Origin of the sequence: Streptomyces hokutonensis (assembly GCF_042751305.1) — a bacterium.
GTDB classification, from domain to species: domain Bacteria; phylum Actinomycetota; class Actinomycetes; order Streptomycetales; family Streptomycetaceae; genus Streptomyces; species Streptomyces hokutonensis_A.
Window position 1 is genome coordinate 256,283 of the sequence record NZ_JBHYWD010000006.1, and the last position, 55,346, is coordinate 311,628.

Annotated in this window: 52 protein-coding genes and 1 pseudogene (2 of these 53 running past the window's edge); 30 read left to right on the plus strand and 23 right to left on the minus strand. The window is 70.6% G+C overall.

Going from position 1 to position 55,346, the window contains the following annotated elements; all coding sequences use genetic code 11:
- Positions 1-131, plus strand: partial view of an NCS2 family permease gene (locus tag ACFXC1_RS18705; RefSeq protein ID WP_381243989.1) — the end only. 1,264 nt of this gene lie to the left of the window's left edge; the window shows 131 of its 1,395 coding nt (coding positions 1,265-1,395); its start codon lies beyond the left edge, outside the window; its stop codon occupies positions 129-131.
- Here ACFXC1_RS18705 and ACFXC1_RS18710 read toward each other — a convergent pair.
- Positions 124-306 (minus strand): BrnA antitoxin family protein, encoded by a 183-nt coding sequence (locus tag ACFXC1_RS18710; RefSeq protein ID WP_262064267.1) that lies wholly within the window; start codon positions 304-306, stop codon positions 124-126. The genes ACFXC1_RS18705 and ACFXC1_RS18710 overlap by 8 nt on opposite strands.
- Before the next feature lie 164 nt (positions 307-470).
- Here ACFXC1_RS18710 and ACFXC1_RS18715 point away from each other — a divergent pair, with 164 nt between their 5' ends.
- Together ACFXC1_RS18715 and ACFXC1_RS18720 are read left to right on the plus strand one after the other, a co-directional pair.
- Complete coding sequence (locus ACFXC1_RS18715; protein ID WP_019072529.1) at positions 471-908, plus strand: MarR family winged helix-turn-helix transcriptional regulator; 438 nt, start codon at positions 471-473, stop codon at positions 906-908.
- Positions 909-1,138: 230 nt separating this feature from the next.
- Positions 1,139-2,410, plus strand: coding sequence for an MFS transporter (locus tag ACFXC1_RS18720; RefSeq protein ID WP_381243991.1), 1,272 nt, complete (start codon positions 1,139-1,141; stop codon positions 2,408-2,410).
- 15 nt (positions 2,411-2,425) lie between these two features.
- Here ACFXC1_RS18720 and ACFXC1_RS18725 read toward each other — a convergent pair whose 3' ends face one another.
- Positions 2,426-2,938: a GNAT family N-acetyltransferase gene (locus ACFXC1_RS18725; protein ID WP_381243993.1), complete on the minus strand. Its 513-nt coding sequence runs from the start codon at positions 2,936-2,938 to the stop codon at positions 2,426-2,428.
- Positions 2,939-2,979: 41 nt separating this feature from the next.
- Here ACFXC1_RS18725 and thpR point away from each other — a divergent pair, with 41 nt between their 5' ends.
- Complete coding sequence (thpR, locus tag ACFXC1_RS18730) at positions 2,980-3,552, plus strand: RNA 2',3'-cyclic phosphodiesterase (RefSeq protein ID WP_381243995.1); 573 nt, start codon at positions 2,980-2,982, stop codon at positions 3,550-3,552.
- Between the two features lie 218 nt (positions 3,553-3,770).
- Here thpR and ACFXC1_RS18735 read toward each other — a convergent pair whose 3' ends face one another.
- Positions 3,771-4,763 carry an aldo/keto reductase gene (locus tag ACFXC1_RS18735; RefSeq protein ID WP_381243997.1) on the minus strand — a complete coding sequence of 331 codons (993 nt, stop codon included), beginning with the start codon at positions 4,761-4,763 and terminating at the stop codon, positions 3,771-3,773.
- Positions 4,764-4,807: 44 nt separating this feature from the next.
- Positions 4,808-5,395 (minus strand): Uma2 family endonuclease, encoded by a 588-nt coding sequence (locus ACFXC1_RS18740; RefSeq protein WP_381243999.1) that lies wholly within the window; start codon positions 5,393-5,395, stop codon positions 4,808-4,810.
- Positions 5,396-5,467: 72 nt separating this feature from the next.
- Between ACFXC1_RS18740 and ACFXC1_RS18745 the strand changes: the two genes are divergently transcribed.
- On the plus strand, positions 5,468-6,313 hold the full coding sequence (locus tag ACFXC1_RS18745) for a Stf0 family sulfotransferase (protein WP_381244000.1): 846 nt from the start codon (positions 5,468-5,470) through the stop codon (positions 6,311-6,313).
- Here ACFXC1_RS18745 and ACFXC1_RS18750 read toward each other — a convergent pair.
- Positions 6,244-7,020, minus strand: a complete 777-nt coding sequence (locus ACFXC1_RS18750) for an SGNH/GDSL hydrolase family protein (protein WP_381244001.1) — start codon at positions 7,018-7,020, stop codon at positions 6,244-6,246. The genes ACFXC1_RS18745 and ACFXC1_RS18750 overlap by 70 nt on opposite strands.
- 79 nt (positions 7,021-7,099) lie before the next feature.
- On the opposite strand from ACFXC1_RS18750, the gene ACFXC1_RS18755 reads away from it, so the two are divergent.
- The gene (locus ACFXC1_RS18755; RefSeq protein ID WP_381244002.1) at positions 7,100-8,089 is read left to right on the plus strand and encodes a WD40 repeat domain-containing protein; all 990 of its coding nucleotides are present in this window, start codon (positions 7,100-7,102) and stop codon (positions 8,087-8,089) included.
- 15 nt (positions 8,090-8,104) lie between these two features.
- Here ACFXC1_RS18755 and ACFXC1_RS18760 read toward each other — a convergent pair whose 3' ends face one another.
- The gene (locus ACFXC1_RS18760) at positions 8,105-8,878 is read right to left on the minus strand and encodes a TetR/AcrR family transcriptional regulator (protein ID WP_381244004.1); all 774 of its coding nucleotides are present in this window, start codon (positions 8,876-8,878) and stop codon (positions 8,105-8,107) included.
- An 85-nt stretch (positions 8,879-8,963) separates the two neighbouring features.
- Here ACFXC1_RS18760 and ACFXC1_RS18765 point away from each other — a divergent pair, with 85 nt between their 5' ends.
- Both ACFXC1_RS18765 and ACFXC1_RS18770 read left to right on the plus strand, forming a co-directional pair.
- On the plus strand, positions 8,964-9,959 hold the full coding sequence (locus tag ACFXC1_RS18765) for an ATP-binding cassette domain-containing protein (protein WP_381244006.1): 996 nt from the start codon (positions 8,964-8,966) through the stop codon (positions 9,957-9,959).
- The gene (locus tag ACFXC1_RS18770) at positions 9,956-10,831 is read left to right on the plus strand and encodes an ABC transporter permease (RefSeq protein ID WP_381244008.1); all 876 of its coding nucleotides are present in this window, start codon (positions 9,956-9,958) and stop codon (positions 10,829-10,831) included. Before ACFXC1_RS18765 ends, ACFXC1_RS18770 begins: the two co-directional genes overlap by 4 nt.
- Here the strand turns inward: ACFXC1_RS18770 and ACFXC1_RS18775 are convergent.
- The 9 genes from ACFXC1_RS18775 to ACFXC1_RS18815 form a co-directional block, all read right to left on the minus strand.
- Positions 10,828-11,487 carry a transmembrane-type terpene cyclase gene (locus ACFXC1_RS18775; protein ID WP_381244010.1) on the minus strand — a complete coding sequence of 220 codons (660 nt, stop codon included), beginning with the start codon at positions 11,485-11,487 and terminating at the stop codon, positions 10,828-10,830. The genes ACFXC1_RS18770 and ACFXC1_RS18775 overlap by 4 nt on opposite strands.
- A 66-nt stretch (positions 11,488-11,553) precedes the next feature.
- Complete coding sequence (locus ACFXC1_RS18780) at positions 11,554-12,366, minus strand: acyl carrier protein (protein WP_381244012.1); 813 nt, start codon at positions 12,364-12,366, stop codon at positions 11,554-11,556.
- A gap of 253 nt (positions 12,367-12,619) precedes the next feature.
- A complete protein-coding gene (gene serC / locus ACFXC1_RS18785) occupies positions 12,620-13,738 on the minus strand; it encodes a phosphoserine transaminase (protein ID WP_381244013.1) in 1,119 nt (372 codons plus the stop codon).
- 109 nt (positions 13,739-13,847) lie between these two features.
- On the minus strand, positions 13,848-15,077 hold the full coding sequence (locus ACFXC1_RS18790) for a cytochrome P450 family protein (protein WP_381244015.1): 1,230 nt from the start codon (positions 15,075-15,077) through the stop codon (positions 13,848-13,850).
- A gap of 58 nt (positions 15,078-15,135) precedes the next feature.
- On the minus strand, positions 15,136-16,341 hold the full coding sequence (locus ACFXC1_RS18795; RefSeq protein ID WP_381244017.1) for a cytochrome P450: 1,206 nt from the start codon (positions 16,339-16,341) through the stop codon (positions 15,136-15,138).
- Complete coding sequence (locus ACFXC1_RS18800; protein ID WP_381244019.1) at positions 16,338-16,976, minus strand: GTP-binding protein; 639 nt, start codon at positions 16,974-16,976, stop codon at positions 16,338-16,340. The genes ACFXC1_RS18795 and ACFXC1_RS18800 overlap by 4 nt, the downstream gene beginning before the upstream one ends.
- Positions 16,957-17,301, minus strand: coding sequence for a DUF742 domain-containing protein (locus ACFXC1_RS18805; RefSeq protein ID WP_381244021.1), 345 nt, complete (start codon positions 17,299-17,301; stop codon positions 16,957-16,959). The genes ACFXC1_RS18800 and ACFXC1_RS18805 overlap by 20 nt, the downstream gene beginning before the upstream one ends.
- Complete coding sequence (locus tag ACFXC1_RS18810; RefSeq protein ID WP_266771250.1) at positions 17,298-17,705, minus strand: roadblock/LC7 domain-containing protein; 408 nt, start codon at positions 17,703-17,705, stop codon at positions 17,298-17,300. Before ACFXC1_RS18810 ends, ACFXC1_RS18805 begins: the two co-directional genes overlap by 4 nt.
- Positions 17,702-19,549: an ATP-binding protein gene (locus ACFXC1_RS18815; protein WP_381244022.1), complete on the minus strand. Its 1,848-nt coding sequence runs from the start codon at positions 19,547-19,549 to the stop codon at positions 17,702-17,704. Before ACFXC1_RS18815 ends, ACFXC1_RS18810 begins: the two co-directional genes overlap by 4 nt.
- Positions 19,550-19,747: 198 nt before the next feature.
- On the opposite strand from ACFXC1_RS18815, the gene ACFXC1_RS18820 reads away from it, so the two are divergent.
- A complete protein-coding gene (locus tag ACFXC1_RS18820) occupies positions 19,748-22,600 on the plus strand; it encodes an FAD-binding and (Fe-S)-binding domain-containing protein (protein WP_381244024.1) in 2,853 nt (950 codons plus the stop codon).
- Positions 22,600-23,361 (plus strand): metallophosphoesterase family protein, encoded by a 762-nt coding sequence (locus ACFXC1_RS18825; protein ID WP_381244026.1) that lies wholly within the window; start codon positions 22,600-22,602, stop codon positions 23,359-23,361. Before ACFXC1_RS18820 ends, ACFXC1_RS18825 begins: the two co-directional genes overlap by 1 nt.
- A gap of 13 nt (positions 23,362-23,374) precedes the next feature.
- Here the strand turns inward: ACFXC1_RS18825 and ACFXC1_RS18830 are convergent, their stop codons facing one another.
- The gene (locus ACFXC1_RS18830) at positions 23,375-23,902 is read right to left on the minus strand and encodes a hypothetical protein (RefSeq protein WP_381244028.1); all 528 of its coding nucleotides are present in this window, start codon (positions 23,900-23,902) and stop codon (positions 23,375-23,377) included.
- Positions 23,903-24,078: 176 nt separating this feature from the next.
- Between ACFXC1_RS18830 and ACFXC1_RS18835 the strand changes: the two are divergent.
- The 12 genes and pseudogenes from ACFXC1_RS18835 to ACFXC1_RS18890 form a co-directional block, all read left to right on the plus strand.
- Positions 24,079-24,274 (plus strand): annotated as a pseudogene (locus ACFXC1_RS18835) (peptidoglycan bridge formation protein FemAB); the annotation flags it as partial.
- 334 nt (positions 24,275-24,608) lie between these two features.
- Positions 24,609-24,740 (plus strand): hypothetical protein, encoded by a 132-nt coding sequence (locus ACFXC1_RS18840; RefSeq protein ID WP_019072556.1) that lies wholly within the window; start codon positions 24,609-24,611, stop codon positions 24,738-24,740.
- A gap of 105 nt (positions 24,741-24,845) precedes the next feature.
- Positions 24,846-26,906 carry an ABC transporter ATP-binding protein gene (locus tag ACFXC1_RS18845; protein ID WP_381244030.1) on the plus strand — a complete coding sequence of 687 codons (2,061 nt, stop codon included), beginning with the start codon at positions 24,846-24,848 and terminating at the stop codon, positions 26,904-26,906.
- Between the two features lie 130 nt (positions 26,907-27,036).
- Positions 27,037-27,990 (plus strand): EamA family transporter, encoded by a 954-nt coding sequence (locus ACFXC1_RS18850; protein ID WP_381244033.1) that lies wholly within the window; start codon positions 27,037-27,039, stop codon positions 27,988-27,990.
- 1,013 nt (positions 27,991-29,003) lie between these two features.
- Positions 29,004-29,804, plus strand: coding sequence for a TIGR03084 family metal-binding protein (locus ACFXC1_RS18855; protein WP_381244035.1), 801 nt, complete (start codon positions 29,004-29,006; stop codon positions 29,802-29,804).
- An 11-nt stretch (positions 29,805-29,815) separates the two neighbouring features.
- On the plus strand, positions 29,816-31,516 hold the full coding sequence (locus ACFXC1_RS18860) for an acyclic terpene utilization AtuA family protein (protein ID WP_381244315.1): 1,701 nt from the start codon (positions 29,816-29,818) through the stop codon (positions 31,514-31,516).
- Positions 31,513-33,111: an acyl-CoA carboxylase subunit beta gene (locus ACFXC1_RS18865; RefSeq protein ID WP_381244036.1), complete on the plus strand. Its 1,599-nt coding sequence runs from the start codon at positions 31,513-31,515 to the stop codon at positions 33,109-33,111. Before ACFXC1_RS18860 ends, ACFXC1_RS18865 begins: the two co-directional genes overlap by 4 nt.
- A gap of 8 nt (positions 33,112-33,119) precedes the next feature.
- Positions 33,120-34,970, plus strand: coding sequence for an acetyl/propionyl/methylcrotonyl-CoA carboxylase subunit alpha (locus tag ACFXC1_RS18870; RefSeq protein WP_381244037.1), 1,851 nt, complete (start codon positions 33,120-33,122; stop codon positions 34,968-34,970).
- A gap of 68 nt (positions 34,971-35,038) precedes the next feature.
- Entirely contained in the window at positions 35,039-36,169 is a 1,131-nt protein-coding gene (locus tag ACFXC1_RS18875; RefSeq protein ID WP_381244039.1) for an acyl-CoA dehydrogenase family protein, read from the plus strand.
- 39 nt (positions 36,170-36,208) lie between these two features.
- The gene (locus tag ACFXC1_RS18880; RefSeq protein ID WP_381244041.1) at positions 36,209-37,786 is read left to right on the plus strand and encodes a 4-coumarate--CoA ligase family protein; all 1,578 of its coding nucleotides are present in this window, start codon (positions 36,209-36,211) and stop codon (positions 37,784-37,786) included.
- Positions 37,783-38,517, plus strand: a complete 735-nt coding sequence (locus ACFXC1_RS18885) for an enoyl-CoA hydratase family protein (protein ID WP_381244042.1) — start codon at positions 37,783-37,785, stop codon at positions 38,515-38,517. Before ACFXC1_RS18880 ends, ACFXC1_RS18885 begins: the two co-directional genes overlap by 4 nt.
- On the plus strand, positions 38,505-39,122 hold the full coding sequence (locus ACFXC1_RS18890) for a TetR/AcrR family transcriptional regulator (protein WP_381244044.1): 618 nt from the start codon (positions 38,505-38,507) through the stop codon (positions 39,120-39,122). The genes ACFXC1_RS18885 and ACFXC1_RS18890 overlap by 13 nt, the downstream gene beginning before the upstream one ends.
- A gap of 81 nt (positions 39,123-39,203) precedes the next feature.
- Here the strand turns inward: ACFXC1_RS18890 and ACFXC1_RS18895 are convergent, their stop codons facing one another.
- On the minus strand, positions 39,204-40,310 hold the full coding sequence (locus ACFXC1_RS18895; protein ID WP_381244046.1) for a citrate synthase 2: 1,107 nt from the start codon (positions 40,308-40,310) through the stop codon (positions 39,204-39,206).
- Between the two features lie 152 nt (positions 40,311-40,462).
- On the opposite strand from ACFXC1_RS18895, the gene pdxH reads away from it, so the two are divergent.
- Complete coding sequence (gene pdxH / locus ACFXC1_RS18900; RefSeq protein ID WP_381244048.1) at positions 40,463-41,182, plus strand: pyridoxamine 5'-phosphate oxidase; 720 nt, start codon at positions 40,463-40,465, stop codon at positions 41,180-41,182.
- Between the two features lie 131 nt (positions 41,183-41,313).
- Positions 41,314-41,469: a hypothetical protein gene (locus ACFXC1_RS18905; protein WP_381244050.1), complete on the plus strand. Its 156-nt coding sequence runs from the start codon at positions 41,314-41,316 to the stop codon at positions 41,467-41,469.
- A 258-nt stretch (positions 41,470-41,727) separates the two neighbouring features.
- On the opposite strand, the gene ACFXC1_RS18910 is transcribed toward ACFXC1_RS18905, so the two are convergent.
- The gene (locus tag ACFXC1_RS18910) at positions 41,728-42,342 is read right to left on the minus strand and encodes a nucleotidyltransferase family protein (protein WP_381244052.1); all 615 of its coding nucleotides are present in this window, start codon (positions 42,340-42,342) and stop codon (positions 41,728-41,730) included.
- Between the two features lie 152 nt (positions 42,343-42,494).
- Here ACFXC1_RS18910 and ACFXC1_RS18915 point away from each other — a divergent pair, with 152 nt between their 5' ends.
- Complete coding sequence (locus ACFXC1_RS18915; RefSeq protein WP_381244053.1) at positions 42,495-43,913, plus strand: PAS domain-containing protein; 1,419 nt, start codon at positions 42,495-42,497, stop codon at positions 43,911-43,913.
- A gap of 47 nt (positions 43,914-43,960) precedes the next feature.
- Here the strand turns inward: ACFXC1_RS18915 and ACFXC1_RS18920 are convergent, their stop codons facing one another.
- Positions 43,961-44,716 (minus strand): SIS domain-containing protein, encoded by a 756-nt coding sequence (locus tag ACFXC1_RS18920; RefSeq protein ID WP_381244055.1) that lies wholly within the window; start codon positions 44,714-44,716, stop codon positions 43,961-43,963.
- Between the two features lie 249 nt (positions 44,717-44,965).
- Here ACFXC1_RS18920 and ACFXC1_RS18925 point away from each other — a divergent pair, with 249 nt between their 5' ends.
- Positions 44,966-45,658, plus strand: coding sequence for a metal-dependent transcriptional regulator (locus tag ACFXC1_RS18925; RefSeq protein ID WP_019075666.1), 693 nt, complete (start codon positions 44,966-44,968; stop codon positions 45,656-45,658).
- Positions 45,659-46,176: 518 nt separating this feature from the next.
- The gene (locus tag ACFXC1_RS18930) at positions 46,177-47,034 is read left to right on the plus strand and encodes an alpha/beta fold hydrolase (protein ID WP_381244057.1); all 858 of its coding nucleotides are present in this window, start codon (positions 46,177-46,179) and stop codon (positions 47,032-47,034) included.
- Positions 47,035-47,139: 105 nt separating this feature from the next.
- On the opposite strand, the gene ACFXC1_RS18935 is transcribed toward ACFXC1_RS18930, so the two are convergent.
- The 3 genes from ACFXC1_RS18935 to ACFXC1_RS18945 all read right to left on the minus strand — a co-directional run bounded on the left by ACFXC1_RS18935 (position 47,140) and on the right by ACFXC1_RS18945 (position 50,262).
- Positions 47,140-48,750, minus strand: a complete 1,611-nt coding sequence (locus ACFXC1_RS18935) for a transporter (RefSeq protein ID WP_381244059.1) — start codon at positions 48,748-48,750, stop codon at positions 47,140-47,142.
- Positions 48,747-49,517, minus strand: coding sequence for an ABC transporter ATP-binding protein (locus ACFXC1_RS18940; protein ID WP_381244061.1), 771 nt, complete (start codon positions 49,515-49,517; stop codon positions 48,747-48,749). The genes ACFXC1_RS18935 and ACFXC1_RS18940 overlap by 4 nt, the downstream gene beginning before the upstream one ends.
- 91 nt (positions 49,518-49,608) lie before the next feature.
- The gene (locus ACFXC1_RS18945; RefSeq protein WP_381244063.1) at positions 49,609-50,262 is read right to left on the minus strand and encodes a bifunctional DNA primase/polymerase; all 654 of its coding nucleotides are present in this window, start codon (positions 50,260-50,262) and stop codon (positions 49,609-49,611) included.
- 265 nt (positions 50,263-50,527) lie between these two features.
- Here ACFXC1_RS18945 and ACFXC1_RS18950 point away from each other — a divergent pair, with 265 nt between their 5' ends.
- Positions 50,528-51,913, plus strand: a complete 1,386-nt coding sequence (locus tag ACFXC1_RS18950; RefSeq protein WP_381244065.1) for a transcriptional regulator — start codon at positions 50,528-50,530, stop codon at positions 51,911-51,913.
- Positions 51,914-52,113: 200 nt separating this feature from the next.
- Complete coding sequence (locus ACFXC1_RS18955) at positions 52,114-53,841, plus strand: hypothetical protein (RefSeq protein WP_381244067.1); 1,728 nt, start codon at positions 52,114-52,116, stop codon at positions 53,839-53,841.
- A gap of 19 nt (positions 53,842-53,860) precedes the next feature.
- On the opposite strand, the gene ACFXC1_RS18960 is transcribed toward ACFXC1_RS18955, so the two are convergent.
- Positions 53,861-55,174, minus strand: a complete 1,314-nt coding sequence (locus ACFXC1_RS18960) for an ABC transporter substrate-binding protein (protein WP_381244069.1) — start codon at positions 55,172-55,174, stop codon at positions 53,861-53,863.
- A 117-nt stretch (positions 55,175-55,291) separates the two neighbouring features.
- Here ACFXC1_RS18960 and ACFXC1_RS18965 point away from each other — a divergent pair, with 117 nt between their 5' ends.
- On the plus strand, positions 55,292-55,346 hold the beginning of the coding sequence (locus ACFXC1_RS18965; protein ID WP_026179576.1) for an SCO4402 family protein. It continues 446 nt past the right edge of the window; the window shows 55 of its 501 coding nt (coding positions 1-55); it begins with the start codon at positions 55,292-55,294; its stop codon lies off the right edge, out of view.

Sequence of the window (55,346 nt, forward strand, 5' to 3'; positions counted from 1 at the left end):
GCATGGGCTTCATCACCTTCGTGGTGCTGCGGCTGGTGGCGGGCCGGGGCCGGGAGGTCCCGGTGCCGATGTACGTCGTGGCGGCGGTCTTCGGCTTCTACTACCTGATGCCGGCCCTGGGTCTCACGTGACCCCGTAGAACTTCTCGGTTTCTTCCACGGCGGTCTGGAACCGCTCGTCGAAGTCGTCCCGGATGAGCGTCTGGACCACATAGTCCTGGACGCTCATTCCCCTTTTCGCCGCATGGTGCCGGAGCCGCTCGAGCAGCTCCCCGTCTATCCGCAGGCTGAGCACACTGGTCCCCATACAGACGAGGGTCCGGGGCGACTCCGGCCACCGTGTCACGTTCCGCTCCCGGATCACTCATATGGGTGACGGAAGGGTTCAGTGGCCGGGGTCACGGGCATCTCGGCGTGTCCCATGGGTATCCGGTTGGTCTTTAGCGAGAGTAATGAGTTACGCTAAAGAACATGCCGGACCTAACCCATGGCGACGACGCTGCCGCCGTGAACTCCCTGCGCTCAGCCGTGATGCGGTTGTCCCGTCGACTCAAGCACCAGCGCGTCGACGAGTCACTGAGCCCCACCGAGATGTCGGTGCTGGGCACTCTGTCCAACTGCGGCAGCGCGACCCCTGGCGAGCTCGCTCGCAAGGAGCATGTGCAGCCGCCCTCGATGACCCGCATCGTCGCGCTGCTCGAAGCCAAGGGGCTGGTGCAGCTGGAGCCCCACCCCGAGGACCGGCGCCAGAAGGTCGTCACCAAGACCCCCCAGGCCGAGGCGATGCTCGAAGAGAGCCGCCGCAAGCGCAACGCGTTCCTGGCCGGCCTGGTCGACGGCCTCGACGAGGACGAGTGGGCGAAGATCGTCGCCGCCGCCCCCGTACTGGAGAAACTCGCACACCTGTAAGCCCGTCCATGCGCGAGTGAGCTGTAGGGGCGCGCCGGTGTCGAGAGGTCGAGCGCGCGGAGGCCCGAAGGGTCGAGCACGGTCGGGCTCTCGACACCGGCAGAAAGCGCCCCGAAGGCGAACGAGCAGAAGAAAGAGGAGGCGACCTTTTGAGTTCGGGACCCGGAGCAGATTCCGCCCCCGCGCCAGCCACCCCCGACTCCCCGTCCGCACCCCCGCGTAGGTCCTCGATGTTCAGCTCGCTGAAGATCCGGAACTACCGGCTGTTCTTCATCGGCCAGGTCGTCTCCAACACCGGCACCTGGATGCAGCGCATCGCCCAGGACTGGCTGGTCCTCAGCCTCACGGGCTCCTCCGCCGCCGTGGGCATAACGACCGCCCTCCAGTTCCTGCCGATGCTCCTCTTCGGGCTCTACGGCGGTGTCCTCGTCGACCGGCTGCCCAAGCGCCCCACCCTCCTCGTCACACAGTCCGCGATGGCCCTCACCGGCCTCGCCCTCGCCTTCCTGACCCTCTCCGGCCACGTCCAGGTCTGGCACGTCTACGTCGCCGCCTTCGCCGTCGGCCTCGCCACGGTCGTCGACAACCCGGCCCGCCAGTCCTTCGTCTCCGAGATGGTCGGCCCCGAGCAACTGCAGAACGCGGTCAGCCTCAACTCCGCGAACTTCCAGTCCGCCCGCCTGGTCGGCCCCGCCGTCGCGGGCGTGCTGATCACCGGCGTCGGCACCGGCTGGGCGTTCCTCTTCAACGGCCTGTCGTTCGTCGCCCCCCTGACCAGCCTGCTGCTCATGCGGGGCCGCGACCTGAAGGCCGTCAAGCGCGCCCCGCGCGGCAAGGGCCAGCTCCGAGAGGGCCTCCAGTACGTGGCCAAGCGCCCCGACCTGATCTGGCCGATCGTCCTCGTCGGCTTCATCGGCACCTTCGGCTTCAACTTCCCGGTGTGGCTGTCGGCCTACGCCGACGACATCTTCCACGCGGGCGCCGGCGCCTACAGCCTCTTCAACACCCTCATGGCCGTCGGCTCCCTGGTCGGCGCCCTGCTCGCCGCCCGCCGCGGCACCACCCGCCTCCGCGTCCTGATCGCGGCGGCGGCGGCCTTCGGCCTGCTGGAGATCGTGGCCGCGGTGGCCCCCTCCTACTGGCTGTTCGCCCTGCTCATGATCCCGATCGGCATCGCGGGACTGACCGTCAACGTCACGGCCAACACCGCCGTCCAGATGGGCACCGACCCCGCCATGCGCGGCCGGGTCATGGCCCTGTTCATGATGGTCTTCATGGGCGGTACGCCGGTGGGCGCACCGATCGTCGGCTGGATCACCGACGCCTACGGCCCCCGCGTGAGCTTCGCCCTCGGCGGTGCCATCGCGGCCCTGGCCGCCGCCACGATCGGCCTGGTCCTGGCCCGCATCGGCGACCTGCGCCTGTCCGTCGGCTGGAACCACGGCCACCCGAGCGTGGCCTTCGTCCCGAGAGACCGGGAGCAACTGACCGCGGCGGCATGACACTTGGGGCAGGTGCTACACCCTCCGGGCCAGCACCTGCCCCGGCCAGTTGTTCTCACCCACGACGAAGGCCTCCGTCGCCGTGAACCCGTTGGCCTCGTAGTAGGCGACGAGCTTGCGGTCGTCCCCCGCGTAACAGTCCACCCGCAGCAGCGAGATCCCGGCCTCCCGGGTCACCTCCGCCGCGTGCGCGAGCAGCGCGCTGCCGACGCCGTACCCCTTGAACCGGCGGTCGGAGGCCAGCAGATGCACATACCGCTCGGGCTCGTCGACGGCTTCGATGTACGACCCGGGAGAGTCGGTGAGGGTGAGCGTGCCGGCGGGGACGCCGTCGACCTCGGCGATGTACGGGCTGCCGGTCGCGACATACCGCTCCACCATCGCCACGGCCTTCGGATTCTCCGACCACGGCGTGCTGCCCCACTGCCCGGTCCGCCCCTGCGCGGCGAGCCACGCCACCGCGCTGTCGAACATGCCGAGTATCGCGGGGATGTCGCCGGTCCCGCCGTCCCTGATGGTGATGGCCATGCCTTCATGGTGGCAGCGCGGACAATGGCAGGCTGGGGTTCATGAGACTCTTCGCGGCGCTGCTGCCACCAGAGCGGGTACTGGCCGAACTCGGTTCGGTGGTCGACGAGTTGAGGCAGCTGCCGGGCGCGGACACGCTCCGCTGGACGGGCCGTCCGGGATGGCACTGCACCCTTGCGTTCTACGGCGAGGTCGACGAGGACCTCGTACCGGAACTGTCGGCCCGGCTGGAGCGGGCGGCGCGGCGCACCGAGCCGTTCGGGCTGGCCGTGCGCGAGGGCGGGCAGTTCGGGCAGGGGCGGGCGCTGTGGGCCGGGGCGGAGGGGGATCTCGCGGCCCTGCGGCTGCTGGCGGACCGCTGCGAGGCGGCCGCGCGGAAGGCGGGCGTGGAGATGGCGGACCACCGGCGCTACCGCCCCCACCTCACCCTGGCCCGCAGCCGGGACGCGGCGGACGTACGGCCGTATCTCGACCGGCTCGACGAGTTCGCGGGGCCGGCGTGGACGGTGGACGAGCTGGTGCTCGTGCGGAGCAGCCTGCCGAGGTCGGGGGTTCCGGGGGAGCAGCCGCGGTATGAGGCGGTCGCCCGTTGGGGGCTGGGGGCGGGCGGTTAGGCTCGGGTACGTGGACCCGAAATTCCGGAACCGGATCATGGCCGGTGTGCTTGTGCTGTTGTTCGTCGTCGTGGGGCTTGCGGCGGCGCTTGGTAAGTGAGGGCTGGGGAACTGCGGGTCGAAGTTCGGCTCCGCCGCGTGAGCTGGTCGCGCCTACGCGGCGGAGCCGCAAATGTCACAGCCCCGCGCCCCTGAAAACGGGCGCCGCCCTCACGGTGTCACCAGGCGAAGGCCTCCGGAGACGGCCCCGGACCCGGGAAGATCTCGTCCAGCGAGGTGAGGACTTCCTCGCTCAGTTCCAGCTCTACGGCCCTCAGGGCGGAGTCGAGCTGTTCGGCGGTGCGCGGGCCGACGATCGGGCCGGTGACGCCGGGACGGGTGAGGAGCCAGGCCAGGGCGGCTTCTCCGGGCTCGATGCCGTGCTTTTCGAGGAGGTCCTCGTAGGCCTGGATCTGGGCGCGTGAGGCCGGGTTGGCGAGGGTGTCCGCGGCCCGGCCGCTCGCCCGGCGCCCGCCCGAGATCTCCTTCTTGATGACCCCGCCCAGCAGCCCGCCCTGCAGCGGCGACCAGGGGATGACCCCGAGGCCGTACTCCTGCGCGGCCGGGATGACCTCCATCTCGGCGCGGCGCTCGGCGAGGTTGTAAAGGCACTGCTCGCTGACGAGCCCGATGGTGCCGCCGCGGCGCGCGGCGATCTCGTTGGCCTGGGCGATCTTGTAACCGGGGAAGTTGGAGGAACCGACGTAGAGGATCTTGCCCTGCTGGATCAGGGTGTCGATCGCCTGCCAGATCTCCTCGAAGGGGGTGGCACGGTCGATGTGGTGGAACTGGTAGACGTCGATGTAGTCCGTCTGCAGCCGCTTGAGGCTGGCGTCCACGGCGCGCCGGATGTTCACGGCGGAGAGCTTGTCGTGGTTGGGCCAGGACTCGCCGTCGGCGGCCATGTTGCCGTAGACCTTGGTGGCGAGGACCACCTTGTCGCGGTGGTCGGGGCTCTTGGCGAACCAGTTGCCGATGATCTCCTCGGTGCGCCCCTTGTTCTCACCCCACCCATACACATTGGCGGTGTCGAAGAAGTTGATACCGGCGTCCAGCGCCGCGTCCATGATCGCGTGACTGTCCGCCTCGTCGGTCTGCGGACCGAAGTTCATCGTCCCGAGGACGAGCCGGCTGACCTTGAGGCCTGTGCGTCCGAGCTGCGTGTACTTCATGGGTACTCAGCCAACGACTTCGAGTGCGCTCGATGCAAGGGGTATCAGTCGCGGGGGAAGTCGTCCGTGGTGAGGGTGAGGCCGACCACGGTGCCGGTGAGATCCATGTCGTCCCCGAACGCGACCTTCGTCTCGGTCGCGTAGTCGTCGCCCTTGGGGTGGGTGTAGATGTGGCAGCGGCCCTGGTAGGGGTCGGCGATGACGTAGACGGGGACCTCGGCGAGAGCGTACGCGGCCTTCTTCGGGCCGTAGTCGTTGGCGGCGGTGCCCTTGGAGATGACCTCGGCGACGAACTCGACGTCCTGGTGGCGCCAGCCCCCGCCCTCCGTCTTCTCGGCACCCTCGGCCATCACCGTCACGTCGGTCGCGAATCCGTTGAGGTGACCCGGGTAGTCGATACGGACGTCGGACTTCACGCGCTTCCGGGGATACTTGGTCCGCAACTGCTCGACGATATCCAAGATGATCTCCCAGCGGGTGTCCCGCTGCGGCGACATGAAGACGGTCCCCTCGACGATCTCGACCTTGTATCCCTCGGGGGCGGGCATCTTCTCGATCCGCTCGAACCACTCGTCGAGCGTGATCTCGTCGTCGCTCTTGGCCATCGCGATCCTGTCTTCGAGGACGGTCATCCTGGCGCTCCTCCCCGGCCGCCCTCCGCACGAGTGCAGCCGCGCGGTACAACGATACGCACGGTGACCGGGATGCGGAGTGATCACGCCATCGTCACCGTCGATATTCGGTTGCCGCCCACGCCCCCACCCCCGACCCTGCTCCTCGTGACCCACCCCACGGACACGGACACCTACTTCATCTGCGCCACCCCCCGAACCGGCAGCTCCCTCCTCCTCGGCCTCCTCGACTCCACCGGGGTCGCCGGGCACCCCCAGGCCTACTTCCGGCCGCCGGACGAGGTGGCGTGGGCCGAGCGCTGGGGAGTGGCCCACACGCCCCAACACGCCCTGGACTACGGCGACTTCGTGCGGGCCGCGCTCGCCGCCGGGCGGACCGGCAACGGGGTCTTCGGGGCCAAGCTCATGTGGGGGACCCACGCCGAACTCACAACTCGGCTCGCCCGCCTGCACCCTGACCTCGCCGGAGACGAACTCCGGCTGTTGGAGCGGGAGTTCGGCCGGGTCCGGTTCGTCTGGCTGCGGCGGGACGACGTACTCGCGCAGGCTGTGTCATGGGTGCGCGCCGAGCAGAGCGGTGTCTGGTTCGTCGGCGGGAAGGGCGAGATCAGCGGAGGAGGGCGCCCCGGCAGCGAACGGCCTTCCTACGACCGCGACGCCGTCACCCGCACCCTGCGGACGATCGAGGAGCACAACGCGGGGTGGGAGCGGTGGTTCGAGGCCCACGGCGTCGAGCCGTACCGCATCCGCTACGAGGACCTCTCCGCCGACCCGGAAGCCGTCACCCTCCGCGTCCTCGATCACCTGGGCCTCACGCTCCCCGCCGGGCGGCACGTCACCCCCAGTCATCAGCGCCAGGCCGACCGCCTCAACGAGGAGTGGGCCGACCGGTACCGGCTGCGGCCCCCCGGCGGCTGATCGGCAGGTGCGGCGGACGAGGTGTCCGAGCCGTCCACGTCGTACTCCCCGCCCAACCCCCACGCCTGATGCATCGCCCCCGCGAACGCCCCCGCGATCCGGTGCTCGCCGGAGGCGTTCGGGTGCGTGCCGTCGTACGTGTCGTGGTTGATGTCGTACGACTCCGGGAGGGAGGCCAGGAGGAGGGGTGAGCGCGGGTCGTCGAGGTCGGCGACCGCCTTGGCCTGGAGTTCGTTGAAGAGGGTGACCTCGGCGGCGAAGGGGGCGTCCGTCTGGGCGCGGACGTTCGGGATGACCGGGAGGAAGACCATGCGGACGGACGGCTTCACGGCGCGGGCCTCCGCCACGAAGGACCGGACGTTCTCCGCCGTCTGGGCCGCGTTCGTGTAGAAGCCCAGGTCGATCAGGCCGAGGGAGACCAGCAGCACGTCCGCCCGGTGCGCGCGGACCGCCTCGCCGATCAGCGGGGCCATGTGCAGCCAGCCCTCACCCCACCCGGCGAGGTGGAAGTGCGGGAAGTCGGGGTCGGCGTACTCGTACGACGTGGGCGTGTCCGTCGCCTTGTCGTACAGCGTCTCGCGCGGGCCGACCACGGCGAAGGGGCCGCCGTAGGTCGCGCGCAGGTGCTGCCAGATCCGGTAGCGCCATGTGTGTTCGCCCGCGCTCCCGATCGTCATGGAGTCGCCTACGGGCATGAACCTGAGCATCCGCTCATGATGGACGATCAGTGGCCGATCACTGGAGCCGGTGGGGTGTGAGGCCTGCCACGATGGCAGGCTTGGGGGCATGCGTCGCTTCCTCGCGTTCCTCGGCGCCGGCTTTCTCGTCGGCGCGCTCGCCCTGCCCGCAGCTGCCGCCGACGGTGACGGCAAGGGCGACAAGGGGTTCACGATCACGGACTCCCGGATCAAGGAGTCGAGCGGGCTGGCCGCCTCCCACCTCCACCCCGGCATCTACTGGACGCACAACGACAGCGACGACGGCCCGTACATCTACGCCGTCGACAGCAGCACCGGCAAGACGGTCGCCACCGTCACCTTCAGCGGCGTCGGCAAGCCGCGTGACGTCGAGGCCATCTCCATCGGGCCGGACAACCAGATCTACGTCGGCGACATCGGCGACAACCTCGACGGGACCTGGGCCTACGTCTGGATCTACAAGCTGCCCGAGCCGAAGGTCCTCAAGGACCAGACGATCAAGGCCACGCAGTACGTCGTGAAGTACTCGGACGGGGCGCGCAACGCCGAGTCGCTGGTCGTGCACCCCAAGACCGGGCGCGTCTACATCATCGACAAGAAGGAGGAAGGCGGACATCTCTTCGAAGGCCCCGCCAAGCTCTCCTCCTCCGGCACCAACTACTTCAAGCCGATCGCCTCAGTCGACCTCTGGGCCACCGACGCCGCCTTCTCCCCCAACGGCCGGCAGCTCGCCGTACGCGGTTACTTCGGCGGTATCTACTACGACTGGAACGGCGGCAGGATCAAGCGCAAGGGGCGCCTCGACGTGCCCTTGCAGGGGCAGGGGGAGTCCGTCAGCTACTCCGCCGACGGGACCAAGCTGATGTACGGCAGCGAGGGCACCGACAGCCCGGTGCAGGCCGAGGACGCGCCCGACGGTGCCACGTCCGCGTCCAAGTCGCCGTCCGGGAGCGGGAGTTCGGCGAGCGGCGGCGACAGCGGTGGCGGCTCGGGGAAGAACCTGAAGGTGGGCGCCGTCGCCGTCGTGGTCGTCTTCGGGGCCGTGATCGGGCTACGGCGGCTGACCCGCCGCAGCTGAGTCGCTGCTGAACTCTCAGTCCCCGCCGCGCTGTTGGACCAGTACCTCAAGTCCGTCCAGGATGCGGCCGAGCCCGAACTCGAAGTGGTCGAAACCGGCGGTGAAGGTGTCGGGGGAGAGGGACGCGAGGGTCGGGTAGGCGCCGGTCGCCATGGCCTTCTCCAGGGCCGGGACCTGGGCGCCGTAGAACTCCGCGTCGGTCAGGCCGGTGGAGCGGGCCGCCTCCTCCTGGTGGACCTGGGTGCGGGCGGCGCCGACCACATAGCCGTCGATCATGACGACCGTCGAGACGAGTTCCGGGTCGGACAGGCCCATCGGGCGGATGCGGCCGAGCAGGTGTTCCAGGGTGGCGAGGGCGCGGGGGCCGAGCAGCGGGCGGGACTGGTTGACGCGCAGCAGCCAGGGGTGGCGGCGGTGGACGGCGAGCGCGTCGCGGGCGGCCGTCTCCAGGGCCGCGCGCCAACCGGCGGCGGTGGGTTGGGTGCCCGGCCGGTCCGGAAAGCGGACCCGGTCCAGCATCAGGTCGAGGAGTTCGGCCTTCCCGGGGACGTAGCGGTACAGGGACATCGCGCCCGTGCCCAGGTCGGTGGCCACGCGCCGCATGGAGACCGCGTCGAGCCCCTCCTCGTCCGCGACGCGGATGGCCGCGTCCACGATCCGGTCGACGCTCAGGCCCGGCTTCGGGCCGCGGCTGGGGCGGGGGCCGGTGTCCCACAGCAGTTCGAGGGTGCGGCCGATGTCACCGCTGCCGCTGGATTCCTGACCGCCGCTCGCCGGCCTGCTCGTCATGGGGGGAGTCTAGGTCCGGAGCGAAAACCGAGTACACCGTACGCAGCATCGGATACGGTGCACTCAGTTCGGGAGGGAGGGAACCATGAGCAGCCACGGATACGTCGTGGAGGCCGAAGGGCTGGAGAAGCGCTACGGCGACAAGCGCGCCCTCGACGGCTTCGACCTCGCCGTCCGCGAGGGCACCGTGCACGGCCTGCTCGGCCCGAACGGCGCCGGCAAGACCACCGCCGTACGCATCCTCTCCACGCTCGTCCGGCTCGACGGCGGCAGCGCGACCGTCGCCGGACTCGACGTGGCCCGCCAGCCGCGCCAGGTGCGTTCGCGCATCGGCCTCACCGGCCAGTACGCGGCGATCGACGAGATCCTCACCGGCCGGCAGAACCTGGAGATGTTCGGCCGGCTCTTCCATCTCGGGCGCAGGCGCGCCAAGTTGAGGGCGACCCAACTCCTGCGCCAGTTCGACCTGGAGGCCGCCGCCGACAAGGGCGCGGGCGGCTACAGCGGTGGCATGCGGCGCCGGCTGGACCTCGCGGCATCGATGATCCTCGCCCCGGCCGTCCTCTTCCTCGACGAACCCACCACCGGCCTCGACCCGCGCAGCCGGGGCGAAGTCTGGGAAGCGGTAAGGGAGTTGGTGGCCGACGGCACCACCGTCCTCCTCACCACCCAGTACCTGGAGGAGGCCGACCGGCTGGCCTCCCGCATCACCGTCATCGACCAGGGCCGGGCCATCGCCGACGACACCCTCGACGGCCTGAAGAACCGCGTCGGCGGCGACCGCGTCGAGGTCGTGGTCCGCGAACCCGCCCACATCCCCTACGCGCTGCAGGCCGTCGCCCGGGTCGCCCACGGCGGCGAACCGGAGGCGGACATCGCGGAGCTGCGCGTCCACGCGCCCGTCGCCGACCGGGTGGGCTCCCTCACCGAAGTCGCCCGTTTCCTCCAGCACTTCGGCATCCCGGTCGAGGACATCGGCCTGCGCCGCCCGAGCCTGGACGACGTGTTCCTACGGCTGACGGGCCGCCGTACGGAAGAGGAACCGGCGCCGGAACCGGAGATCGAGGAGGCGGTGGTATGAGCGGCGGTGTGTCGACGGCGTCCGACGCCACCGGACGGACGTACCGCAGACGGCCGCAGCACGGCCGCCTGTTCTGGACGGTCGCCGACTGCTGGAACGTCGTGCGGCGCGGTCTGACCCACTACCGGCGCCAACCGGTCAGCATCCTCTGGCAGTTGGGCTTCCCGATCCTGTCCGTACTGCTGTACGGGTACGTCTTCGGCAAGGCCATCCAGGTGCCGGGCGGCGGCGACTACAAGGCGTTCCTGATGCCGGGGATGTTCGTGATGACCGTCGCCATGGGGTTCGTCTCCACGGCGACGATCTTCGTGAACGACTCCAAGAAGGGCGTCATCGACCGCTTCCGCTCCATGCCGATGGCGCCGTCCGCGGTGGTCGCGGGCCGGGGCGCGACCGATCTCATCGTGTCCTGCGCGGAGTTGGGCATCATGATGGCCACGGCGTACGGGATGGGGTGGCGCCCGGAGTTCGGCACGGGCCCTCTCTTCGGCTACGGCCTCGGCTTCGTGAAAGCCGTCATCCTCCTCCTCTCCCTGCGCTTCGCGCTCATCTGGGTGGGCGTCTGGCTGGGGTTGCTGCTGCCGGGCCCCGAGCAGGTGGGCGGCCTCTTCGCGATCGTCTTCCCGCTGACGATGATCTCCAGCATCTACGTCTCCCCCCAGCAGATGCCCCACTGGCTCGGCCAGGCCGCCCTCTGGAACCCCCTCTCCTCCACGGCCGGCGCCACCCGGGCCCTCTTCGGCGCCCCGACGGCACGGGGCGCCTCCTGGCCGGAACAGCACGCGCTGCTACTGGCCGGGGCGTGGCCGGCCGCCCTGACGCTGCTGTTCCTGCCGCTGGCGGTACGGAGATTCCGGCGGCTCAGCCGTTAGGTCGTTTCCGCGAAGTCCCGTCTCGAGTCGACCGCGTCGAACGCCGCCCCGTCCCGCTTCGCCCCCGCGCACAGCCAGATGTAGGCGAGGTCGAGCACGCTGCACATGATGCCGAGCCCCAGCAGGAACCCGTCGTGCCGAAGGGCGCCGAAGAGGATCGTGGGTGCGAGTGTGCCGAGCCACTTGGCCACCGCGATCGTCACCGACTGCCCGCGCAGCCCGCGCCGTGCCACGAACACCGCGATGAACAGGGCGGACATCAGCAGGTTCTGGAGAAACGCGGAGTAGCCGGCCCCGTCCTCCGCGCCGAACTTCGCCAGGAACAGCCACTGCACGGCGAACGACATGCCGAACAGCAGCACGCTCAGGCCGCCGAACATCCGTGGTGTGACGAACGACGGGAACTCGGCGCGGCCGTACCGGAAGAACGTGTACACGATCACGGCGTCGGCGATGCCCCACACCAGGTTGATGCCGCCCTGCACGGACGGGTCGAAGGCCAGGTTGTGCACCGCGTACGTCCACTCCCACGCGAAGTTCAGGCCCAGTGCCACGGCCGGAATGGCGTAGGTGCGTTCGCGGAACCCGACTCGGATCGCCTCGACGTACACGATCGTCCAGGCGATGCCGCTCGCGAGGATGAGCGAGATGTCCATCTGCGTCTCCCTGCTGTGGAGCTCCGAGGGGTCGCGCGGACGCTAGCAGCCACGTTTGCCTGTCTGCTACCCGCGCGGCAACGACGTGTTGGTGATGGGGAGTTGCCGCGTCGCCCCCGCCACGTACATGTCCCTCGGCGCCGTGCGGAGCGTGAACGTGTCGTCGTAGCCCTTGACTCGGACCGACAGGACGAAGGAGCCGTTGTACGTGGCGATCGTCTTCACGTCGTACTCCTGCTCCCAGTAGGTCTGCAGGAAGACCTCGGTGCCCGCGGGCTGGACGCCCTTGGGGAGGGTGACCTTGCCCGAGACGGTGAGGATGTCGCCGGACTTCACCTTCTTCTTGCTGACGCGGTAACTGACCGAGCTGGACCGGGCGTTGGCGTTCACCGTGGTGTCCGCGTAGTAGCCGTCCTGCGGGGTGTTGAGGTTGCCGTCCACGTCGTACAGGGCGGTGATGTCCACTCCCTGCTGGACGTTGAGCAGGCTGCTGCCGGTCGTGTGGTCGATGTCGACGCCGGGGATGGTGAACTTCCCGTTCGCGTCGGTGACCGGCGTGCCCAGGTCGCGCGGCTCGTAGTAGGTGGGGTCGATGGGGTCGCCCCACGGGTTCCAGGTGGTGAACTTGACGACTTCCTGGACGGTGACGGGGATGTTGGGCGCGGGCGTGCCGTCGGCCTTGGTGACCGTGCCGGTGACGTCGACGTGGCGGCTGCCGTAGCTGGTGGCGGCCGGGCTGGTGGTCACCTTCAGGACGTAGGCGTCGCCGGGGGACGCGTCCGAGGGCCTCGCGGAGGCGGCGGGCGCGGACAGGGCACCGGCGGCGAGCAGCAGTGCGGCGGTCGCGGCGAGCCGCGTCGGCAGGGACTTCCTTGGCATGGGGCAACTCCAACTTCGGTCGGGAGTACAGGAGTTGCGCCGCGGAGGTGCGACGCAACAGGTTCGACCGGTGGTGCGGGGTGGGAGTTGTTCTCTGTGTCGTCCCTGTTACGCGGCTGTGGCGGTTGGGGCGATTTGCCCCGGTTCTGGGTTCACCTCGATGTCGGGCGCAGTCCGCCCGCCGTCTTCTACGACGACAAAAGGCGCCCCGCAACCAACTCCGCGGGGCGCCCTACGTGTCGTAACCGAGAAGTCAGAGCTTCTCGATCACATAGTCGATGCACTTCGTCAGCGCCTCGACGTCCGCCGGGTCGATCGCCGGGAACATCGCCACGCGGAGCTGGTTGCGGCCGAGCTTGCGGTAGGGCTCGGTGTCGACGATGCCGTTGGCGCGCAGGACCTTGGCGATGGCCGCCGCGTCGATCTCGTCGGCGAAGTCGATGGTGCCGATGACCTGCGAGCGCTTGGTGGCGTCCGCGACGAAGGGGGTCGCGTACTTGGAGCCCTCCGCCCAGCTGTAGAGGCGGCTGGACGAGTCCTTCGTGCGGGCCGTCGACCAGGCCAGGCCGCCCTGGCCGTTGATCCACTCGAGCTGCTCGTTGAGGAGGAACAGGGTGGCCAGGGCCGGGGTGTTGTACGTCTGGTTCTTGCGCGAGTTGTCGATCGCGGTCGGGAGCGAGAAGAACTCCGGGACGTGGCGGCCGGACGCGTGGACGCGCTCCGCGCGCTCGATCGCGGCGGGGGAGAACACGCCGATCCACAGGCCGCCGTCGGAGGCGAAGGACTTCTGCGGGGCGAAGTAGTAGACGTCCGTCTCGGTGATGTCGACCGGGAGGCCGCCCGCGCCCGAGGTGGCGTCCACGAGGACCAGCGCGCCCTCGTCGGCGCCCGCGACGCGCTTGATGGGCGCGGCGACACCCGTCGACGTCTCGTTGTGCGTGAACGCGTACACGTCGACGCCCGCCTCGGCGGCCGGCTCCGGGTGCGTGCCGGGGTCGGACGAGATCACCGTCGGCTCGGCCAGCCACGGGGCCAGCTTGGCCGCCTTGGCGAACTTGGAGCTGAACTCGCCGAACGTCAGGTGCTGGGACTTGTTGTCGATGAGGCCGTGGGTCGCGACGTCCCAGAAGGCCGTCGAGCCGCCGTTGCCGAGGACGACCTCGTAGCCCTCGGGGAGGGAGAACAGCGCGGAGACGCCCTCGCGCACCTTGCCGACCAGGTTCTTGACCGGGGCCTGACGGTGGGAGGTGCCCAGCAGAGACGTACCGGTGGCGGCCAGCGCGTCCAGCGCCTCCGTCCGCACCTTGGAGGGGCCAGCGCCGAACCGTCCGTCGGCGGGCTTGATGTCAGCGGGAATCTCGATATCAGCCACGAGCCGGAGCGTATCCCCTCGGTGAAACCGGACGGAAACGCGTCCGTTCGATGAGACGGCCGGAGAGACGACCCCTCCGGACCCCTCCGGCTCGTGTACGGACGGTGAGCTACGGCGCCAGCCGCACCGGCAGCTCGAAGAGGTCGTTCTGCGTCACCACCGGCTTGTTGCGGAGCTCGGCCGCCGGGACCGCCAGGTCCAGCCGCGGGAAGCGCTCGTAGAGGGCCGGGAGCGCCACGTCCGCCTCCAGCCGGGACAGGGCCGCGCCGGGGCAGACGTGCGGGCCGTGGCCGAAGGAGATGTGCCGGTTCTCGCTGGTGCGGGTGATGTCGAACTCGCCCGCCGTCGGCCCGTGGGCCTGCTCGTCGCGGCCGATCGCGGCGTACGACACGATCAGCGCGTCCCCGGCCGGCAGGACCTTGTCGCCGACCTGGACGTCCTCCGTGGCGAAGCGGATCAGGACGTGCGAGGTGGGCGTGGAGTGGCGCAGGGTCTCCTCGACCACCGAGGACCAGTCGGCCTCGCCGGCCAGCACCAGGGCGCGCTGGACGGGGTGCTTCGACAGGTTGACGACCGCGTTGACGATCAGCGAGATCGTCGTCTCGTGGCCCGCCGCGACCATCAGCTGGAGCGTGGAGACGATCTCCTCGTCGGTGAGGTGGTCGCCGTCCTCGGAGGCCGCGATGAGGGCCGAGGTCAGGTCGTCGCCGGGTTCGGCGCGCTTGGCCGCTACCGTCGCCGCCATGATGCCCGCGAGTTCCGTGAGGGTGGCGATCACCTCGGCCGGCGGGGTCTGCGTCGAGAAGAACTTCTCGAACAGCTCCTTCAGGCGCGGGAGTCGGGACTCCGCTATGCCCATGAGGTCGGCGATGACGTACATGGGCAGCGGGTACGCGAACTCCGCCTTCAGGTCGACGACTTCACCCTCGGCGGCCTCGACTCCGTCGAGCAGCCCCTCCGTCAGCTTCGCGATCCGCTCCCGCATCTGCTCCACCCGGCGCGGGGTGAGCGCCTGCGCGACCAGCGTGCGCATCCTGCGGTGGTCGGCGCCGTCCACGGTCAGCATCGAACGGCCCGGGTTCGCCAGCCCGATCAGCGGCCAGTCCGCGGGGATCTCGCCGCGCTGCCAGGCCCCCCACACGTTGATGTCCTTCACCAGCCGCGGATCCGTGAGCAGCTGTTTCGCCTCCGCGTGATGGGTCACGGCCCATACCGGCACCCCACCGGGGAGTTCTACGGCGGCCAGCGGACCGGCCGCACGAAGCCTGGCGCTCTCGCCGTCCAGGTCGCCGACGAAGGGGTCCAGGACGATACGGGTCTCTTCGGTACCGGTGCTCATACGGGATCGCCTCCAGGGCAGGGCTCATGGCCAACGGGCAAAGGACGGAATTCGGAACTCAGAGCGCGGGTACGGGCGTGAACCGCACCGGCAGCGCGGTCAGTCCCCGCAGCCACGGCGAGGGCCGGCGCGTCAGGGACTCGGCGGGGACCGCCAGGTCGATGTCGGGCAGCCGGTCCAGTACGACCTCGATGCCCGTCCGCGCGATGACCTCGGCGACCTCCTGCGCGGGGAACGGACACCGGTGCTCCCCGTGCCCGAAGGAGAAGTGCGCGTTGTTGCCGCCGGTGAGCGCGGAGCCGTCGGTGCGGACCTGGGGGTCGGAGTTGGCGCCCTGGAGGCCGAGCAGCAGCAGGTCGCCGGTGCGGATGCGGCGGCCGCCGAGCTGGGTGTCGCGGGAGGCCCAGCGCCCGGCCACGTTCTGCGTCGGGGTGTCCTCCCACAGCACCTCGTTCATCGCCTCGGCGACACTGTTGCGGCCACCGAAGAGGGAGGCCGCGAACCGGTCGTCGGTCAGCATCAGCCGCAGCGAGTTGCCGATCCAGTCGGCGGTCGGCTGGTGGCCGGCCGCCATCATCACCATCAGGTCCTGGGCGATCTCCACGTCGTCGAAGCCGGACTTGTGCGCCAGCATCCGCGATACGACGTCATCGGCCGGCTCGTCCTTCCGGTCGGCCAGCAACCGCCCCATGGACGTGGCGAGATGGGTCTGCCCGGCGATCGCGCGATCCCGGCCGTCGATCATGTCGTTGAGCGCGGTCACCAGACCCGGACCCTGCTCGTCCCGGAAGCCGTAGAGCCGGGCCAGCACCCGCACCGGCAGCAGCATCGCGTAGTCGCCGACGAGGTCCGTCTCGCCCTTGGCGCAGATCCCGTCGATCAGCTCGTCCGCGAACTTCTCGGCGTACGACCGCAGTTCGGACGGGTCCACGGCCTCCAGCGCGTCGCTGATCATGCCGACGCGCTCACGGTGCCGTTCGCCGACCGTGTAGAGGATCGACGGCTGCTTGCGGCCGATCATCGGCAGCAGCGGCCAGTCGTCGGGGATGCGTTCCCACTGGCTCCACAGGTCCGAGTCACGGCTGAACAGGACGGGATCGCCGGTGACCTGGTGCAGTTCGCGGTAGCCGAGCACCAGCCAGGCCGGGATGTCGCCGTCCAGCACCACGGGCGTCACCGAGCCGTGCTCGCGCCGCATCTCCCGGTACAGCCGCGCCGGTTCGGTCTGGAACCTGGGTCCACTCAGCGGTACGGGCGCGGTCACAGGGCCAACTCCTGGTGGGGGACGGGGACTTGGAGGCGGGCGGGGCCCTGGGTGCCGTAGGAACTCCTGACGTGCTCGACCAGGGTGATCAGGACCTGCTTCGCGGACGCGCGGGAGCGGGCGTCGCAGTCCAGGAGGGGGACCTGCGGGTCGAGGTCGAGGGCCTCGCGGATCTGGTGCGGGGCGTAGGCGGGGCCGCCGAAGTCGTTGCAGGCCACGACGAAGGGGGTGCCGTGGTGTTCGAGGCGGTCGATGGCGTACCAGGAGTCGCCGATACGGCGGGTGTCGACGAGGACGACCGCGCCGAGCGTTCCGGAGAACAGCCGGTCCCAGAGGAACCAGAACCGTTCCTGGCCGGGGGCGCCGAACAGGTACAGCACATTGCGGGCGTCGAGCGTGATGCGGCCGAAGTCGAAGGCGACGGTCGTCGCGGACTTGCCGCGCACCTCGCTGATGTCGTCGACGGCCTCGCCGGCCTTCGTCATCGTCTCCTCGGTGTTGAGGGGACGTATCTCGCTGACCGAACGGACCAGTGTGGTCTTGCCGACGCCGAAGCCGCCGACGACCACGATCTTCAGGCCGTTGTCGGCGGAGGCACCCAAGGGGGTGCGGGCGTCAGAGGTTGCGGAGTCCAACGAGCACCTGTTCCAGGACGTCGGGATCGGACACGGCCGCCCGCGGATGCCGGGCACTGACCCGGCCGGCCGCGAGAAGGTCGGAGAGGAGGATCTTGGTGATGGACACCGGGAGCTTCAGCTCGGCCGCCAACTCCACCACCGCGGTGGGGTGTTCGGTGAGCCGCAGGATCGCCGCGTGCTCCGACTGCATGCCGGTCACCGGATCGCCCTCGGCGACCACGAGGGTCACCAGGTCGAACGGGTTGTCCGGTGCGGAACGGGTGCGGCCTCCGGTGAGCGTGTAGAGGCGGTCGGGCGAGTCGTCCCTGCCGGGGCGGCTCATGACGTACGGGGTTCCGCGCGCAGGTGCTCGCCGAGCTGTTCGACCAGCTCGCTCATGTTGTGCCCGATCAGACCCGCGTCCGCGTCCTCCGTGGTGACGAGCGCCAGGTGCGCGCCCTCGCCCGCCTCGACGATGAACAGCACCCCGCCGTAGAACTCCGTCATCGCGGAGCGCACACCCCCGCTGCCGTCCCCGAACTCCACCGACGCGCCGTGCGACAGCGACTGGATACCGGCGGCGATCGCGGCGAGCTGGTCGGCCTGGTCGACGGAGAGCTCGGGCGTCCGGCACAGCTTCAGGCCGTCCCGGGACAGCACCAGCGCGTGGCGCGCGCCCGGGGTGCGCTCCAGGAGGCCCTCGATGAGCCAGGTGAGCTTCTCGTCGGCGGTGGTCGTGCCGGTCATGAGGTGGGGTTGCCTTCCGGGTACGGGTGGGTGAGGGACGTGGTGTGTTCGGAGCGCTCGGGCTCCGGCTCCGGCTCCGGCTCCGACTCAGGCTCCGGTACGGGCGCGGGCAGTTCGGACGCCCTCGTGCCGGACTCCCATACGGGCGGCGGCAGTTGCCCGGCCGACTTCGCGCCGGACTCCGGCAGGGGCGGCAGTTGTTCGGTCATGGCGCCGCGTACGGCCTGGCGGAAGCTGTTGAAGCGGGCGGTCCGGGCCAGGGTGTCGTCGGCCGTGGGCGCGGGGTGCGACACGGAGGCCGCGGCCTCCGCACGCGCGCGGGAACGCTCGGCCGCCGCCAGCGCCTGCCCCCGGCGCCGCTTGGGCAGGCCTTCCGGGAGGTCGCCCGGGGCGGTGTCCGGCCGCGACTCGGCCAGGACCTCGGACAGGGCGTCGGACAACACGTCGGACAGGGCGTCGCGGTCCGGTGACTCGTGCGTGGGGACCGGGTCCGGGTCCAGGTCGGAGCCGGCGCGCGCGGAGGCGTACGACACCCGCAGCTGTCCCGGGACGAGCGGTTCCGGTTCGCGCTCCGGCTCCGGAGTCGGCAGGGCGGCCGACGGCTCGGGAAGGGCGACGGCCTCCTGCGGAGCCGCCGGGGTGTCCTGCGGCACCAGGATGTCCTGCGGCACGAGCATCAGGACGCCCGTGCCTCCGCGCGCGGAGGGCCGGTACGACACCTTCAGGCCGTACTTGCGGGCCAGCCGGCCGACGACCGCGAGGCCGAGGCGGGTGCCGGTGAGACCGCCCAGCTCGGCGGAGTCACCGCTCACGGCCCGTTCGGCGCGCCGGAGTTGGATGTCGCCCATGACCAGTCCGCTGTCCTCGACGGACAGGATGACCCCGGCCGGCACCTCCTCGACGTACACATGCACCTCGGCGGTCGGCGGCGAGAAGTTCGCGGCGTTGTCGAGGAGTTCGGCGAGCGCGTGCATCACGCCCTCGGCCGCGTGCCCGGCGACGGCGGCGTCGCTCGCGGAGTGCACCCGCACCCGCTGGTAGCCGCTGATCCGGCCCATCGCGCCGCGCAGGATCGACTCCATGGCGATCGGACGGGCCCAACGACGCCCGGAGCGGGCGCCGGTGAGGACGGCGACGGAGTCGGCGAGACGGCCCGCCTGCGCGGTGCGGTGGTCCAGGTGCAGCAGGTCGGCGAGGACGTCCTCGTCGGAGTGCCGCTCCTCCATCGCGCGCAGGTCGGCGAGCATGCCGGTGGCCAGCGCCTGCATACGGCTGGCCGCGTTGGCGGTCGCGGAGAGCGCGGCGGCGCGCTCGTGGGAGTCCCGGCGGGCCCGCTCGGCCAACTGCTTGTTCTCGGCGGTCAGCCGGGCCCGCTCCAGGGTCGATTCCTCCGTGAGGCGGCTGCGCTCCTCCGCGAAGGACGTGGTGAGCCGCATCCGCTCCTGGGCGAACTCGGAGGTCAACCGGGCGCGTTCCTGCGTGAGTTCGGCGGTCAGCCGGGCCCGCTCGTGGGTCAGCTCCTCGGTCAGCTGAACGCGCTCGCGGTCCAACTCCGTGCTCAGCCGCGCCCGTTCCTGCAGCAGCCGGCCAGCGTCCAGCGTGACGGCCTCCAGCCGGCGGCGGGTGACACGGGCGGTCTGGTAGGCGTGCGCCGCCGCCGCGACGGCCGCGCACAGCAGCAGCGCGCCGGCGCCCGCCGCGCAGGCGACCGCGAGGCGCTGCGAGCGGGGGGCCACCCAGACCGCGCCGGCGACCGCGAGTCCGGCCAGGACGGCGGTGAGCAGCGGGGCGGGGGCGAGGGTGCGGAAGGTGGGTCGTTCGCCGGGAAGCATGGGGGCGGTCATGAAGGGGGTCCTCGGTCGGTCCTCGGGCGTCTTTGGTCGGGGTCCTCTGTCGTCCTCGGTCGTGTCCTCGGGGGGTGCTCGTCGGGTTCCTGGGCGAGAAGCGACACCGGGTGCTCAACTGTCCGTCACTATATGAGAGTTAGTGATCGAACTGGGGAGGTTCTGGATGCGTTTACAGAATCCCTTCATGCTGGGGGCATGGCGGATCTTGAGGCGGAGCTGACGAGGACCGTCCGGGGCGAGGTCGGCTTCGACGTCACGTCCCGGGCGCTGACGACCATGGACGCGTCCAACTACCGACGTGTACCCCTGGGCGTCGTCGCACCCCGTGACGCCGACGACGTGGCGGCGACCCTCGCCGCCTGCCGGGCGCACGGAGTGCCGGTCGTGGCCCGCGGCGGCGGCACCTCCATCGCGGGCCAGGCGACCGGCACCGGCGTCGTCCTCGACTTCACCCGCCACATGAACCGCCTGCTGTCCCTCGACCCCGCCTCCCGCACCGCCGTCGTCCAGCCCGGCCTGGTCCTCGACCGCCTCCAACAGGCCGCCGCCCCGCACCGGTTGCGCTTCGGCCCCGACCCCTCGACCCACAGCCGCTGCACCCTCGGCGGCATGATCGGCAACAACTCCTGCGGCTCCCACTCCGTCGCCTGGGGCACGACGGCGGACAACGTGAGCGAGCTGTCGGTACTCACCGCGCGCGGCGACTCCCTGCGCCTGGGCCAGGACTGGGCGGGCACCCCATCAGGTCTACGCCCCCTCGTGGAGGGCGAGTTGGCCCGCCTGCGCACCGGTTTCCCCGACCTCCCCCGCCGTATCTCGGGCTACGCCCTGGACGCCCTCCTCCCCGAGAAGGGCGCCGACGTAGCCCGCTCCTTCTGCGGCAGCGAGGGCACACTGGGCATCCTCACGGAAGCGGTCGTACGACTCGTCGAGGCACCGCGCGCGCGTGCCCTAGCCGTGCTGGCGTACGCCGACGAGAGCGCGGCGGCGGAGGCGGCGGCGGGTCTGCTGGTCCACGGCCCGCTCACGGTCGAGGGGATGGCCGCCGACCTGGTCCGCTCCACGGCCGACCTCCCCCGGGGCGGCGCCTGGCTGTTCGTGGAGACCGGCGGCGACACGGCGGCCGAGGCACACGCGCGTGCCGAGACGGTCGTCCGCGCGGCCGACGTCGTCGACTCCCTGGTGGTGACGGACCCGGCGGCCCAACGCGCGCTGTGGCGCATCCGCGAGGACGCGAGCGGTACGGCGACGCGCATGCCCGACGGCTCGGAGGCGTGGCCGGGCTGGGAGGACTGCGCGGTACCACCGGCCCAACTGGGCGCGTATCTAAGGGACTTCAGGGCACTTCTCGGGACATACGACCTACGCGGCACGCCCTACGGCCACTTCGGGGACGGCTGCATCCACGTCCGCATCGACTTCGACCTGCTGACGCAGCCGGGCGTCGCCCGCTTCCGCCGCTTCTCCGAGGACCTGGCCGACCTGGTGGTGGCCCACGGCGGCTCCCTCTCCGGCGAACACGGCGACGGCCAGGCCCGCGCGGAGTTGCTGCCGAAGATGTACGGCGACGCGATGGTGACCCTCTTCGAGCGCGCGAAGGGGGTATGGGACCCGGACGACCTCCTCAACCCCGGAATGCTGGTGAGGCCCGCCCCGCTGGACACGAACCTCCGCTTCGCGGTGCTCCCGCGTGAGCCAGTGGACGTCGTCTTCGGCTACCCGTCCGACGGCGGCGACTTCTCGGCGGCGGTACGGCGCTGCGTCGGGGTGGCCAAGTGCCGTACGACGGAGGTGTCCGGCCCCTCCGTGATGTGCCCGTCGTTCCGCGCGACCGGCGAGGAGGCGCACTCCACGCGCGGGCGGGCCCGGCTGCTGCACGAGATGCTCGCGGGCGAACTGGTCACCGACGGCTGGCGCTCGACCGAGGTCCGCGACGCGCTGGACCTGTGCCTGTCCTGCAAGGGCTGCCGCACGGACTGCCCGGTCGGGGTCGACATGGCCACGTACAAGGCGGAGTTCCTGCACCACCACTACGAGGGGCGACGCCGGCCCGCGTCCCACTACGCGATGGGGTGGCTGCCGCGCTGGCTGCGACTGGTGGCGCGGACGCGCAGCGCGTGGCTGGTCAACTCGCTTGCCGCGGTGGGGCCGTTGGCGTGGCTGGCGAAGCGGCTGGGCGGGATCTCGGGGGAGCGGGAGATCCCTCGGGTGGCGGGAGTGCCGTTCACGCGGGCGTGGCGGCGGAAGGTCATGGCGGAGTCACGGCGGAACACGCACGACGGAGTGGAGTACGTGGAGACGCCCTCCCGGGGCCATGCCTACCTGTGGCCGGACACCTTCACGGAGCACCTCTCACCGTCCGTCGGCCACGCGGCCGTTCGGGTACTGGAGGCGGCGGGACTGGGTGTGCTCCCCGTCCTGCCGGCGATGGCGGGTAAGCCCGTCTGCTGCGGACTGACGTATGTGTCGACGGGCCAACTGGACCGCGCCCGCGAGGTCATGCGCACCACCCTGGACGGAATGGGCGTGCTGGTGGACGGCGAGGGCGCTCCACCCGTGGTGGTCCTGGAGCCGAGCTGCGCGGCGGCCCTCCGCACCGACCTCCCCGAACTCCTCCCCGACGACCCCCGTGCGGCCCGCCTCGCCGCGTCGGTCCTCACCTTCGCCGAGGCACTGGAACGCCTCGCCCCCGACTGGACCCCGCCCCGCGTCGACCGCCCCGCGGTCGGCCAGACCCACTGCCACCAGCACGCGGTACTCGGCGACACCGCCGACCGCCGCCTGCGCGCGGCGGCCGGTCTCACGGGTGAACTGGTCGGCGGCTGCTGCGGTTTGGCGGGCAACTTCGGCTTCGAGAACGATCACTACGAGGTGTCGGTGAAGTGCGCGGAGGAACAACTGCTCCCTGCCGTACGGGAGGCACGGGACGGCACGGTGGTCCTGGCGGACGGCTTCTCGTGCCGTACGCAGCTGGAGCAGCTGGCCGGGGTGCGGGGCAGACACCTGGCGGAGGTCCTGGCGGAAGCACTGGAGGCAGAAGCACAGTGATGGACGAACTCGAACTCGCCCGGGTCGCGGTTCTCTCCGACATCCACGGCGTGCTCCCCGCCCTGGAAGCGGTCCTCGCCGAACCGGAGGTGGCCGCCGCCGACCGCATCGTCCTCACCGGCGACATCACGGCCGGCCCCCAACCGGCCGAAGCAGTAGACCTGTTGCGCGCACAGGGCGACCGAGTGCTGTGGATCGCGGGCAACGCGGACCGCGAACTGGTCGAGTACCGCAGAGGCGAACGCACCGAAATCCCCGACCCGATCGCCCCCCACGCCGCAAGGGCCCTCCGCCCCGACCAGATCGACTTCCTCGCCACCCTCCCCAAAACCCTGACCCTCCCCGTCCGAGGCCTCGGCAAGGTCCTCTTCTGCCACGCAACTCCCCGGGACGACGAGGAAGTCGTCCTGGTCGACTCCCGCCCGTCCCGCTGGGCGGAGGTCCTGTCCGACCTCGCCGAAGACATCCGCACAGTGGTCTGCGGCCACACCCACATGCCGTACGTCCGCCTCGCCCACGGCCGCCTGATCGTCAACCCCGGCAGCGTAGGCATGCCCTACGGCCGCACCGGCGCCCACTGGTGCCTCCTCGGCCCCGGCACAGACCTCCGCGTCACGCCGTACGACATCCCGACCGCGATCACCCGCCTCGTCCACGAGTCCGCCTACCCGGAGATCGCCGACTGGGCGGACTACTTCCTCAACGCACGGGCGTCGGACACGGAGGCGCTGGAGACGTTCGGACCGAGGGACGGGCGATGACGGTTGACGATCGCTAGCCGGCCGGCGGGCGCGAGCGCCGGCCTCTCCGCTCCGCCAGGTAGCTGATCGGGGCCACGACCAGCAGCACCAGCGCCATGGCGACCCCGCTGAAGAGCCAACTGACCGGAGTGCCCTTGACTCTTTCCACACCCCAGAAGGCCACCGTCATCGCGCCCCAGCGGACGGAGAGGCGGGCAAGGGTCCGTCCTGGCCCGCCGGTGCGTGGACGGTGCACGAACGGCCGGGCGGCGGCGTCGTAGCCGACGCGCTCGTAGTGCAGTTGACTCAGGCGCTCCAACCGCAGGAGCAGTGCGAAGAACAGCGTCATCCCAGCGCCCAGCAAGACCGCCTGCAAGAAACGCGTCCCGTCGGTGAACGCCCCGAAGGTCGAGCCACCCAGCGCCGCGAGCGGCACGGCCAGCACACCCCCGGAAAGCAGCGGGCGGCTGGTGACGCGAACCGCGACGGGCGCCGGAGGCCGGTACCTCGCGCCCATCCAGAGAGACCGATCGGCTTTCAGGGCTGCCGTCAGCAGCAGCATCTCCGCCTTCCGCAGCATCCGTTTCATAGCCCCCCGCACATCGACGACGCCCGAACCACACAGTGGACCATCGACAGCGCGGCAAGGTTGCCGTCGCTCCGAAGCGGGCTCCAATCTCCGTCTCCAGCCATATGCAGGTGCCGTCGTGGGGAGTTGGTCGGGGTCGGGCTGGTGTTGAGGTCGCCGACCGGCTGCGCCGTGCGGGCTGGCAGCAGACGGAGCCGGGGGCGGAGGACGGGTTCGCGGCCGGGCAGCCGCGGTACGTGTTCCAAGTGCCGATCGCGGGACGGACGTTGGACGACATCCACCGGCCTCAACCAGCAGTGGCGCCGCAACATCAAGAAGGCCGAGAAGGCCACGATGCTGACCGTCGGCCGGCACGTTAGCCCAATCAACTGCTGGGGCCCCTGAACCCACTGCTGCACAAGCCGCTGGACCTCTGCATGGCGCGCCGCTGAGGGGCTTTTCTGAGGGCGGAAGCACAGGTTCGTTAAGGCTGCTCTCAGGTTTATTAGAGAACTCTCAGGTTCGCGGACCTCGCTCAGGATTCACAAAGGTATTCACAGGGCCTGCTTGCCGTTCGCTTGCCGACTTTGCTGCTTCTTGGCGTCGGGGGCGTGTAAGTTTCTTGGTGTCGGGAATTCCCCGGGCGGTAAAACGCTCGACTTTGACGCACAAAATCCTCTGCACAACCTAGGAGTTCGGAATGGGCCTCAACAAGCTCGCCCCGCTGCCCAAGCCCAAGAAGCAGCAGCTGCCGCCCCCGCCGCCCCCGAAGCCCCGCAAGAAGCACGAGCCGAAGCCCCTGCCGAAGCCGCTGCCCGGCCAGGACAGCTGATCCGGCAGTAGGAGGAGGGCCGACCCACGCAGTCGGCCCTCTTTTCTTTCCTGAATTCGAAAATCCAGAGAATTCTGATGACGGAAAGTGGAGGGCGTTGTGGACATGGATGTGGAAGAGGAAGACCTCGAATATGAGGACGACGAAACTCCTGCCATTCCCGCCCGCACGGCTTTCCGCCGTTTCTGGCCGCTCACGGTGGGCCTCAGACGCTGGCTGATCCTCGTCTGGGTGTGCACGGTCGTCGCCGCACTCGCCGAGACCGAGTCGATCCTCCTCTTCAGCGACCTCACCGACCGCGCCCTGGCGAAGGGATCGCTCGCCGCGTTCTGGAGCCCGGCCGCCAAATGGCTGGGCGTCGCGCTCGTCGGCGCGGTCGTCGCCTACGCAGGCAACTCCCTCGCCGCCTGGGCCACCGAACGCTTCGTGATGAGACTGCGCGAGCATGTCTTCGACCACGTACAACAGTTGCCCCCGCACTTCTTCCAACGGCACCGCCAGGGCGACCTGTTGTCCCGCCTCACCAGTGACGTCGAGGCGATCGAGACACTTGTGGTCTCCGGCGTCGTAGGCACCGCCTCGGCCGTCTTCTCCGCCCTCTTCTACGCCGCCGCCGCGTTCTGGCTGCGCTGGGACCTCGCCGCGGCCACCTTCGTCCTCGCCCCGCTCTTCTGGCTGGCCGCCCGCCGCTTCTCCGGCTCCATCAAGGACGTCTCGCGCGCGGGCCGCGTCGCCGACGGCGCGATCACCTCCGTCGTCGAGGAGTCCCTCGGCAACATCGTCCTCACCCAGGCCTACGGCCGCCGCGACGCGGAACGCCGGCGCCTGAACGAGGAGGCGAGCGCCTGGTTCCGCGCCTCCGTCCGCTCGACCCGCCTCAACGAGGCCTACGAGCAACTCGTCAGCGTCATCGAGACCGTGTGCGTGCTCGCCGTCATCGGTATCGGCGCCTGGGAGATCTCCACCGGCCGCATGACCCTCGGCCAACTCCTCGCCTTCTCCGCCTTCTTGGGCTACCTCTACCCGCCCGTCCGCGGCCTGGCCCAACTCGGCCTCACCATCACCGCCGCCACCGCCGGCGCCGAGCGCCTGATCGAGATCCTCGACGTACGACCGTCCGTCGCCGACCCCAGCCACGGCACCGAGTTCGGCCGCCCCGACGGCACGGTCGAACTCCGCGACATCTCCTTCAGCTACCCCGGCGCGGACCGCCCCGCCCTGGAAGGCCTCTCCTTCACCGTCAACCCCGGCGAACTGGTGATCGTCACCGGCCCCAGCGGCGCCGGCAAGTCCACGGTCTCCAAAATGCTGCTCCGCTTCTACGACCCCGACGCCGGCGAAGTCCTCCTCGACGGCGTCCCGCTGCGCGACCTCCCGCTCGCCCGCCTGCGCGAGTACGTCACCCTGCTCCCGCAGGAGACCCTCGTCCTGCACGACACCGTCCGCGCGAACATCGCCTGCGGCCGCCCCGGCGCCAGCGAACAGGCGATCATGGACGCGGCCATCGCCGCCGACGCCCACGAGTTCATCCTCCGCCTCCCCGACGGCTACGACACGAAGGTCGACCCCAACTCGGCCCGCCTGTCCGGCGGTCAGCTCCAACGGCTGGCGATCGCCCGCGCGATCCTCCGCGACGCCCCGGTCCTCGTCCTCGACGAACCGACGACCGGGCTGGACTCGATGGCCGCCCGCCGGGTCGTGAAGCCGCTACGGCGACTGATGGCCGGCCGTACGACGATCATGATCACCCACGACCTCAACCTCGCCCCCGACGCCGACCGGATCCTGGTCGTCGACCTGGGCCGGATCGTCGAGACGGGGCGGCACGACGAACTGATGGCGCGGGGTGGGGCGTACTCGCGGCTGCACCGTTCGCAGAACAACGCGGTAATGGACACCGGGGAGCTGCGGTTGCCGCTGTTCGCCGAGGCGGGGGTGGCGGCGGGGGTTCAGTACGTTGCCGCGCCTCCGGTCTTCGTGGAGAGCTGGGCGCCGCAGCCACAACAAGTGCCTCAGGCACAGCAAGTACAACAAGTGCAGCAGATGTATCAACCTGCGTACGTCGAGGCCGAGTACGCCTCCGACCCGCTCTTCGGGCCCCTGCCCTCCACCCTCCCCGACGGTCGTCCGCTGTTCCGCGACGAGGTTCCCTGGAGCGGCATCTGAGTCACTGATCATCCGGCGGGCCGGCTCCAGGACAGTTGCATAAAGGGTTCTCACACCTGACTCGGTCCATTACTATGGACTGAGCAGTGCACCGTGATGAACGAATCCAAGCTGATCCCCTGGAAGCGCCGTGAGCATCCCCAGTACGTCTACGACCGCCCCCGTGGCGGCGAGCCCGACCCCGGTTGCCGCCCCCCGTCGGTTCGGTCCGGTGGGCCTCGTGCTGGCCGGGGGGATCTCGGTCCAGTTCGGTGGGGCGCTGGCGGTGACGATGATTCCCCGGGCCGGATCGCTGGGTGTGGTGACCCTCCGCCTCCTGGTGGCGGCGGTGGTTCTGCTCGTGGTCTGCCGCCCGAGTCTGCGGGGGCACTCGCGCACCGACTGGGGCACGGTCGTCGTCTTCGGTCTCACCATGGCCGCGATGAACGGGCTCTTCTACCAGTCACTGGCCCGCATCCCGCTGGGACCGGCGGTGACCCTGGAGGTACTGGGCCCACTCGCCCTGTCTGTGCTGACTTCCCGGCGCGCGCTGAACGCTGTGTGGGCGGGACTCGCCCTGGCCGGTGTGTTCCTGCTCGGCGGGGGAGGCTTCAGCGGCCTGGACCCTGTAGGTGTGGCCTTCGCGCTGGGCGCCGGAGCCATGTGGGCGACGTACATCGTTTTCAGTGCACGTACGGGTCGACGCTTTCCGCAGGCCGACGGGCTGGCGCTGGCGATGGTCGTGGCGGCGGTGGCGTTTCTGCCGCTCGGTCTTGTGGAGTCGGGTACGAGGCTGCTGAACCCCGTGACCATCGCGCTCGGGTCGGCGGTGGCGGTTCTCTCCTCCGTTCTTCCCTACACGCTCGAACTACTGGCGTTGCGACGGCTGCCTGCTTCTACTTTCGCCATCCTGATGAGCCTGGAGCCTGCCATTGCTGCGACGGCGGGTTTCCTGATCCTTCACCAGGCGCTGTCTGTCACTGAAGCACTGGCCATTGGGTTGGTTATCGGGGCGAGCATGGGGGCTGTGCGGACTCAGGTGGGGCGGGGGAGGGCTAGGCGGGAGGCGGCTCGGGAGGGTGCTGGGGTTGGTCCTCAGGCGTAGGTTGCTGTTGGGCCACTCGCTTCTTTGCCAGTGTCGGGCTTCCGCGGACCGAGTAAAGGGCGCTCCCTGCGGTCGCGTCGGCTCCGCCGATTCCGCTGCGCTCCACCCTTGACTCGCTCCGCTCCAGCCCGTCTGAGAAGCGAGCGAGCGGCCCGGAGGAATGGGGGGCCCAGGTCTGCTACCCCTTCACGTGGGCTGCGTACGCACCCGGTGTTGCGGGGCGCGTCCGCGTCTCGCCCGCACGCCGGGCCGGCTCGGCGGCCAACCGCGAGTGGAGGGACCCCCTTGGGAGCGGGCGGGGCCCGGGGGGTCTCCAGAAGCTGTGCACCAGACTAACCAGTCTCACCCCTCATGACTGGTTAGAAAAGACCACAGCTTCCAGAGGGGTGGTGGGTCGGGGCGGCGCACGAGCATGCGGCCCCATAGGGCTCATGGGCCCTATGGGCTCATGGGGCTCATGAGGAAGACGATGGTCAGGGAGAGGGGCAGAAGCGGGCCGCCACCCCAACCCGCCGCCCGCCGGGTCCGTCCCGGGATCCCGCCCACCCTCCTGGCTGCCCCCATCAGCCCATCACCACCACCCACCAGGCACCACTCGCCACGCACCGACGACCATCCACCACCCGCCACCCGCCCCCCACCAGCGGTTGGACGCTGAACCGGCCCGGCGCGCCGCCGAGACGCGGACGCGCCCCCAACACCGGCCGACTACGCAGCCGACGTGAAGGGTGGGCATACCTCGGCCCCCCATTCCTCCCGGCCACTCGCTCGCTTCTCGAACGGGCTGCAGCGGACCTAGTCAAGGGTGGCCCGCAGGGCCATCGCCGCAGGCGACGCGGAGCGAAGCGCAGCGCCCTTTACTCGGTCCGCGGAAGCCCGACACTGACAAGAAGCGAGTGGCCCAACAGCACCCTCACAACACACGCAAGCACCCCCCCCACCCCACCTCACCCTCCCCACCAAATAATGCAAGCACGCTTGATTGTTTCTGGCGGCCCTGCCATGCTGCCCCCATGTCCGATCCGACGCACGTGTTCGACGACCTGCGTGAGGAGAGCGACGAACTCGACCGGCTGGTAGCCGAGTTGAGCCCGGAGGGCTGGGCGGTCGTGACTCCCGCCGCCCGCTGGACCGTCGCTCACCAGATCGCCCATCTGGCCTGGACCGACCACTCGGCGTTGCTCGCCGTGACGGACGAGGAGGCGTTCGGCGCGCTGGTGGAGAAGGCGCTCGCTGCCCCCGAGTCGTTCGTGGACCAGGGCGCGGAGGAGGGTGCAGAGAAGCCTCCCGCTCAGCTGCTTGCCGACTGGCGGGCCGGGCGGACGGCCCTGTTGGCTGCCCTGTACGCCGCGCCCGCAAAGACCCGCTTCCCCTGGTACGGCCCACCCATGTCGGCCGCCTCCATGGCCACCGGTCGCCTCATGGAGACCTGGGCCCACGGCCAGGATGTGGCGGACGCGGTGGGTGTCGTGAGGACGCCCACGGACCGGCTCAGGCATGTGGTGCGCATCGGAGTACGGGCGCGGGACTTCGCCTTCGGTGTGCATGGGCTGACGCCGCCGAGTGAGGAGTTCCGGGTCGAACTCGTCGCACCGTCAGGCGAGTTGTGGGCCTACGGTCCCGACGACGCCCCGCAGCACGTCACCGGGCCCGCCCTCGACTTCTGTCTTCTCGTCACTCAGCGAGCCCACCGCGCCGACCTCGCGGTGGAGGCCGTAGGTCCCGATGCGGATCGATGGCTCGACATCGCCCAGGCTTTCGCGGGACCACCCGGCCCCGGGCGGCAGCCGAAGTCGAAGGGGGCCGACCAGTGAGCCCCCAGCCCATGTCCCACCCCGCGCCCCTCCGAATAGGCAACGCCTCCGGCTTCTACGGCGACCGCTTCGACGCCCTCCGCGAGATGCTCACCGGTGGACAGCTCGACGTCCTCACCGGCGACTATCTCGCCGAGCTCACCATGCTCATCCTGGGGCGGGACCGGCTCAAGGACCCGGGTGCCGGGTACGCCCGTACCTTCCTGAAGCAGTTGGAGGAGTGCCTCGGCCTCGTCCACGAGCGCGGGGTGCGGATCGTCACCAACGCCGGCGGGCTCAATCCGGCCGGACTCGCCGATGCCGTAAGGAAGTTGGCCGACCGGCTGGGGATAACCGTGCGGGTCGCGCATGTCGAGGGGGACGATCTCGTCGCCCGGTATCCGGGGTCACTCGCCGCGCATGCCTATCTCGGCGGGTTCGGTATCGCCGCCTGTCTCGGCGCGGGGGCCGATGTCGTGGTCACGGGGCGGGTCACCGACGCGGCCCTGGTGACCGGTCCCGCTGTCGCCCACTTCGGATGGGGGGCCGGCGACTACGACCGGCTCGCGGGTGCCGTGGTCGCCGGACATGTGCTGGAGTGCGGGACCCAGGCCACCGGCGGCAACTACGCGTTCTTCGCCGAGCACCCGGCGGAGAGGCTGCGCCGCCCGGGCTTTCCGCTCGCCGAGATCCATGAGGACGGTTCGTCCGTCATCACCAAGCATCCCGGCACGGGGGGAGTCGTCGACGTCGGTACCGTCACCGCTCAGCTTCTCTACGAGACGCAGGGGGCGCGGTACGCCGGTCCCGATGTCACCGCCCGCCTCGACACCGTCCGGCTCGGCCAGGACGGGCCCGACCGGGTGCGGATCGAGGGGGTGCGGGGGGAGGCCCCGCCGCCGACGCTCAAGGTCGGTCTCAATCGGCTGGGCGGCTTCCGCAACGAGGTCACCTTCGTGCTCACCGGGCTCGACATCGAGCGCAAGGCCGCTCTCGTGCGGGAGCAGATGGACCTCGCGTTCGGCAACGCCAAGTCCCGGCCCGGTGAACTTCGTTGGGATCTCGCCCGTACAGATCACGCCGACGCGCCGACCGAGGAGACCGCCAGTGCGCTGCTTCGGCTTGTCGTCCGGGACGCCGATCAGGAGGTCGTCGGGCGGGCGCTGAGTGCGGCCGCCGTCGAGCTCGCGCTGGCCAGCTACCCGGGCTTCCATGTGCTCACCCCACCTGGAAAGGGAGCGCCCTATGGCGTCTTCGACGATGTGTATGTCCCCCATGGTGCCGTCGACCATGTGGCCGTCCTCCACGACGGGCGCCGGGTTGCTGTGGCCCCGGCCCACGACACCCTCGTACTGGAAGACGTTCCACAGCCTGCCCTCCCCGAGCCTCCGCCTGGCGGCCCCACGGCGCGGGCGGCCCTTGGTCTGGTCGCCGGGGCCCGTAGCGGCGACAAGGGAGGGAACGCCAACGTGGGGGTGTGGGCGCGTACGGATGAGGCGTGGCGCTGGCTCGCCCATGCGCTGACCGTGGAACGGTTCCGCCAACTCCTGCCGGAGACCGAGGAGTTCACGGTAGTGCGACATGTGCTGCCCAACCTTCGTGCCCTCAACTTCGTCGTCGAGGGCATTCTCGGCGAGGGTGTCGCCGCCCAGCACCGTTTCGATCCGCAGGCCAAGGCCCTGGGCGAGTGGCTGCGTTCCCGTCGACTGGACATTCCGGAGGCCCTGCTGTGACCGTCCTTCCGTCCGCCGTGGACGTCAACGGTCCCGACTACCGGGCCAACCGCGAGGCCATGCTCGCCAAGCTCACCGAGCTCGATGCCGAGCACGCGAAGGCGCTCGCGGGCGGCGGGCCGAAGTACCTCGAACGGCACCGGAAACGCGGCAAGTTGCTCGCCCGCGAACGCATCGAGCTGCTGCTCGACCCCGACACCCCCTTCCTCGAACTGTCGCCGCTCGCCGCCTGGGGCAGCGACTACGCGGTAGGCGCCGCGCTCGTCACCGGTATCGGGGTGGTGGAAGGCGTGGAGTGTCTGATCACCGCCAACGACCCCACCGTGCGCGGGGGTGCGAGCAATCCCTGGTCGCTGAAGAAGGCCCTGCGCGCGAACGACATCGCGCTCGCCAACCGGCTCCCCTGCATCAGCCTCGTCGAGTCCGGCGGCGCCGATCTCCCGTCCCAGAAGGAGATCTTCATCCCCGGCGGCGCCATCTTCCGCGACCTGACCCGCCTTTCGGCCGCCGGTATCCCCACCATCGCGGTCGTCTTCGGCAACTCGACCGCCGGCGGCGCCTACATCCCCGGCATGTCCGACCACGTGATCATGGTCAAGGAGCGGGCGAAGGTGTTCCTCGGCGGGCCGCCCCTCGTGAAGATGGCGACCGGCGAGGAGAGCGACGACGAGTCGCTCGGCGGCGCCGAGATGCACGCGCGCGTGTCGGGCCTTGCCGACCACTTCGCGGTCGACGAGCAGGACGCCCTGCGCCAGGCCCGCCGCGTCGTCGCCCGCCTCAACCACCGCAAGGCGTACGGCGATCCGGGCCCGGCCGCACCCCCCAAGTACGACGAGGACGAGCTGCTGGGCATCGTCCCGGGGGACCTCAAAACCCCCTTCGACCCCCGCGAGGTCGTCGCCCGCCTTGTCGACGCCTCCGACTTCGACGAGTTCAAGCCCCTCTACGGCACCAGCCTGGTGACCGGTTGGGCCACCCTGCACGGCTATCCGATCGGCATCCTGGCGAACGCCCAAGGGGTCCTCTTCAGCCAGGAGTCCCAAAAGGCCGCCCAGTTCATCCAGTTGGCCAACCAGCGCGACATCCCGCTGCTCTTCCTGCACAACACCACTGGCTACATGGTCGGCAAGGAGTACGAGCAGGGCGGCATCATCAAGCACGGCGCGATGATGATCAACGCCGTCAGCAACAGCCGCGTACCGCACCTCTCCGTCCTCATGGGCGCCTCGTACGGCGCCGGCCACTACGGCATGTGCGGGCGCGCCTACGACCCCCGCTTCCTCTTCGCCTGGCCCAGCGCCAAGTCCGCCGTCATGGGCCCCCAACAGCTCGCCGGCGTCCTGTCGATCGTCGCCCGCCAGTCGGCCGTGGCGAAGGGGCAGCCCTACGACGAGGAGGCGGACGCGGCGCTGCGCGCCATGGTGGAGCAGCAGATCGAGTCCGAGTCCCTGCCGATGTTCCTGTCGGGGCGGCTGTACGACGACGGTGTCATCGACCCGCGCGACACCCGCACCGTCCTCGGCCTGTGCCTGTCCGCCCTCCACACGGCGCCCTTCGAGGGCGCGCGCGGTGGCTTCGGCGTCTTCCGGATGTGAGGGATCACGTGATTTCGACAGTACTGGTCGCCAACCGGGGCGAGATCGCCTGCCGGGTCTTCCGCACCTGCCGCGAACTGGGCATCCGGACCGTCGCCGTGCACTCCGACGCCGACGAGCACGCACTCCACGCACGCGTGGCCGACGCGACGGTACGGCTGCCCGGAGCGACGCCCCAAGAGACGTATCTGCGCGGCGAGTTGATCGTGAAGGCGGCCGTCGCGGCGGGCGCGGACGCGGTCCATCCCGGCTACGGCTTCCTCTCCGAGAACGCCGACTTCGCCCGCGCCGTCCTGGACGCAGGCCTGGTGTGGATCGGCCCGCCCCCCGAGGCGATCGAGGCCATGGCCTCCAAGACCCGCGCCAAGGAACTCATGGGCATCGCCTCCCTGGACCACGTCACCGAGGCCGACCTCCCCGTCCTGGTGAAGGCGGCGGCGGGCGGCGGCGGCCGCGGCATGCGTGTCGTACGCCAACTCGCCGACCTCGACGCCGAGTTGACGGCCGCCCGAGCCGAGGCCACCAGCGCCTTCGGCGACGGCGAGGTCTTCGTCGAGCCCTACGTCGAGGGCGGCCGGCACATCGAGGTACAGATCCTCGCCGACACCCACGGCACGGTCTGGGCCCTCGGCACCCGCGACTGCTCCCTCCAACGCCGCCACCAGAAGGTGATCGAGGAGTCCCCGGCACCGGGCCTCACCGATGAACTCACAGAAGAATTGCGCGAGTTGGCCACCCGCGCTGCCCACGCCGTCGCCTACGAGGGCGCCGGAACGGTCGAGTTCCTCATCTCCCCCGACGGCAGGCCCCACTTCCTCGAGATGAACACCCGCCTCCAGGTCGAACACCCCGTCACGGAGGCCGTGTTCGGCATCGACCTGGTGGCCCTGCAACTGAGGATCGCGGAGGGCGAGCCCCTGGAGGCCGCCCCTCCCCACCCCCAAGGCCACGCCATCGAGGCCCGCCTCTACGCCGAGGACCCGGCAACCGACTGGACCCCCCAGACCGGAACCCTGCACCGCCTCGCCGTCCCGGGCGGCGTCCGCCTCGACACCGGCTACACCGACGGCGACGACATCGGCGTCCACTACGACCCCATGCTCGCCAAGATCGTGGCCCACGCCCCCACCCGAGCGGAAGCCGTCCGCAAACTGGCCGGAGCCCTCGACCGCGCGACGATCCACGGCCCCCTCACCAACCGCGACCTCCTCGTACGCTCCCTGCGCCACAAGGAGTTCACGACCGGCACGATGGACACGGGCTTCTACGACCGCCACCTCACCGAACTCACCGAGCCGACCCCGGAGCCGTACGCCCCCCTCGCGGCCGCCCTCGCCGACAGCCACGGCCGCTCCCGCTTCGGCGCCGGCTGGCGCAACCTCACGTCCCAGCCACAGACCAAGCGCTACGTCATGGCCGGCGAGGAGCACGAGGTCCACTACCACCACACGAGGAACGGCCTGACCGCGGAAGGGGTACGCGTCATCCACGCGGACGCGGGTCTCGTCGTACTCGAAGTGGACGGCGTGCAAAGGAAGTTCGAGGTAGCGCGCTACGGCACCGACCAGGTGTACGTGAACACCACTACCTTGACCGCCCTCCCCCGCTTCCCCGACCCGACTGCCCAACTGGCCCCCGGCTCCCTGCTGGCACCGATGCCGGGCACGGTGGTGAGGGTCGCGGAGGACTTGGCCGTAGGAGCCGCCGTGACCGCCGGACAGCCCCTGATCTGGCTGGAGGCGATGAAGATGGAACACAAGATCACGGCACCGGTTGCGGGCACGCTGACGGCCCTGCACGCCGTGCTGGGTCAACAGGTCCAGGTCGCCTCTCTACTAGCGGTAGTCCAGCCCACCTAAGGGCGCGGGACCGTATCGGTTTGCGGCTACCGCCGCGCGAGCGCGACCAGCCACAACGAAGGAGCCAGATGCCCACCACCGAAACCGAAGAACACAAGGCCCTACGCCAAGCCGTCTCCGCCCTCGGCAAGCGCCACGGCCGCACCTACGACCGCGAGCAACTCTGGTCCGAGGCAGCCAAACTCGGCTACCTGGGCGTCAACCTCCCCGAGGAATACGGCGGCGGAGGCGGCGGCATCGCCGAACTCTCCATCGTGCTGGAGGAGTTGGGAGCAGCAGGCTGCCCCCTCCTGATGATGGTCGTGTCCCCGGCGATCTGCGGCACCGTGATCGCCCGCTTCGGCACGGAAGAACAGAAACAGACGTGGCTCCCCGCCCTCGCCGACGGCACCCGCACCATGGCCTTCGGCATCACGGAACCCGACGCCGGCTCCAACAGCCACCGCATCACCACCACCGCCCGTAGGGACGGCACGGACTGGCTGCTCACCGGCCGCAAGGTCTTCATCTCCGGCGTGGACCTGGCCGACGCGACGCTGATCGTCGGCCGCACCGAGGACTCCCGAACCGGCCGCCTCAAGCCCTGCCTGTTCATCGTCCCCCGCGACGCGGACGGCTTCACGCGCCGCCAGATCGACATGGAACTCCAGGCGGTGGAGAAGCAGTTCGAGCTGACGCTGGACGACGTGCGCCTGCCCGCCGACGCCCTCGTGGGCGACGAGGACGCGGGCCTCCTGCAACTCTTCGCCGGCCTCAACCCCGAGCGCATCATGACGGCCGCCTTCGCGATCGGCATGGGCCGCTACGCGCTCGCCCGCGCCGTCGAGTACGCACGCGACCGCACCGTGTGGGACGCCCCGATCGGCGCCCACCAGGCGATCGCGCACCCGCTCGCACAGGCGCACATCGACCTCGAACTGGCGCGCCTGATGATGCAGAAGGCGGCGTATCTGTACGACGCGGGGGACGACGTCGGCGCGGGCGAGGCGGCGAACATGGCCAAGTACGCTGCGGGGGAGGCGTGCGTGCGGGCCGTGGACCAGTCGGTGCACACGCTCGGCGGGAACGGCCTCACGCGGGAGTTCGGGCTCGCGTCGTTGATAACTGCCGCGCGTGTGGCTCGTATTGCTCCGGTGAGCCGGGAGATGATTCTCAACTACGTCTCCCACCAGACCCTGGGCCTGCCCAAGTCGTACTAGCCACTCGGCGGTCCATGCCCGTTCGTGCCAGGAGGAACCATGTTCCGCAGCGAGTACGCAGACGTCCCGGCCATAGAACTCCCCATCCACGACGCGGTGTTGGGCGGGGCCGCGGAGTTCGCGGACGAGCCCGCGCTGATCGACGGCACGGACGGCACGACCCTCACGTACGCCCAGGTGGACCGGTTCCACCGCAGCATCGCGGCCGGGCTCGCCGAGGCGGGCGTGGGAAAAGGGGACGTCCTCGCGCTGCACAGCCCGAACACGGTCGCCTTCCCGCTGGCCTTCTACGCCGCCACGCGCGCGGGTGCCGCCGTCACGACGGTGCACCCGCTCGCCACGCCGGAGGAGTTCGCCAAGCAGCTGCGGGACTCGGCGGCCCGCTGGATCGTCACCGTGTCACCGTTCCTGGAGACGGCCCGCCGCGCGGCCGAACTCGCGGGCGGTGTCGAGGAGATATTCGTCTGCGACAGCGCGCCCGGACATCGCTCGCTGGCCGACATGCTCGCCTCGACGTTCCCCGAGCCGGTGGTCGACATCGACCCCGTGGAGGACGTCGCGGCCCTCCCGTACTCCTCGGGCACGACCGGCGTCCCCAAGGGCGTCATGCTGACGCACAGTCAAATAGCCACGAACCTGGCCCAGTTGGAGCCCGCGGTCCCCACCGGCCCCGGCGACCGCATCCTCGCCGTCCTGCCGTTCTTCCACATCTACGGCCTCACGGCCCTGATGAACGCACCCCTGCGCAAGGGCGCCGCGGTAGTGGTGCTGCCCCGCTTCGACCTCGAGACCTTCCTCGCGGCCATCGAGAACCACCGCATCACCGGCCTCTACGTCGCCCCGCCGATCGTCCTGGCCCTGGCCAAACACCCGGCGGTCGCGCAGTACGACCTCTCGTCCCTGAAGTACATCATCAGCGCCGCCGCCCCCCTCGACGCGAACCTCGCCGCCGCCTGCTCGCAGCGCCTGGGCCTGCCGCCCGTGGGCCAGGCCTACGGCATGACGGAACTGTCCCCGGGCACCCACGTGGTCCCCGTACAGGACATGTCCACGGCGCCCCCCGGCACGGTCGGCAAACTCATCGCCGGCACCGAGATGCGGATCGTCTCCCTCGACGACCCCGACAAGGACCTCGGCATCGGCGAGACCGGCGAACTCCTCATCCGAGGCCCCCAGGTGATGAAGGGCTACCTCGGCCGCCCCGACGACACCGCCGCGATGATCGACGGGGACGGCTGGCTGCACACCGGTGACGTCGGCCATGTGGACGCCGGCGGCTGGACCTTCGTCGTAGACCGGGTCAAGGAACTCATCAAGTACAAGGGCTTCCAGGTGGCCCCCGCCGAACTGGAGGCCCTCCTGCTCACCCACCCCGGCATCGCCGACGCGGCCGTCGTGGGCGAGTACAACGAGGACAACAACGAGGTCCCGCACGCGTACGTGGTCCGCCAGAGCACGGCCGCTGACCTCCCCGAACCGACCGAAGGCGAGGTCATGATGTACGTAGCCGAACGCGTCGCCCCCTACAAACGGGTCCGCCGGGTCACCTTCATCGACGCCGTCCCGCGCGCCGCCTCCGGCAAGATCCTGCGCCGCGAACTCCGAGGCCGCTCATGACCCTGATCGGCCGGACCCGCACACGTGGCATCGAGACCCTGAGCCTGGACTCACCGGACACCCGCAACGCCCTGTCGGCGCCCCTGGTGGCCGAGCTGGCGGACGCCCTCGCCGACTGCGCCAAGGACACGGACGTACGGGCGATCGTCCTGACCCACACGGGGAACACGTTCTGCGCGGGCGCGGACCTACGGAACCCGCCGCCCCCGGACGCGCTGGTGGCCCTGCTCCGCCAGATCGTGGAGGTACCCAAGCCGGTGGTCGCCCGAGTGACCGGCCACGTACGGGCGGGCGGCCTCGGCCTCCTCGCGGCCTGCGACATCGCGGCGGCATCCGGGGAAGCCACCTTCGCCTTCACGGAGGTACGGATCGGGGTCGCCCCGGCGGTGATCTCCCTCCCGCTCCTGCCCCGCACCGACCCCCGCGCCCTGGCCCGCTACTACCTCACCGGCGAGCGTTTCGACGCGCCGGAAGCGGCCCGCATCGGCCTGCTGACGACAGCGGGAGAGGACGTGGACGAGTCCCTCGCCCCCATCCTCGACGGCCTGCGCCGCTCCGCCCCCGAGGCCCTGGCCGAGACGAAACGGCTGCTCACGGCTAGGGTGCTGGAAACCTTCGACCGGGACGCGGCCGACCTGACCGCGCTCTCGGCACGGCTGTTCGCCTCCGCGCAGGCCCGCGAGGGGATGACGGCCTTCCTCGAACGACGGGATCCCGCATGGCTGGTGTGAGCGCGGCGCCCGCGCCGGGCACGGTCGACCGCAGACCCAAGCAGGACCGCAGCCGGGCCACCCGGCAGCGCCTCCTGGAGGCCGCCGTGTCCTGCCTCGCCGAACACGGCTGGGCAGGCTCCACGGTAGCCGTCGTGGCCGAACGCGCCGGCGTCTCCCGAGGCGCCGCCCAACACCACTTCCCCACCCGCGAGGACCTCTTCACGGCGGCGGTCGAGTACGTGGCCGAGGAACGCTCCACGGCGCTGCGGGCCCTGTTCCCGGAGGGCGCGGAAGACCGCCGGGCAGTGGTAGAGGCCCTGGTCAGCCTCTACACGGGCCCCTTGTTCCGAGCGGCCCTGCATCTGTGGGTAGCGGCCTCGAACGAGGACCAACTCCGCCCTCGGGTAACGGAGCTGGAGGCGAAGGTGGGCCGAGAGACCCACAGAATCGCGGTGGACCTGCTGGGCGCGGACGAGTCCAAGCCGGGCGTACGGGAAACGGTCCAGGGCCTCCTGGACATGGCAAGGGGTCTGGGCTTGGCGAACCTGCTCACGGACGACAGGGGGCGCAGGGAGCGAGTGGTGGCTCAGTGGTCTGTCCTGTTGGAGGACACCTTGGGCTGAGGCTTTTGTCTTTAGGGGCGCGGGGAACTGCGCGACCAGCCCCCACGGACCCGCAGTCGCCCACGAACCGATCCACCTCTCTCAGTGGGCGATATCCCCAAACCCCTCGATCGACTCAGGCCCCCGCGAGGCAGGCCCCACATACCGCGCGGACGGCCGCACAAGCCGCCCCGTCCGCTTCTGCTCAAGAATGTGCGCCGACCACCCCGCCGTCCGCGCACACGTGAACATCGAAGTGAACATGTGCGCCGGCACCTCGGCGAAGTCGAGCACGATCGCCGCCCAGAACTCGACGTTGGTCGCGAGCACCCGGTCGGGACGCCGAGCGTGCAGCTCGGCAAGCGCGGCCTTCTCCAACGCCTCCGCGATCTCGAACCGAGGCGCCCCCAACTCCCGCGCCGTACGCCGCAGTACACGCGCCCGAGGATCCTCGGCCCGGTACACCCGGTGCCCGAACCCCATCAACCGCTCACCCTTGTCGAGCGCCTGCCGCACATACGCCTCGGCATCCCCGGTCCGCTCGATCTCCTCGATCATCCCGAGCACCCGGGACGGCGCACCACCATGCAGCGGCCCGGACATGGCGCCCACGGCACCGGACAGCGCGGCGGCGACATCCGCCCCGGTCGACGCGATGACCCGAGCGGTGAAGGTCGACGCGTTCATGCCGTGCTCGGCGGCGGACGTCCAGTACGCATCCACCGCGGCGACATGCTTCGGATCCGGCTCGCCCCGCCACCGGATCATGAACCGCTCGACAACGGACTGAGCCTTGTCGATCTCCCGCTGCGGCACCATCGCGTTGCCCTGCCCGCGCGCGGACTGGGCGACGTAGGACAGCGCCATGACGGCCGCGCGGGCGAGGTCGTCGCGGGCCTGCTCCTCATCGATGTCGAGGAGGGGCTTGAGGCCCCACACGGGCGCGAGCATGGCCAGCGCGGACTGTACGTCGACGCGGATGTCACCGGAGTGCACCGGGATCGGGAACGGCTCGGCGGGCGGCAGCCCGGGATTGAAGGCGCCGTCGACGAGCAGCCCCCACACGTTGCCGAACGAGACGTGCCCGACCAGATCCTCGATGTCGACGCCCCGGTACCGCAGGGCGCCGCCTTCCTTGTCCGGTTCGGCGATCTCCGTCTCGAACGCGACGACTCCCTCGAGTCCAGGTACAAAGCCGGGGTCGGACATCAGGCGGCTCCTCATGCTGTGGCTCCACGGTCGCTCGGGACTCGCGGGCCGAAGATAGAGACAGCAGCACCATAACGCCGGGTGCCACCCAAGGGGAGGTCTGCGGCACTGAGTGCCACCCGAACTCGTGGCCGCACCCGCCGTACGGCAGGATGACCGCCGTGACCGACCGCGATCCCACCGCCGGTGAAGCCACCGCCCCCGATTCCGCCGCCCGTGACCCCCGCCTCGACCCCGCCGCGATGCGCAGGCAGTACCGGGCGGAGGGCCTCGACGAGCGGGACCTGGCGCCCGGCCCCATGACCCAGTTCGGCCGCTGGTTCGAGGAGGCGGCGCTCCAGGACCTCGTCTACGAGCCCAACGCCATGGTCGTCTCCACCGCCGACCCCGAGGGCCGCCCCAGCTCCCGCACGGTCCTCCTCAAGGACTACGACGAGCAGGGCTTCGTCTTCTACACGAACTACGAGTCCCGCAAGGCCCGCGAACTCGCCGCCAACCCCTACGTCTCCCTGCTCTTCCCCTGGCACCCGATGGCCCGCCAGGTCCTGGTCACCGGCACCGCGCGCCGCACCGGCCGTGACGAGACCGCCGCGTACTTCCGCACCCGCCCGCACGGTTCCCAGCTCGGCGCGTGGGCCAGCGCCCAGTCCTCGGTGATCGCCTCCCGGACCGAACTGGAGTCGTCCTACGCCGAGTTGACCACCCGCTACCCCGAGGGCGAACAGGTCCCGGTCCCACCCCACTGGGGCGGCTTCCGCATCGCCCCCCAGACGGTCGAGTTCTGGCAGGGCCGAGAAAACCGCCTCCACGACCGCCTCCGCTACACCGCCGAACAGGACGGCAGCTGGCGGGTGGAGCGGCTCAGCCCCTGAACACTCCTGGCCCTGGATTTGGGACAAGGTCCCTGGCTTCGGCCGGGGGAGCGAGGGAGAGGGACGACGTGCGGATTCGGTTTCGGTTTCAGTCGGGCGGGCTGGGCGCCCGCCGATGGATCCTCATCGGAGTGATCACGTTCGGATCGCTGTTCCTGACCGTCGGACTGATTCTCGCCGGGGTGTCGGTCTCGTTCCTGACGGGCGCGGACCGCGCCCCGGGCACTGTCGTCTCCCTGGACCGGCGGGCCGGCCACAGCACCGGCACCTCTGGCTGCTGCCCCTGACACGCAGACGACCCGCGAGCTCAGGTCCCTCCGCCTCACGGCGGGGGAGCCGGCCGGACGTACCGGCGAGCTCGCGGGTCGGGTGACTGCGTTGGGTTAGGCCGGTTGCGCGCAACTCACACACGCGGGCCCGGCGCCGAACCGAGTACGACGGCGGGCCACTAGCCCGCAGCCACCTCTTCCGTCCGGTATCCATACATCTGCCGAACCACCTCCTTTCCGAAGTACTCGCCACCCTAAGAACCCCCTGCCGACGGATCAACCGCTTTTCGCGGACGGCATAGGCCACGGCAGCACCGTCAGCTCCGGCCAGGACTTCCGCCAGCGGGCCGTCTTCGTCTCGTAGACCTGTTGGGGGGCCTGTGCCGGGTTCGGGCGTACGACGAGGTTGAAGATGTCGGAGAGGCCGTGCGGGGCGTAGACGCGCCAGGTGCCGTCCTCCTCGAGGCGTACGGCGAGGCAGCAGGTGGTCGACGCGAAGGAGTCGATCGCGGATTCGACGGAGTCGTACGGAGGGCACGGGGTGCCGAATTTCTGCTCGTACCAGAGGTGGACGCGGGCCTCGTTGCGGATCTCCACCTCGGCGGGGAGGCCGGCGAAGGCTTCGCGGCCCGCGCGGATCGCCGTGTCCTCCGCCTCCCAGGAGAGGTCGGTGGCGTCGTAGTAGAAGACGTCGTAGTCCTTGATGCCGTGGGTGGGGGGACGGCCGGTGACCGTGTTCCAGATCGTTTGGAAGAGGCAGCCCGCGGTGAGGTACCAGTCGGGGAGGTCGAGGGCCGCGGCGCGGTCGAGGACCTCCAGGAGGGTTCCGTTGCGGGACAGCGTCGTCCGCAGCGCGGTGAGCTGTTCGTCGAGGGGGAGGCGGGCGGGCATCGGTCGAGTGTGCCGGTGCCGGAAGCGGTGCCGTACAACGATTCCCTCAATCTTTGGGAACGCGGTGTGTGCTGCGTCACGTTCGAGTTGAATGATGGTGAGTGAGTGAACCGACGCTCCGTGTCCGCGGACGCAGCCTGCAGGGGGTCCAGGTGAGTGCTTCCCGGCGTAGTGGGACCACCGACGAGTTGGGTCCCGACGAGCCCGAGCGGGACGGTGGTCCCGAGGGGCCCGGTGGGTCCGATCTGCTGGCTGCCCTGCTGGACGGCATGGACGCGGCACTGTGTGCCTTCGACGCCGACGGCGTGCTGACCCACTGGAACCGCGAGGCCGAGCGCATCCTCGGCTGGACCGCGGCCGAGGCCGTCGGACGGCACGGGCTCGCCGGGTGGGCCGTACGGAGTGCGGACGCCGAGGAGGTCGAGGGGCGGCTGATGTCCGCCATGCAGGCTCCCGGGCGGCAGGTCAACGAGTTCGCCCTCCTTACGAAGGACGGTGGGCGGGTGCTTGTGCGGACGCAGTCCGCCGCCGTGCGCGGTCCCGACGGGAAGCCCGCCGGGGTCTACTGCGCCTTCAGCGAGGTGCATGCCCAGATCGACCTCGAGCGGTCGATCGCCCTCAGCGAGGCCCTCTTCGAGGACGCCTCCTGGGGAGTCGTGCTCGTCGACGCCGATCTGCGGCCCGCCGTCGTCAACGCGCATGCCGCGCGGGCGCTCGGCACCGGACGCACCTCCGTCCTGGGGCGGCCTCTTGGCGAGCTGCTGGCCCAGGGCGTCGAGGAGTTGGAGGCCGCGCTCACACATGTGCTGGCCGAGGGCGCGCCGCCCGCGCCGGCCGAGATCTGGGTGAGCGTACGGACGCCCGAGGGGCATCTGCGGCGCTGCTGGCGGAGCGGGTTCCTGCGGCTGGCCTCGCCGCTCACCGAGGAACCGGTGCCGCTGGGTGTCGGCTGGCTCTTCCAGGACGTCACCGAGGCCAAGCAGATCGAGCAGGAGGCCTCGCTGCTGCGGTTCCGGGCCCAGCAGCTGCACCGGGCCGCGCGCGCCGCCGCCGAGTGCGAGGACCCGCGCGACGCGGCCACCGTCCACCTCGACTTCGCCCTCGCCGGCTTCGCCGACCACGCGCTCGTCGACCGGGTCGTGGGTGGATCGTTGAACGATTCCGATGGGGGCCAGGTCGCAGCCGTACGGCTCGTCCGGGTCGCCGCCACACCCACCGGGGCGCCGGGGCCCAGCCTGCTCACCGGTGCGGCCGGGCTGCCCGTGCGCTACGGAGAGGGACATCCCGCCCTCCAGTGCGTCGAACGCGTCGGCTCCGTGCGGGCCGGCATCGGCGCCGCCCCGCCCGAACAGGCCCGGGAGTGGGCCCGGGCCCGCCAGTGGCCCCAGGACGCCGTGCACGCGCTGTGCGCGGTACTGCGCAGCCGGGGGCGGACGCTGGGTGTGGTGACGTTCCTGCGCGGGGCGGGCCGCAGCCAGTTCGAACGGTCCGACTCGATCTACGCCGAGGACGTGGCCGTACGGATCGCGGCGGCGCTGGATCTGGCGGCGGAAGCGGGCGAGAAGCAGTAGGGGTGCCTCAGTGCCTCAGTACGGGTAGGCACTGGTACTGATAGGCCTCAGTACTGGTAGAAGATCCGGTCCCGGTACTCCTCGAACACGCGGGCGTTCCACTCGTGGCCGCCGTCCACGTTCCCGGAGCGCAGCAGCGGCGGCTCGATGCCGCGGTCGGCGAGGGTCGCCGCCGCCGTCGCCATGACGGCCTGGAGGAGGGCGGCGGTGACGACCGTGGAGGCGGGGGCGAAGGGGGCGGGGATGGCGTCGTGGGTGAGTTCCGCGTCGCCGATCGCGATCTTCGAGTCGAGTACGACGTCGCAGTGGTCCTTGAGGTACGTCCCCGAGGTGTGCCGTGACGTCGTCTCCGAGGCGTACGCCACCGAGGTGACGCCGATGACGCGGACGCCGAGGGCGCGGGCCTTCATGGCCATCTCCACGGGCAGGGCGTTGCGGCCCGAGAGCGAGATGATCACCAGGGCGTCGCCGGCGCGCAGCGGTGAGGTCTCCAGGACCACGCTCGCGAGGCCGTCGACACGCTCCAGGGCGGAGCCCAGTGTGGCCGGCATGACGTCGACGCCGAGGACCCCGGGGACCACGAGCAGGTTCATCAGGGCGAGTCCGCCCGCGCGGTAGACGAGGTCCTGCGCGGCGAGCGAGGAGTGCCCGGCGCCGAAGGCGAAGAGGCGGCCGCTGTCGGCCACGGTGTCCGCGAGGAGCGTGCCGGCCGCCCCGACGGAGTCGGCCTCTTCGTCGCTGACCCGCTGGAGCAGGGTGATCGCGGCGTCGAAGAACTGGCCGGCCGGCGTACGGTCGCTCATGCGGGAGCCCCCTCGGTGAGTTTGTGTCGCGGATCACCGTGCGGTCTGGACCAAGTGGATGTCAATACGGCGTCGAGGGCGATCCGGTCCGCCGCGGAGCGGTCGGAGAGGGGCTGTGCGGACCGCCGTAACCGGCTGGTTTCAACGGCGCGGCACGGTTGTCAGTGCGATGCGTCAGAATTGAGTCCAGGGCCAGCGCACGCGCCGCGGAGCCGCCGAGCTTCGGGCAGAGGTAATCGAGGGGCACGTATGTCCGGACTGATCGACACCACGGAGATGTATCTCCGCACCATCCTCGAGCTGGAGGAGGAAGGTGTGGTCCCCATGCGCGCCCGCATCGCCGAGCGGCTCGACCAGAGCGGCCCGACGGTGAGCCAGACGGTGGCGCGCATGGAGCGCGACGGCCTGGTGGCCGTCGCCAGCGACCGCCATCTTGAGCTGACGGACGAGGGCCGCCGGCTGGCCACGCGCGTGATGCGCAAGCACCGGCTCGCCGAGTGTCTGCTCGTCGACGTGATCGGCCTGGAGTGGGAGCAGGTGCACGCCGAGGCCTGCCGCTGGGAGCACGTGATGAGCGAGGCCGTGGAGCGGCGCGTGCTGGAGCTGCTGCGCCACCCCACGGAGTCGCCGTACGGCAATCCGATCCCCGGTCTCGAGGAGCTGGGCGAGAAGGACGGGGCCGACCCGTTCCTCGACGAGGGCATGGTGTCGCTGGCCGAGCTGGACCCGGGCCTGGACGGCAAGACGGTCGTGGTGCGCCGGATCGGCGAGCCCATCCAGACGGACGCCCAGCTGATGTACACGCTGCGCCGCGCGGGTGTGCAGCCCGGCTCGGTGGTGAGTGTGACGGAGTCGGCGGGCGGGGTGCTGGTGGGCAGCGGTGGCGAGGCGGCCGAGCTGGACTCGGACATCGCCTCGCATGTGTTCGTCGCCAAGCGCTGACCACGTCCTTCGCCCGGCGGGGTCGTCAACTCGTTTGGCTGGAGAGGCAGTTGTGGCGTTTCGCCGGACGCGGAGATTCCAAGATTCAGTGTGCTGAATCGCAGCGCGGGGGCGCTTCGCGTGCCAGGCTGTCGCGTGAGGCATATGACCGTGAGGGGGCGGGAGGATGTGCCGCAGACATGGGGAAGGCCCCGGCGCCGTGCGGCGCCGGGGCCTGTCCTCCCCCGTGCTGACCCGGAGCCCCGAGCTCTCAGGGTCATCCCCTTCGGACCGTTTTCCCCGAGCGGTCCGCCTCCCGGTGAAGATCTCCCCTCGGCGGCGGCGATCATTCCTTGAGCCGGGTCACTCGAACGAGGGGTGTTGCGGCCGGAGACAGCATTTTCGAATCTGTATTCGATAACCTGTGGGTGATGAAACGCGCGGGGCGTGACCTGTAGGAAGAGACGAGCAAGAGAAGAGACAGCAGCAAGAACGAACGGCACAAGCGGCAGAGCGTGGCTAGGGGGGTGCCAGGACCAATGGCGCGGCGCATCGACGTGACCGGAGCAGGCGGCGTACGCCTGGCCGCATGGGAGTTCGCGGACCCTCCCAAGCTGGGGGAGATCGAGCGGGCACCCGGAGTTCTCTTACTGCACGGCCTGATGGGCCGTGCCTCGCACTGGGCGTCCACCGCCCGCTGGCTCTCCGAACGGCACCGCGCGGTCGCACTCGACCAGCGCGGCCACGGCCAGAGCGACAAGCCGCCGCAGGCGGCGTTCACCCGTGAGGCCTACGTCGAGGACGCGGAGGCCGCGTTGGAACAGCTGGGGCTCGCCCCGGTCGTCCTCATCGGCCACGCGATGGGCGCGCTGACCGCGTGGCAGCTCGCCGCGAAGCGCCCCGATCTGGTGCGGGGGCTGATCATCTGCGACATGCGCGCGTCCGCGCTGGGCGCGGCCTCGCAGCGGGAGTGGTCGGACTGGTTCAAGTCCTGGCCCGTTCCCTTCGCCACGCTCGCGGACGTCCGCAAGTGGTTCGGCGAGGACGATCCCTGGGTGGAGCGGCCGAATCCCTCTCGGGGGGAGTTCTACGCCGAGGTCATGCACGAGTCTCCCGACGGGTGGCGGCCGGTGTTCGAGCCGGAGCAGATGCTGAAGTCGCGGGAGACGTGGGTGTACGACGCGCACTGGGAGGAACTGGCCCAGGTTCAGTGTCCCGCGCTGGTGGTGCGGGGGCTGGACGGGGAGTTGGGGCGGGCGGAGGCGCAGGAGATGGTGCGGGTGCTGCCGCACGGGGAGTATGCCGAGGTGGCTGATGCCGGGCATCTTGTGCACTACGACCAGCCGGAGGCTTGGCGGGCTGCTGTTGAGCCGTTTCTTGATGGGGTGTTGGTGTGAGATCGCCCAGGAGCTCGGGGGTTCGGGTACGTGGGCGGGTGCGGGTGCGTGGTGGCTGGTCGCGCAGTTCCCCGCGCCCCTAAAGGCAAAGACAAAAGCCGCAAGTCACCCCTTGCTTACCGCCGCCAGGATCTCCGGCAGGCGCCTCGCCGTCCCAGGCGCCGCCAACCGTAGGCCCGCATATGTGATCGCCGCCCCATACCCCGCCCCCACCGGCAGCAGCACCCAGCTCCACTGATCCCCGTCCGCGCTCACGTTGGACCAGATGGTGAGGGTGATGACGGGGGAGCAGAGGAGGGCCGCCGAGATCATGCCGCCGAAGATGGAGATCCAGGCGAGGCCGGCCTGGCCGGGGGCGACGTTCTTGTGGCCGCCCTGGGGGATGGAGTAGGGGAAGCGGGCCGAGGTCCAGGCGCCGGTCGCGAGCATCGCGCCGAGGAGGGCGAAGGAGAGGCCGAGGACCTCGGGGAGCCGGTGCCAGTCGCCGAGCATCGCCGTCGTGAGGACGGTCACCAGCGCCGCGTACGGGACGGTGATCAGCAGCAGCGCCAGCGCGCGGGCGCGGAGTTCGACGTAGGCGTCCCTGGTCGTGGAGATCGTCATCGCGACCATCCAGAACGCGGAGGTGTCCTGACCGAACTGGTTGTACATCTGGATGCCGAGCATCCCGGCGGCGAAGCACGCGAAGTAGACCGAGCCGGTGCCCTGGAGCGCGTTGAACACGGGGACGATCAGGCCGATCGCGAGTGAAGTCACCCACGCGGCCTTGGTCTTGGGGTCGCGCCAGACGTAGCGCAGGCTGCGTTCCATGACCGTGCCGGTGCGGCCGGCCGGGAGGAGCCGGGCCAGGCCGCCGGCGGACGCCCTGTCCTTCGCGACCGGTTCGGCGGACTGGAGGGTGGAGCCGTCGGGCGAGGTCATCAACTTGGTGAGGCTGCGCGACCAGAGGAGCAGCAGGGCCGCCAAGGCGCAGGCGGACAGGGCGAGTTGGGTGACGGCGAGGCCGTACGAACCCCTGCTCGCCGAGTCCACCGCGCCGACCGCCGACGCGGGCGGCACCCAGCGCAACACCTCCGCGGCCGGGTCGAGTTGGGACAGCCCGGACGAACCCAGGCGCTGCGCACCGAAGTTGACCAACTGCGCGCCGACCGCGATCAGCAGCCCGCTCAGCACCGCGAGATCCCGGCCCTTACGGCTGGTCAGCAGGCGGATGTTGGCGGCGGCTACGGCCCGCGCGAGGGCCACACAGACCAGCAGGGAGAGCGGGAGGGCCAGGACCGCCGTGACGCAGGCGGCGGCGCCGTGCGCGACCGCGATCACCGAACCGAGCAGCAGCACCAGCGTGAACAGCGGCCCGATACCGACCAACGAGGCCGCCAGCAGCGCCCGTACGAGAGGCTGGGGCCGTAGCGGCAGCATCACCAGGCGGGTCGGGTCGAGGGTCTCGTCGCCGGTCGGGAAGAACAGCGGCATCACCGCCCAGCCAAGACCCAGCACCGACACCAGGACGACCACCACGGAGTCCGCGTGCGAGTCCCCGCGCAGCGCGATCAGCCCGAGCAGCTGGAGCGCCGCGAACAGCAGTGCCACGACCGCCGACGCGACATACGCGGCCCGCCGGCCACCGGACTGCCGTAGACCGTTGCGCAACAACGACAGCTTCAGGCGTACGACGACGGGAGTGATCGAGGCCGGGGGTGTGCTGGTGTCGGTCATCGGGTGCCGCCGCCCAGCCAGTCGAGGTCGGAGCCGTGGTCGCGGGCGCCCGCGCCGACGAGTTCGAGGAACGCCTGCTGGAGGGTGGGGGATTCGCCGCGGACCTCGGCGAGGGTGCCCTGGGCGCGGATGCGGCCTGCGGCCATCACGGCCACCCAGTCGCAGAGGGACTCGACGAGTTCCATGACGTGGGAGGAGAAGACGACGGTGGCGCCGGAGGCGGTGTAGCGCTCCAGGACGCCCCGGATGGTCTGCGCGGAGACCGGGTCGACGCCCTCGAACGGCTCGTCCAGGAACAGGACTTCGGGATTGTGGAGGAGAGCGGCGGCGAGCCCGATCTTCTTGCGCATACCGGTGGAGTAGTCGACGACGAGCTTGTGCTGCGCCCCGGCCAGATCGAGCACGTCCAGCAACTGCGTGACCCGCTTGTCGACCTCGCCCCCGGGCAGCCCCCGCAACCGCCCGCTGTAGCCGAGGAGTTCACGTCCCGAGAGCCGTTCGAAGAGTCGTAGGCCCTCGGGCAGTACTCCGATCCGCGCCTTTACGGCCACCGGGTCCCGCCACACGTCGTGCCCGACCACCTCCACGGTCCCCTGATCGGGCCGCAGCAACCCGGTCACCATGGAGAGGGTGGTCGTCTTCCCGGCGCCGTTCGGCCCGACCAGCCCGATGAACTTGCCCGCGGGCAACTCCAGATCGATCCCGGCAACAGCGACTTGCTGCCCGAACCGCTTCCAGAGCCCACGCACACTCACAGCCGACGTCATGGAAGCCCACCCTAGGGGCGCGGGGCTGTGTTCGATATGCGGCTCCGCCGCGTGGGCGCGACCAGCCCCCACCGACCCGCACCCGCCAACGCTACCGATCCCGCCCACACGCATAGGCGAGCGGCGAGATCAACTCCTCCGCATCCGGCAACCACCGATTCGCAGCGGTAGGCCGGCAGGCCCACTGGACAGCCCCCCGAGACCCGAACCGCGTCGGCGGCGCAGCCACAAACCCACCCTCACCCAGCACCACGAGATCAAGAGTGGCGGGGGACCAGCCGATCTTCCGCACCAGATCCGGCACCTTCACCGAAGCCCCCGGCAGAACGAAGAACTCCATCCGCCGTGACGGCGTCAACGTGACGGGACCGAGCGTCAACTCCATGCGCTCCATCCGGGCCAGCGCGAGGAACCCCGCGGTCTCCGGGACGGAGATCGCGTCGAACGTCCGCCCGGTCGGCAGCAGAATCGATGCCCCTGGCTGCTTCTGCCACATCCGCCGCGCGACCGTCGCACTGCCCGTCGCCTGCGTCGCCCAGTCCTCACGCGCCGGATGTGCGCCGGGTGCGGCGCACGCGGGGTCCTCGCACGAGCAGCGCTGCACCCCGTCGACGGCTTCCAGCCAGGTGCCGGGAAAGACGTCCCAGTGGCGCTCCTCGGCGTAGCGTACGGCTGTCTCCAGCAGCGATTCCCCGCGCTGCTTCGGAATCTGAGCGGCTTCGGTGCCCGCGATCGTCTCTTCCACGCCCAACACAACTCCCGCACCCACCTCGGGTTACGGCTGTAGCGCGCGCGGGGGAGGAGCATCGATTCCGCAACTGGGGCGCATGGATGCATGTGCGGGGGCGCGCGGGAGGACCGAGGGCGGGATCGGGGTAGCCACGTGAGGGGCGGGCACGAGCTTTTACCCCGGCATTCTTCGCATGCTTCGCATTTTCGCCATGTTCGCTGGGCATTGATCTTCTCGGCCGGATCTTTTCGCTTCAGGGGTTGTTCCCAGGGGGTACGCCATGGCCGCAAGGCCACTTGTCGCGCGGCAGCCGAACGAACGGCTGCAGGCGCTCATCCAGGAGGCGGGGTGCTCGAACGCCGGGCTGGCCCGCCGGGTCAACATGTGCGGCGCCGAGCACGGTCTCGACCTGCGCTACGACAAGACGTCCGTGGCCCGTTGGCTGCGGGGACAGCAGCCGCGCGGGCGGGCTCCGGCGATCATCGCCGAGGCGCTGGGCCGCAAACTGGGCCGTACGGTCACGATCGACGAGATCGGCATGGCCAACGGCAAGAACCTCGCGTCGGGCGTGGGCCTGCAGTTCTCGCCGACCGTGCTCGGGGCCATCGAGCAGGTGTGTGAGCTGTGGCGCAGTGACGTGGGGCGCCGGGACTTCCTGTCCGGTTCGTCGGTCGCCGCGTCCGCGCTGGTCGAGCCGAGCCGCGACTGGCTGATCTCCTCGCCGGACTCGCAGGTCGCGCGCGCCGCGGGGCCCCGGGTGGGCCAGTCCGACGTGGCGGCCGTGCGCGCGATGACGCAGGCGCTCAGCGAGCTGGACCACCAGTACGGCAGCGGGCATGTCCGCCCGGTCGTCGTGCACTACCTCAACAGTGTCGTCTCCGGCCTGCTCGCGGGGTCGTACCGGGAAGCCGTGGGGCGTGAACTGTTCGCCGCCGTCGCCCGGTTGACGGAACTCGCCGGCTACATGGCCGTCGACACGGGTCAACCCGGCCTGGCGCAGCGGTACTACATCCAGGCGCTGCGCCTCGCGCAGGCGGCCGGGGACCGGGGATACGGCGGGTATGTGCTCGCCGCGTCCATGAGCCATCTCGCCGCGCAGCTCGGGAACCCGCGTGAGATCGCGCAGTTGGCGCGGGCGGCGCAGGAGGGGGCGCGCGGGCGCGTGACCCCGCGGGCCGAGGCGATGTTCCACGCGGCGGAGGCGCGCGGGCACGCCCTGATGGGTGACGCGCGGTCGGCGCAGCTGGCGTCGGGGCGCGCGGTGAGCGCGCTGGACGCGGCGGATCCGTCGTCCGGGGACGACCCGGCGTGGATCGGGCACTTCGACGAGGCGTATCTCGCCGACGAGTTGGCGCACTGCCACCGCGACCTGGGGCAGGCCGAGGCGGCGGCCAGGTGCGCGCAGGAGTCCCTGGACGGGCACCCGGAGTCGCGGGCGCGCCGCCGGGCCATCGGGTACGTGCTGCTGGCGAGCGCGCAGGTGCAGCAGCGCGAGGTCGAGCAGGCCTGCAACACGGGCCTGAAAGCGGTGGAGTTGCTCGGTTCGCTGCGCTCCAACCGGGGCGCCGAGTACCTGGAGGACCTCCAGCAGCGCTTGGAGCCGTACCGGGACGAGCCGGTGGTGCGGGAGTTCGGGGCGCGGATGGAGTTGCAGGCGGCCGCCTGAACGGGGAGTGAACGAAGCTTCCGGTGGTGATCCGGTGGTGAAAGGAGGGTGTAGAACGGCATTTGGCGCGGATGAGGGGCCGGAGTTGTTACCGAGGTCACAAGTGGAGAGGTCCAGTCCAGTGCTGCGTGGCACCGGGCTCCGGGTACCCGGTAGCGTGAACCGACGATCCCGAAGGTCCCCCATTCGTAGGAGTCCCGGTGACGCAGAGTGGACAGGGCGAGGAGCCCTCGGCGCGGCCCGCGCGCGAAGGCATCGTGCTGCCCTCCGACGGAGGTGAACCCCTCCTTCCGGGTATGACGGGCGGACGTGGTGACCAGCAGTCGGCAGGGCAGCCGCCGAGCACACCCCCGGGCGGTCAGGCCTGGGGCGGCTCGTGGGGCCCGGACCAGCAGCACGACCCACAGCACCGGACCCCGGCCCCGCCGCCGGGCCAGGGCTGGGGCGACGCACAACAGCAGCAACAGCAGCCGCAGCAGCAGTGGGGCGCCGCCCCCGAGCAGCCGTCCCCGTGGGGCGCCCAGGAGGGCATCCCGAGCCAGCCGGGGGCGCTGCCGCAGGAGAGCGCCCAGCACGCGGCCTACGGCGTGCAGCAGCAGTCGTACGCACAGGAGTACTCGCCCGCGCCGGGGTACGCCCCGGAGCAGTCCGCCGGGTACGGGGCGGGCGCGCAGGACTACGGCTACGGATACGGCGGTTCCGGTTCGGGCGCCGCGCCCCTGCCCGCCGCCTCGTCCTCCTCCTCGGCCGCGTTCCCGAGCGCTCCGCTGCCGCCCGCCGACGAGGGCGCGACGCAGTACATTCCGCCAGTGGTCAACATTCCGGGCGACGAGGGTGCCACCCAGTTCCTGCCGCCGGTGCCGGCCGCCCTGATGGACGAGGGGGCGACGCAGTACATCCCGCCCGTTCTGCCCGGTGCGCTGCCGCCCGAGGTGTCCGGCGGTGCCGGGCCGATGCCGCCGGCCGCGCATCCCGACGCGCAGCCCACGCAGTTCCTCCCGCCGGTGCCCGCGCAGGGCGGCCCTCCCGGGTACGGGGGGCCGCCGGGCGGGGCGGAGGACCGGCAGCCGCCCGCCGAGTTCGACAACCTCTTCCGCACCGGGGAGGCGCCGGCGGGGTCCACTCAGCAGATCCCGCGCTTCCAGCAGCCGCCGCGGGCTGAACAGCAGGGCTACGGGCAACAGGGCCAGGGCTACGGCCAGCAGGGCCACGGGCAACAGGGCTACGCGCAGCCGTCGTACGCCCAGCCCGGCTACGCCGATCCGTCCTACGCCCCGCCCGGGCAGGACGACGACGGCCGGGGCGGGCGCCGTTCGCGGGTGCCGCTGATCGCCGGGGTCGGGATCGTCATCGCGATCCTCGGGGTCGGTGCCGGGGCGCTGCTCAGCGGTGGCGGGAGCAAGAGCGACGGCAACAAGACGGTGGCCGCGACGTCGCCCGCGACCGACGGTTCCTCGTCGGCGGGTTCCGACGCGGCCAAGCAACAGGCCGTCGAGCTCGACAAGTTGCTGGCCGACAGCGGCAGCAGCCGTGCCTCGGTGATCCGTGCCGTGGGCAATGTGAAGGCCTGCAACAACCTCGACGGCTCCGCCTCCGACCTGCGGGACGCGGCCGGGCAGCGCACCGAACTGGTCACGAAACTCTCGCAGTTGACGGTGGACAAGCTGCCGGACAACGCGGCCCTGACGACCGCGCTCACCAACGCGTGGAAGGCGTCCGCGTCCGCCGACAACCACTACGCGGCCTGGGCCGACCAGGCCGCGGGCAAGCACGGCTGCAAGAAGGGCCAGGCCCGCACCACCGGCCAGACCGCGGCCGGCAACGCGGCCAGCGGCGTCGCCAGCAACCAGAAGACCAAGGCCGCAGCGCTCTGGAACACGATCGCGAAGACCTACGGCCTGACCCAGCGCCAGCCGACCCAGCTCTGAGACACGGACGGCGCGGACCTCAGTCGAGGTTCGCGCTCTCCAGCGTCCCCGTCATATCGAAGAAGCCTTTCTTCGCCGACACCAGAACGCCCTTGCGTACGACCTGAAGGGTCACCGAGGCGTTGACCAGGCGGGACAGTCCCACGGAGGCGAGATCGTCCTCGTCGGTGGAGCTCCACCGGAGCGTCGGCGTGAGCCCGCCCGTGGTGACCTTGACTCCGTCGTCGAGGGCGCGCCGCACGGTGTCGGCGCTCACCTCGCCGTTGCCGAGCGAGTTCACGACCGTCTTGAACGCGGTGTACGCGATCCAGGTCGTCTCCACCCCCGCGTCCGCCGGGTCGATGCGGTTGTCGCCGAAGGCCACCTCGTTGACGGCCTTCTTCATCGGGTCCCAGCGCGGGTCGCCCGCGACCGGGTACCAGCCGGTGATGTACGACCCCTCGTACGGCCCGGACTGCCCGCCCGTCGCGTTGATCTCGGTCTGGTCGACGCTGCCGAGCACGGTCGCGGTCCGCACGGCGGGATAGTCCGCGCGCTCGCGCCGGAAGGAGTCCATGAAGGTGTCGGTGCGGTCCCCGAGCGAGGGCACCACGCACCCCTCCTTCGACGAGGTGCCGCTGGACGCGCTCTCCAGCGCGCGTGTGGCCTGGCTGGAGTACTCGGTGAGGTTGTCGGCCGCGAGCTGGTCGGTGGCCGCCGCGTGCCTGCCCGCCGAGAGCCCCGCGTTCAGCAGCGGGGGCAGGTCGTCGCCGGCGATGGAGTCGGGCCGGACCAGGGTGACCGTGCCGCAGCCGGGGGCGAGTTGCTTGCCGAGACCGGCCAGCAGCGCGGGCTGGCCGCCGTTGACGGGGTAGGACAGGGCGCGGGTGAATTCCTGGCTCGTCACGCCGTAGCCCCCGATGTACGGGATGCCGGCACCCTCCAGCGGGGCGAAGAACGAGTCGCTGAACTCGCTGTAGGAGCCGACGACGGCGACGACGTTCTCCTTGACGGCCTGCCGGGCGCACTGCGCCGCGGCGATGCTGGTGTTGTGGTCGTTGCAGGTCAGGACCTTGAGCTTGCGGCCGTTGAGACCGCCGTGCTTGTTGATCCACTTCGCGTACGCGGTCGCCATGGCGGGCATGCCGGGCTTGTTGGTCGCGTTGGTGTCCCAGGGCGCCCAGGTCATGACGGTGATCGGAGTGTCCGCGGAGCCCGTGGTGCCGGGGATGACCCCGCAGCCGGCCGCGAGCGACGAGCACGCCACCAGCGCCGCCGCCGACATGGCGGTGGCTCTGACGCGCCGGGTGATCGTGGGGAGGAAGGTGCTGCGGTTGCGCCGACTGCCGGTCATGTACACACACGCTTCCGCCACACCACTAACCCGGGAGTGACTCGCGGTCAACGAGTGGTGACCTGGAGGTGAATTACGGGGGGCGTTCCTGTGTGTGTGACAAGGAACGTACGATCGATGACCGTGCAAGCTCCGGAGAACTCTTCCCGTCGCCCCCGTCGCTCCTCCACCA

Excerpts from the sequence above, each read along its gene's own strand:
- ACFXC1_RS18875 (WP_381244039.1), top strand. The coding sequence starts at position 35,039 with ATGCCCACCACCGAAACCGAAGAACACAAGGCCCTACGCCAAGCCGTC.
- ACFXC1_RS18880 (WP_381244041.1), top strand. The coding sequence starts at position 36,209 with ATGTTCCGCAGCGAGTACGCAGACGTCCCGGCCATAGAACTCCCCATC.
- ACFXC1_RS18745 (WP_381244000.1), top strand. The coding sequence starts at position 5,468 with ATGCGGAGTGATCACGCCATCGTCACCGTCGATATTCGGTTGCCGCCC.
- ACFXC1_RS18735 (WP_381243997.1), bottom strand. The coding sequence starts at position 4,763 with ATGAAGTACACGCAGCTCGGACGCACAGGCCTCAAGGTCAGCCGGCTC.
- ACFXC1_RS18940 (WP_381244061.1), bottom strand. The coding sequence starts at position 49,517 with ATGACGTCGGCTGTGAGTGTGCGTGGGCTCTGGAAGCGGTTCGGGCAG.
- ACFXC1_RS18950 (WP_381244065.1), top strand. The coding sequence starts at position 50,528 with ATGGCCGCAAGGCCACTTGTCGCGCGGCAGCCGAACGAACGGCTGCAG.
- ACFXC1_RS18840 (WP_019072556.1), top strand. The coding sequence starts at position 24,609 with ATGGGCCTCAACAAGCTCGCCCCGCTGCCCAAGCCCAAGAAGCAGCAG.
- ACFXC1_RS18920 (WP_381244055.1), bottom strand. The coding sequence starts at position 44,716 with ATGAGCGACCGTACGCCGGCCGGCCAGTTCTTCGACGCCGCGATCACC.
- ACFXC1_RS18740 (WP_381243999.1), bottom strand. The coding sequence starts at position 5,395 with ATGACCGTCCTCGAAGACAGGATCGCGATGGCCAAGAGCGACGACGAG.
- ACFXC1_RS18885 (WP_381244042.1), top strand. The coding sequence starts at position 37,783 with ATGACCCTGATCGGCCGGACCCGCACACGTGGCATCGAGACCCTGAGC.
- ACFXC1_RS18890 (WP_381244044.1), top strand. The coding sequence starts at position 38,505 with ATGGCTGGTGTGAGCGCGGCGCCCGCGCCGGGCACGGTCGACCGCAGA.
- ACFXC1_RS18755 (WP_381244002.1), top strand. The coding sequence starts at position 7,100 with ATGCGTCGCTTCCTCGCGTTCCTCGGCGCCGGCTTTCTCGTCGGCGCG.
- ACFXC1_RS18925 (WP_019075666.1), top strand. The coding sequence starts at position 44,966 with ATGTCCGGACTGATCGACACCACGGAGATGTATCTCCGCACCATCCTC.
- ACFXC1_RS18895 (WP_381244046.1), bottom strand. The coding sequence starts at position 40,310 with ATGTCCGACCCCGGCTTTGTACCTGGACTCGAGGGAGTCGTCGCGTTC.
- pdxH (WP_381244048.1), top strand. The coding sequence starts at position 40,463 with ATGACCGCCGTGACCGACCGCGATCCCACCGCCGGTGAAGCCACCGCC.
- ACFXC1_RS18750 (WP_381244001.1), bottom strand. The coding sequence starts at position 7,020 with ATGCTCAGGTTCATGCCCGTAGGCGACTCCATGACGATCGGGAGCGCG.
- ACFXC1_RS18815 (WP_381244022.1), bottom strand. The coding sequence starts at position 19,549 with ATGACCGCCCCCATGCTTCCCGGCGAACGACCCACCTTCCGCACCCTC.
- thpR (WP_381243995.1), top strand. The coding sequence starts at position 2,980 with ATGAGACTCTTCGCGGCGCTGCTGCCACCAGAGCGGGTACTGGCCGAA.
- ACFXC1_RS18930 (WP_381244057.1), top strand. The coding sequence starts at position 46,177 with ATGGCGCGGCGCATCGACGTGACCGGAGCAGGCGGCGTACGCCTGGCC.
- ACFXC1_RS18725 (WP_381243993.1), bottom strand. The coding sequence starts at position 2,938 with ATGGCCATCACCATCAGGGACGGCGGGACCGGCGACATCCCCGCGATA.
- ACFXC1_RS18810 (WP_266771250.1), bottom strand. The coding sequence starts at position 17,705 with ATGACCGGCACGACCACCGCCGACGAGAAGCTCACCTGGCTCATCGAG.
- ACFXC1_RS18775 (WP_381244010.1), bottom strand. The coding sequence starts at position 11,487 with ATGGACATCTCGCTCATCCTCGCGAGCGGCATCGCCTGGACGATCGTG.
- ACFXC1_RS18910 (WP_381244052.1), bottom strand. The coding sequence starts at position 42,342 with ATGCCCGCCCGCCTCCCCCTCGACGAACAGCTCACCGCGCTGCGGACG.
- ACFXC1_RS18760 (WP_381244004.1), bottom strand. The coding sequence starts at position 8,878 with ATGACGAGCAGGCCGGCGAGCGGCGGTCAGGAATCCAGCGGCAGCGGT.
- ACFXC1_RS18845 (WP_381244030.1), top strand. The coding sequence starts at position 24,846 with ATGGATGTGGAAGAGGAAGACCTCGAATATGAGGACGACGAAACTCCT.
- ACFXC1_RS18855 (WP_381244035.1), top strand. The coding sequence starts at position 29,004 with ATGTCCGATCCGACGCACGTGTTCGACGACCTGCGTGAGGAGAGCGAC.
- ACFXC1_RS18770 (WP_381244008.1), top strand. The coding sequence starts at position 9,956 with ATGAGCGGCGGTGTGTCGACGGCGTCCGACGCCACCGGACGGACGTAC.
- ACFXC1_RS18860 (WP_381244315.1), top strand. The coding sequence starts at position 29,816 with ATGTCCCACCCCGCGCCCCTCCGAATAGGCAACGCCTCCGGCTTCTAC.
- ACFXC1_RS18830 (WP_381244028.1), bottom strand. The coding sequence starts at position 23,902 with ATGCTGCTGCTGACGGCAGCCCTGAAAGCCGATCGGTCTCTCTGGATG.
- ACFXC1_RS18960 (WP_381244069.1), bottom strand. The coding sequence starts at position 55,174 with ATGACCGGCAGTCGGCGCAACCGCAGCACCTTCCTCCCCACGATCACC.
- ACFXC1_RS18935 (WP_381244059.1), bottom strand. The coding sequence starts at position 48,750 with ATGACCGACACCAGCACACCCCCGGCCTCGATCACTCCCGTCGTCGTA.
- ACFXC1_RS18715 (WP_019072529.1), top strand. The coding sequence starts at position 471 with ATGCCGGACCTAACCCATGGCGACGACGCTGCCGCCGTGAACTCCCTG.
- ACFXC1_RS18825 (WP_381244026.1), top strand. The coding sequence starts at position 22,600 with ATGGACGAACTCGAACTCGCCCGGGTCGCGGTTCTCTCCGACATCCAC.
- ACFXC1_RS18805 (WP_381244021.1), bottom strand. The coding sequence starts at position 17,301 with ATGAGCCGCCCCGGCAGGGACGACTCGCCCGACCGCCTCTACACGCTC.
- ACFXC1_RS18710 (WP_262064267.1), bottom strand. The coding sequence starts at position 306 with ATGGGGACCAGTGTGCTCAGCCTGCGGATAGACGGGGAGCTGCTCGAG.
- ACFXC1_RS18790 (WP_381244015.1), bottom strand. The coding sequence starts at position 15,077 with ATGAGCACCGGTACCGAAGAGACCCGTATCGTCCTGGACCCCTTCGTC.
- ACFXC1_RS18765 (WP_381244006.1), top strand. The coding sequence starts at position 8,964 with ATGAGCAGCCACGGATACGTCGTGGAGGCCGAAGGGCTGGAGAAGCGC.
- ACFXC1_RS18720 (WP_381243991.1), top strand. The coding sequence starts at position 1,139 with ATGTTCAGCTCGCTGAAGATCCGGAACTACCGGCTGTTCTTCATCGGC.
- ACFXC1_RS18780 (WP_381244012.1), bottom strand. The coding sequence starts at position 12,366 with ATGCCAAGGAAGTCCCTGCCGACGCGGCTCGCCGCGACCGCCGCACTG.
- ACFXC1_RS18820 (WP_381244024.1), top strand. The coding sequence starts at position 19,748 with ATGGCGGATCTTGAGGCGGAGCTGACGAGGACCGTCCGGGGCGAGGTC.